The organism is Vibrio sp. 947 (assembly GCF_033339115.1).
Taxonomy (GTDB): Bacteria; Pseudomonadota; Gammaproteobacteria; order Enterobacterales; family Vibrionaceae; genus Vibrio; species Vibrio alginolyticus.
In genome coordinates this window covers 1-57,671 of record NZ_JAWOTX010000013.1, presented here as the reverse complement: position 1 = coordinate 57,671, position 57,671 = coordinate 1, and the positions used below count along the sequence as shown (strand labels likewise).

Genomic DNA, 57,671 nt, shown 5'->3' with positions numbered 1-57,671 from the left:
TTGCGGATCTTCTAGGGAGGTAGACACCCGAATAAAGTCGTCACCCAATGGTGCGAATAGCGTTGCTATAGCGCCGGTATCACGTGTGAAACTGTCGACCAACTTGGTGTCATTAATTAAGCTTTCACTGTATTGAGTGATGTTTGGTACTTCATGTCCCATGAAGTCAACCGTGTAATTTTCGACATAGACACCGGCAAGGTAGCCATTGCGAAAAGTAGATTCGAGGACTTTAGCGGTGTGCAGGTAAGCATCGAATTGGCCAGCAATGGTTTTTGCCATTGATTCTACTTTAGATTGGTGTTCTTTCAGTGTGCTTTCCAATAGAACATCGGAAGCGTTGCGGTAAACAAGCGCGGCAATACTGCTGAAAGCAATGAATAGACACAAAGTGATCACCAGTTTCAACTGGAATCCGACACTTTGATTTCGGTATCTCTCTAACATAGACTAATTCCTGATATTTTTATTATTTATGAGTTTTGTATCGGTATGCTATCGGTTTATATGATCAATTTTTTTGATATTTATTAATGAAACCGTCAAAAGTGACCAGTAACCAATAAGTTAGTAAAGATAGGACCATCTAAGCAGAGCTTTTATTACAAAAAAAGCCGGGTATCCCCGGCCTTTATATGGTGATTCTTACTGCGCTGAAATGACAGTGACAAGTTCATGTGTCTCACCTGGTTGGAGCGTTTGACCTTGCTCAATACTTGGTGCATGAACAGCAGACTCCACACACAACATGGTTTGATAACCATCGTCAGCCATGTCACCCATGCTTTGCGCACCTTCTGCCCAAGGGTTCCATAATACTGCTGAGTTGTGGCCTTGGTTGTGTACGCTTAGCGTACGATCCAATACCGGGTCTTTTACCAAAATTTTCGCTTCTGGTTGCGTGTAAACGCGATCAATGGTGTCAGTTAGTTGTAGAACATTACCACCTTGGCATACCGCATCAGCTTTCAAGCTATCAATGTACTCGGCACCCATGCCTGTCGTTTGTGCTTGCTTAATGTCTCCAACGTTTAGGTAAGTATGTAATGCGCCAGAGAAGGTCCAAGCCTCGTCATCAATGTTCATGACTTTGAGCGTCACTTTTAGCTCATCGCCCACTTCAATCACCAAACGAGCGTCAAACATATGGGGCCAAATATCGTGGATTTCTTCTGTCGGGAACAGAGCAAGTTCAACAATCACACCGTTATGGTTCTCACGATGTTCAACCAACTCCCATTCTGCGGTGCGGGCAAAGCCGTGAGCTGGAGCAGCAATACGCCCAAACCAAGGCCAACAAACCGGAATACCACCGCGAAGAGCAGCTTTACCATCGAAGACAGCTTTTTCGCTCATCCAGATCAGATCTTCTTGACCTTCAGGCGTGAACGACACGACATGACCACCGTGTAGCGAGATGCCTGCCGTTGCTTTGTCATGAATCACGCGGACGATTTTTATCTGATCAACTTCAACGATAGTGACGTTATCAGATAGCACCGTTAGGGCTGGGAGAGTTTTTAAATCCATGTGTAGTTTCCTATCGCTGGGGGAGAGCTTTTAGACGCGCTTCGCACATTAAATGCAACATCGAGCCTGCATTCTCTCAAATTCCAGATACAAAAAAGGCGACTCTAGAGCCGCCTTTTCTTTAACGAAGCTATTCGCTAATTGCTAACTTTCTAATTACTTAGAGATGTGAGCGATTAGGTCTAGAACTTTGTTTGAGTAACCGATTTCGTTGTCGTACCAAGATACAACCTTAACGAATTTGTCAGTTAGCGCGATACCAGCTTTAGCATCGAATACTGAAGTGCAAACTTCGCCGATGAAGTCTTGAGATACAACTGCATCTTCAGTGTAGCCTAGAACGCCTTTTAGTTCGCCTTCAGAAGCTTCTTTCATCGCTTTACAGATGTCTTCGTAAGAAGCACCGTTAACTAGGTTAACAGTTAGGTCAACTACAGAAACGTTAGCAGTTGGTACGCGGAAAGCCATACCAGTTAGTTTGCCGTTTACTTCTGGAAGTACAACGCCTACAGCTTTAGCAGCACCAGTTGAAGATGGGATGATGTTTTGAGAAGCACCACGACCACCGCGCCAGTCTTTAGCAGAAGGACCATCTACAGTTTTTTGAGTTGCTGTAGTTGCGTGAACTGTAGTCATAAGACCAGATTCGATACCGAACTTGTCGTTAAGAACTTTAGCGATAGGCGCTAGACAGTTAGTAGTACAAGAAGCGTTAGAAACGATGTCTTGACCAGCGTAAGTGTCGAAGTTTACGCCGTTAACGAACATTGGAGTAGCGTCTTTAGAAGGACCAGTTAGTACAACTTTTTTCGCGCCAGCAGTGATGTGCTTACGTGCAGTCTCGTCAGTTAGGAAAAGACCAGTTGCTTCAGCTACAACGTCAACACCGATTTCGTCCCATTTTAGGTCTTCAGGGTTGCGCTCTGCAGTAACACGTACAGTTTTACCGTTAACGATTAGGTTACCGCCTTCAACTTCAACAGTACCGTTGAAACGGCCGTGAGTTGAGTCATACTTAAGCATGTATGCCATGTAATCTACATCGATAAGGTCGTTAATACCTACTACTTCGATGTCGTTGCGCTCTTGCGCTGCACGGAATACGAAACGACCGATACGGCCAAAACCGTTAATACCTACTTTGATAGTCATTATAGTTGCTCCACAACTTAATTTCTGATTAAAGATAACTGGTAGTAAAATTACAGAATCCAGTAAACATCTGCAAGTGATAATCGGACTTAACTTGTTTAAAGTCAAAAAAAAGCGACGCTTTTTTTAACAATTCTTTGCAAATGTACGTTTTTTAAACTTTTAACTGATTCTTCTGTAGCCCAGTTGGCGTAATATAACTGGTGAGATAAGTGCTCTTATCAAATTAATTACGCATGGTGTCCTGGTGAGAAAGTATGTGCTACAACTGTTAAGAGAAGCAAGTTTTTTGCTAAAAAAGTCAATACCAAGAACAGTAAATAAGGAGCCGAAAGTCGTGGAACAAAGCGGGAAAAAAGTGACGAAGTCAGATGAACAGTGGCGTGAGCAACTGTCTGATGAAGAGTTCCGTGTTTGCCGAGAGCAAGGTACAGAGCCTCCTTTCAGCGGTAAGCTACTGCATAATAAGGAAACTGGTGTTTATGCTTGTACCTGTTGTAATGCCCCTCTCTTTGTCTCTGATAACAAGTATGACTCTGGCTGCGGATGGCCAAGTTTTGATGCGCCTATCAACGATCAAGCGGTGCGCTATTTAGAAGATCTAAGTCACGGAATGGTACGTACAGAGATTCGTTGTGCAACGTGTGATAGCCATCTAGGGCACGTTTTTGAAGATGGCCCACAGACCACAGGAGAGCGTTTTTGTGTTAATTCTGTGTCGTTAATTTTCAACAAATCAGAATAATAACGACAAAATTGAGCTCGAGATTGTTTTATCCTTTCAGGATGATTCATGCTCAACGGTGATCTGAGTGTCGCTCGACTTAAACAAAAAACTCCCGCTCATTACGGGAGTTTTTTGTTTATATCTCAATGGGTATCATTGCTGGGGAATAGATACCTTTCTCTATGGCTTTCGCCACCGATTCGGCTAATTCATCCAACTGCTTATATCGCTCTGGATGACTGAAATTGAACATACGTTGGAGCTGCTTTTCATCAGCAAGCGGTACGTCGAATCTCTTCGCGACCATTGCCCATAGATACGCTTGCTCTTTGTCTCCAAGCCCCTGATGAATACTTGCCATTGACTTGAGAATGACCGGATTGATGTTGTCTTCATCAGATAAAGACAACGCGTTATTAAGAAGCTCCAGGGTTTTCTTGGTATCTCGGTTGGTATAAAAAGTGGCTAATGCATATTGCATCTCAGCATTATTTAATTGGGGAGACCCTTCCATTTGTAAAAATGCGCGCCGAGCTTGAGTATCTCCCGTTTGAGACCATAAAAAATACAAAGTAGCCGGGTCTTCTGAGCCTTTTAACTCGTTTACAATGCGCTCTAGCTCATCAATACTGTGTACCAATGCATTAAAGCGTTGTCTTTTGAGAGCACTTTGATCAATAGGGGTGATCTGGGAGGCGAGTTCTAAGCATTTCCTATATTCAGCGACCAGACCGTATTCGATGATTTGGTTTGCTTCCGATGGGTTTTTCAATTGCTCAAACCGATGCCAAACCAAATTTGTTCTTGGAATTCGACATTGGCCGTCATCCATATTGAGCTGCTCGCAACGCAGTTCTGGTGTTTTTTGGCACAACTCTTCGGTTGTCACGTTACCTTCAAAACAGCCCGATAGCACAAAACATGCGAGGCTGAGAAGTAACCAGTTTGTTTTTTTCATGGTTTTGCTTGTGATCCGTTACACCAATTCATTTTCGTATTCTTGACTCAATTTCTTAACCCGTTATGTTCTGTAAATAGAATGTAATAAGAAGGTACACTATGGACGCAGAACAACTATTACAAGCGATGACTCCAGAAGTTTATGATCGCTTAGTGTATGCAGTAGAAACGGGAAGATGGCCTGAGGGTACAACACTTTCTAAAGAGCAGCGAGATTCGTGTATGCAAGCTGTGATGTTGTATCAATCAAAACATAATACTGATGCGCAGCATATGACGGTTGCAGCCGGTGGTGAAATCAGTTTTAAATCAAAACAAGAGCTTAAAAAACAATTCAGCGGAGAAGAGAGCGATATTGTTCGTGTCAATCCGAACATTGATTAATCCTTTCGCCTTATTTCTCAAAATTTTATTATTTTGATTTTGAAAGAAAAAAGCCCAAATTGTATTGGGCTTTTTAGATCGTAGAAAGCTTGAACTTACAGGCTCATTTCACCACGCAGTACTTGTTGCATTCTCTCTTTTACTTCTTCGTAAGAAAGGTTTTGGCTTAGAAGGTAGTGTAGTTTTGCCAGCGCCGCTTCGGGCGTCATGTCAAAGCCACTGATAACACCAGAGTCTGCGAGAGCACAACCTGTGGCATATCCGCCCATATTCACTTTACCTGCCAAACACTGAGTTAGGTTTACGACAATAACGCCGCGCTCAGAGGCTTCTTTCAGGTGACCAAGCAGCTCAGGGTTCTGAGGAGCATTACCGACACCAAAAGTCAGAAGAATCATCGCATTCACGGGCTGACGAAGCGTGTTGCGGATAACTTCGTGTGAAATACCAGGGTACATGGTGATCACCCCGATTGGTTGTGGCGTGATGTTGTGAACCTTAAACTCACCTTCTGGTTGTGCACCAACGGTTACGCTGTTGCTAACTTGAATATTGATCCCAGCTTCCAATAGTGGAGGAAGGTTTGGTGAAGTAAAGGCATTAAAACCGTCTGCATGAGATTTTGTGCTGCGGTTACCACGCATCAATTGATTATTGAAGAACAAAGTTACTTCGTTGATCGGGTAGTTTGCCGCAATATGTAGCGCGTTTAATAGGTTTGCTTGGCCGTCAGAACGCAGCTCTGCGAGAGGGATTTGTGAACCCGTTACAATCACTGGCTTACCAAGGTTTTCAAGCATGAAAGACAATGCGGACGCTGTGTACGCCATGGTGTCAGTACCATGTAGGATAACGAAACCATCGTATTTGTCATAGTTGTCACGAATATCATTCGCAATCTGCTGCCAGTCAGCAGGTGTCATATCTGATGAGTCAATCAGAGGGTCGTATTCGTGGATGGTGTAATCCGGCATTTCAGGACGATGGAATTCGGGCATGCTTGCTAATTGCTTTTCCATAAAGCCAGCAACAGGCACATAGCCGTGGTCGGATTTTTGCATTCCGATGGTACCACCGGTGTAAGCGATGTAGATGTGTTTTCTAGTCATCGTTTTTTCTTTCGTGTAGGGGAACAGAGGCGGGGATTATATACCTAAATAACCTTGAGATGCGAGGCTATACGCACAGCATCAGAAAGTCATCTTAGGAGATGCAAAGCCTAATAAAAAGGGCACTTCAAGTAGAAGTGCCCTTTGTAATATTGATGGAAAAACTACTGCACTTGGCAGTTCAAACAAAATGCGTATTGACCTTTAGGATCGTTGAAGCTTTGGAGCAAGCTTGCGTCTTGTTCGAATTGTTGAGCTACGGGTTGAAGACTTTTTGGTAGCAAGCTTGTTGCATCAATACCTAGAGAGACTTTCACCTGTTTCATAAACTCTTGTAGAAATAGTTCAGTAGGTGAAAGAGGCTCTTCTACCCAGTAAATGCCGTAATCGGTTACGTTCGCTAGTTTCGCCGCTAGCTCTACAGCATCATCAAAGTCACCCATTTGATCGACAAGACCAAAGGATAGTGCATCTTGGCCGGTCCAAACTCGACCTTGAGCAACTTTGTCAACTTCCTCTAGAGACATATCGCGATTCTCGCCAACTAGAGAAATAAAGCGCTTGTAACCGTGCTCGATACCTAATTGGAACACTTGAGACGCGCCCTCAGAAAGGCCAGTGGTAATACCGTCACCTGAGAACGGCGATGTGCCAACGCCATCAGTGTTAATGCCTAACTTGCTAAAGCCTTTTTCAAACGTGGTGATGACACTAAATATACCAATGGAGCCCGTCAGGGTTGTTGGCTGAGCAACGATTTTGTCTGCGCTCATTGAAATCCAATAACCACCAGAAGCGGCCAAACTCGACATGGATACAACAACCGGCTTACCTGCTTGCTTCAGAGCTTCCACTTCGTTACGAATCACTTCAGAAGCAAAGGCACTGCCTCCTGGACTATCTACTCGTAACACGACCGCTTTCACTTTTTCATCATTGCGTGCTTGACGCAGCAAGCTTGCGACCGTGTCACCACCAACAGTTCCGCGAGGTTGTTGACCGTCCATAATCGCGCCACTGGCTAGAACAACGGCGATGTCGTGTTGAGGTAGTGTGTAATCGGGACGAATCGTTGCAAGGTAGTCGTAGTAACCAATCGCGTTGTAGCTGTCTTTGCCGTCGCTACCAAACTGTTTTGCAAATAGAGTGCGAATGTCTTGGCGTGTCGCAAGTTCATCCACTAGCCCCAATTTGACTGCGAGCTGAGCAATATCGCCATTTACAGACTTCATCTCGTTAATCAGCTCATCCATGGTTGGATTAAGCACTTTCGCATCAATGTTTCGGTTTGTTGTTACGTCATCAACAAAAGCACTCCATAATTGAGTAACCCAACGTGTTGCTGACTCTTTCGCCGCATCGGACATGTCATCACGAATAAACGGTTCGATAGCGGATTTATAAGTACCTACGCGAAAAACATGAGTAGAAACGTCAAGCTTTTCAAGTAACGTTTTGTAGTACATTGAGTAAGCGCTGTAACCTTTAATCAATACACCACCATCAGGTGCCAGATAAACTTTGTCAGAGTAACTTGCCAAGTAATATTGGCTTTGGTTGTAGAAATCACCTACGGCGTAAACGGGTTTGCCTGACGCTTTAAATTCGTTCAACGCTTTCGCGATGTAACGTAGTTTCGTGAGATTTGTTTCTGGCATGTCTCGTAGTGCTAGCACTAATCCAGACACTTTAGGATCGTCTTTCGCGTAGCGAATAGTATCAACGATATCGAAAAGGACGTTTTCTTTCGGTAACTCATTACCCAAAAGGGAACCAGCAAAAGAGTCCATTGGGTTTACATAACGTCTTTGTTCGACAATTGGGCCTGAAAGGTTCATCACCAATGCAGATTCTTTTTCGACGACAGGTTGACCGTCTCCGGTATAAGTAAAGGCAAAGTAGAAAACGGCAATCATCAGCAAGAAAATTAGGTTTGCCAGTGCGAGTCTGATGAAAGTGATACTTTTCCATATCCCTTTAAATATCAAACCAATAAATTTGAAGAGTTTTTTCATCTTGTCTCCATAACGAGATAGTTACGCCGAGTCTAACAAAGTATGGGTTCTTATCTCTAAGATCTCAAAAGATAACATTTTTTTAGCTTATCACGACCACTCAACAATTGGCATATTTTCACACGAGATTGATCGGTGTTACAAAAATGTAAACGCTTGTTTGATTTTTTGGTTGAGCAGGCTTAATCTGGTCAGACCATGATAATAACAATGGATGTTAAGTGATGTCTGCCATGTACCCAAACCTATTAAAGCCACTGGATCTCGGTTTCACACAATTACGAAACCGAGTTCTGATGGGATCAATGCACACGGGCTTAGAAGAGCACAAAGAAGGATTACAGAAGCTCGCTGCTTTTTATGAAGAACGCGCGAAAGGCGGTGTCGGACTGATTGTAACCGGAGGTTTTTCTCCTAACTTACGCGGTCGTTTACACCCGTTGAGTGCTGAATTCAGCAAGCCAAAACATGCTAAAGCCCATAAAGTTGTGACAGAAGCGGTGCACAAGCACGGTGGTAAAATTGCGTTGCAAATTCTCCATGCTGGGCGTTATGCAATGCATCCATTCTCGCAAAGTGCATCTGGCATTAAAGCGCCGATTGCAAAGTTTGCTCCGAGTGAAATGAGCGACCGCCAGATAAAGAAAACCATCGACGCGTTTGCTAATAGTGCGGAGTTAGCACAGCTTGCTGGTTATGATGGCGTCGAGTTAATGGGCTCGGAAGGTTACTTGATAAACCAATTCTTATGTAAACGTACTAATATGCGTTACGACGAATGGGGTGGCAGCTATAAAAAACGTATGCGGTTTCCGCTAGAAATTGTTAAAGCGGTACGCAAGGCGGTGGGTGACAAGTTCATCATCATCTTCCGTCTTTCTATGCTGGATCTTGTCGAGCAGGGCAGCACTTTTGAAGACGTTATCGAATTGGCGAAAGCACTTGAAGAGGCTGGCGTCACGATTATTAATACGGGTATCGGTTGGCATGAGGCTCGAATTCCGACAATTGCGACTCAAGTACCACGCGGTGCGTTTACATGGGTTACGGAAAAAGTTAAACCTCACGTTTCGGTTCCTATTATCACTTGCAACCGTATAAATACGCCAGATGAAGCAGAACGCATTTTATCTTCAGGTCATGCCGACATGGTTTCGATGGCGCGCCCATTCTTGGCCGATCCTTACTTTGTTGCTAAAGCCGAACAGGAAAAAGCGCAGCTTATTAATACGTGTATTGGTTGTAATCAGGCGTGTCTAGATAACGTGTTTAAAGGTAAACGCGCCAGTTGCTTAGTGAACCCTCTAGCGTGCTATGAAACCGAAATTGTTGTTGAACCAGCCTTTAAAAAGAAAAACATTGCAGTTGTTGGTGCTGGACCTGCGGGCTTGGCTTGTGCGACCACACTGGCTGAACGTGGCCATAAGGTTGATTTGTTCGAAAAGAACGACCGCATCGGTGGTCAGTTCCGTCTTGCGATGCAGATCCCTGGTAAGGAAGAGTTTCGAGAGACGATACGATATTTCGCTAACCGTATTGATGAAACAGGCGTGAATCTGCACTTATCGACGGAAGCGAACTATGACTTACTCACAGAATACGATGAGATAGTGATGGCATCGGGTGTTGAGCCACGTAAAGTCAATATTGATGGAATTGATAACCCAGAGAAAGTCGTCGACTATCAAACTCTCATTCGAGACAAAACGCCAGTCGGTGAGAAAGTGGCTATCGTTGGTGCTGGTGGCATTGGCGTAGATGTCGCGACCATGCTCACAGAGCCAGTTGGACAAACGTTGGATGACTGGTTGCATGAATGGGGAATCGACAAGGAGATGTCTCAGCCGGGTGGTTTATATCCTTACCCTGATGCGGTCAGCGATAAAGAAGTCTGGGTACTTCAGCGTCGTAAAGGTCGTGTAGGTAAAGGTCCGGGTAAAACGACAGGTTGGATCCATAAACGTACCCTTGAAAAACGGGGCGTACATTTAGTCGGTGGCGTGTCTTACGATAAAATTGATGATCAAGGTTTGCACATTCATGTAGATGGAAAAGAACAATTATTGAACGCGGACAAAGTCGTCATTTGTGCGGGGCAAGAGTCTGTTCGTCCATTTGAAGATAAATGGTCTGAACTCGGAGAGAAGATTCATATCATTGGCGGAGCTGACCATGCGGGTGAACTTGATGCTGTGCGTGCGATTCGTCAAGGTGTTAAATTGGCGGTAAAACTCTAGCTTTTTAATGTGTGTTTACCATGAAAGCTGCGCTTTGAGCGCAGCTTTTTTTGTATAGAACTAGTCACTGATATCTGGCAGTTGTTTGGCCATTACCACGCCAGCAAAAGTAATAAAAGAGAACACTAACACCACAGCTGAAAGGCTCAAGAAGTTCGACATAACACCAAGAGAGCTCATTAGAAGCAGCATTATCCCAACCACTGTGTTACTCACGGCTACATAGCTCGTCCGTTTGTCACCTTCTGCGATATCAACTAAATAGGTTTTTCGTCCGACTCGTATTCCGTCGTGGGCAATACAAACACAAAAGTAAAGCAGAGGAATCACGAATAGGAAGCTTTGGCTAGCGGTGACCCATGTATCGTAAACAAATAACACAACACCAAGTAGCGCGCTCATCATTGCGCCTATGACCATCACACTGCGGCTAGAGCGATCGGACATTCTTCCCCAGAAAGGACCTGACACAAAGGAGGCTAAGCCACTCGCAAACATAAAGAGAGCTAGCACCCAGAGCTGTCCACCCAGAGATTGCTGTGCCAGCACAACGTAGTACGGTGCACTCAGCGCAGAACATAAAAATAGTGTCCGCGTGATAACGAATCGACGAAAGGTCACGTCTGTCTTAAGTAACGCGAGTTGTTTAAATGCTTCGAGGACGCCATTTCGACCACCGTCTACCTCACCGGCATACTCATTAATTCGCGCATAGACGAATGCCGCGATGAGCCATATGACGCCCGCTAAGCCTAAACTCAGACCGTAAAAGCGCTCTGTCGGCTCTACGTCCCATAACCAGGCTAGTGCCAGAAGGCTAGCGAAAAGCAGCGTAACCAGGCCAGCAGCGCTTGAAGACCAGCCGTTGACTTGACCTCGTTGGTTTTTAGGGATGGTTTTGCCCAATACATCTTTTGATGCGACGGAATTTAAACCGCGTGAGAGGCTGAAGATCACAAGACATGCAATCACACCATAACCCGCAGCTGCTCCTGTTAGAGTTAATGCGACCAATCCGATTGCAAATATGGAAAGAGCCTGCAAGATGCTGCCAATTACCCAGACCCATTTTCTTACTGGAATGCGTCGGATGTAGTGCGCGATGCTAAGTTGTGGGATAAGGGATCCTGACTCACGAATAGGAACCAGCCAACCAATTAAGTAAACCGGAGCCCCGAGACTTTGTAGTATCCACGGCAACGTGACTTTAGGGTTGATTAACGCATCGCCGACCTTCGTTAAAAACTGAGCGAGAATGATTTTAAGAAAGTTGCCGGGAACTTGATGACAAGCTGATTCAGGAATCGCCTTACAGGCACGGGCATCTTCGTCATTAACGATCTTTTCGTAAATGCTGTTTTGTTTGTCCTTGTTCATCAACCTGCCTATGTTCAACTTATTCATTTCGCGAATAAATTAACATTAAACCCAGTTTGATGTTAAGTGAAGCACGTTATCAAGCCCACAGAAAACCGGTTGTTATTCGCAGGAGCAGATTGTGCTAAAGTGGCGTAAACAAAATAACAACGATATTCAATAAGGATTCTTTCATGGACGCTCTCGATCTTTTGCTCAATCGCCGATCTATCGCGAAGTTATCCGCGCCTGCTCCAGAAGGTAAAGCACTTGAGAACATCATTCGTGCTGGCCTTCGTGCGCCTGACCATGCGGGATTAACCCCTTGGCGTTTCGTTATCGCACAGGGCGATGGTTTGAAAAAACTGTCAGATATATTGGTAAAAGCGGCAGAAGCTGAAAATAGTGATGAAGCGGTGGTCGAAAAGGTAAAGAATGCCCCATTTCGCGCACCAATGGTGATCACGGTGATTGCTAAAGTAACAGAACATGAGAAAGTACCAGCACTAGAGCAACACTTATCTGCGGGATGCGCTGTACAAGCGATGCAAATGGCAGCCGTAGCGCAAGGCTTTCAAGGGTTTTGGCGCTCAGGTAAGTGGATGTTCCATCCAGAAGTTCATCAAGCATTTGGTTTAGAGGGTGACGATGAGATTGTTGGTTTCTTGTACTTAGGCACGCCTGGTTGTACACCGATGAAAGTTCCTGAGCGTGACCTTTCTCAGTTTGTTGAATTCCTATAACTGAAAACTTAAATAAATTGACTGTTTATTTATACAGTTTTTCTTGATTTATTAGGGCTACATTCGATAATGTGGCCCTAATTATATTTATTTCCAAAACGTTATGTCTCGTCTGTTTATTGCTGAAAAACCAAGTTTAGGCCGTGCGATTGCCGCTGCACTGCCAAACCCTCAAAAGAAAGATCAAGGATTCATCCGCTGTGGGAACGGGGATATCGTTACTTGGTGTATCGGCCACTTACTCGAACAAGTCGAACCCGACGCTTACGATGAGCGTTATAAAAAGTGGAATATGGCAGATTTACCAATTGTTCCGCAGCAATGGCAGCTCAGACCGAGGAAAAGTGCAAGTAAGCAATTAACCGTGATTCGTAAATTGCTCAAAGAAGCTAATGAAGTCATTCATGCAGGAGACCCAGATCGAGAGGGTCAGCTGTTAGTTGATGAAGTTCTGGACTATTGCAAGTTATCTAAAACCAAGAAGGAATCTACACAGCGTTTGTTGATTTCCGACTTGAACTTACCTGCGGTTAAACGTGCTCTCAGTTCTATGCGCAGTAATCGCGAGTTTATCCCACTTTCAGTTTCAGCATTGGCCCGCTCTCGGGCTGATTGGCTGTATGGTATGAACATGTCTCGTGCTTATACCTTGCTTGGTCAAAAAGCAGGGTATCAAGGTGTTCTCTCGGTAGGGCGAGTGCAAACGCCAGTTCTTGGCTTAGTGGTGCGTCGTGATGAAGAAATCGAAAATTTTGTCCCGAAGGACTATTTTACCCTACATGCTCTGATCCCATATCAAGATGCCAATGGTACTTTTGATATTCGTGCTCGTTGGAAGCCAAGTGAGGCATGCAAGCCTTGGCAGGACGAAGAAGGTCGAGTATTAAACCGTAAGTTGGTGGAAAATGTTGCAAACCGTATTGCAAATCAACCCGCAAAAGTGACAGAGTCGGAACAAAAGCAAACCAAGCAATCAGCACCATTACCCTATTCGTTATCTGCTTTACAGATCGATGCCGCGAAGCGCTATGGTATGAGTGCGCAACAAGTACTAGATACTTGTCAGGCATTGTATGAAAAGCACAAGCTGATCACTTACCCGCGTTCAGATTGTCGCTATTTACCAATGGAACACTACTCACAAGCAGGGACGGTGACAACTGCTATTGCGAATAACGCAAAAGAGTTGCAAGTTGCCGTTCAGGGAGCAGACTTAACATTAAAGTCCAAAGCCTGGAACGATAAAAAAGTGGATGCGCACCATGCGATTATCCCTACACCGAAGCAAGCTAATGTGAATGCGCTTTCCGGCAATGAGATGAAAGTGTATCAATTGATTGCGCGCCAGTACCTCATGCAGTTCTATCCGGCGGCGGTTTACGCAGAAGCGAAATTGGTTTTCGATATCGCTGGTGGTACGTTTGTCGCGAAAGGTCGTCAGTTAGTTTCGCCGGGTTGGAAAGCGCTAATGGGCAAAACTGACAAGGAAGATGAAGGTATTGATGCCGTGCCACCGCTACCCGAAGGCACCGTGTTAACTTGTCGTGAAGGGGAAATAAAAGACCGAAAAACCGAGCCACCAAAGCATTTTACCGAGGCATCGCTGTTGCAAGCGATGACCGGGATCGCCCGTTACGTTGCGGATAAAGAACTGAAAAAAATCCTTCGTGACACTGATGGGCTAGGCACGGAAGCGACTCGCGCTGGTATTTTGGACACGCTGTTCAAACGCCAACTGCTTACGCGTCAAGGTAAGTCAATTCTCAGTTCTCCTGCGGGAAGAGGTCTCATTCATGCCTTGCCAGAAGATTCAACATACCCTGATATGACGGCTCATTGGGAGCACCAGTTACAAGGTATGGCAGAGAGAAATCAAGCATATCAGCCGTTCATGCAAGCACTGGAACAACGCATTGATAGCTTGATGGCACAAGTAAAAGCAGGCCCTATCCCTGATTCATTACGTCATCTACCCAAGGTGGAACGTCCTGCGTTTAAACGTAAAAAGCGCAGTTATTCAAAGAATGGTGGCGCGACTAAATCTCGTGCAACCAAAGGTAAGCAGGCATAGGACAAGCGCGGCGTAATTAAACTCCGCGCATGCTTGAAAATAGATTACTCGAACAGATCACCGTGGTTTTGGATCGCGCCTCTTACTTCACCTTGAGTTAACACGCGTTTGTCCAGTACCTCTTTCACCTGGTTGCCCAAGTCAACTAATGTATCTCGATTCGCTTGAGTTTGGCGTTTACCAGCACTTCTCAAGCAGTAATTTAGTTCGTGCTCTTCGCTAAAATTAACCAAATCCCTATCTGCTGCCATCGTGCTTTCTCCTTATTTGTTCTACTTTTTCCTAAGTCTGGATTGGATGTAGATAAATTCAAGTTAGATTGCGCGAATTATGCTGGTGGATCACTGATGAACATTATGTTTGCCAACCAAGTCACGATTATGAAGCCTAGCTTTGATGGTATTTGGTTTAGTGATGGCTGTGTCTTAATGCTGCTACCAAGGTAACTCAGTACCATCGTAGTTAATAAATCGACCTGAAAGCTGCGGTGTGCTCAGTTCTATCACGTTCGCTAGGCCTAGCGCGGAGGTTTGCGTATCTATCAAAGCATTTGGCCCGCCCATCGCCGTTTTTACCCAACCAGGGTGAAGCGCTAAAACGGTAAATCCTTCAGGTGTTAAATCATTACTTAAGCTTTTCACAACCGAGTTAAGCGCCGCTTTCGATGAGCGATAAATATAGCCGGCGCCGGACGTATTTTCGGTCATACTGCCGACTTTTGATGAGATACAAGCAATCTTTTTCATCTTGCCTTGTTGTAAGCGAGGGTAACAGTACTCAACCAGTTTTAACGGAGCAATGGTGTTTACTTCGAAGACTTTACGCCATGCTTCTACGTCAGTATTTCCAAAGCCATATCCCTTGGGGCCGTAATATCCTGCATTATTGATGAGTAAGTCGATGGCAGGGAGTTTATCGGCAAGCTTAGCGACTTGTTCGTAGTGCGTGACATCCAGTTCGTGCAAAACTAGATTGCTGAATTGTGAGGCTAGAGTTTGTAGTTCTGAACTGTTCTCTAAGGAACGGCTAGTAGCATGCACTTGGTGGCCTTGCTTCAGGTACAGCTCAGTTAAGCTAAGGCCAATGCCGCGATTTGCTCCGGTAATAAAGACGGTTTGACTCATACAAACACCTATGTTTTTTTGATTTCAGTTGAAAGTCATTGTGTTAGTTAAGCACAATAAAATCAACCAACCACCACGCACCAACAACAAGAGATGAAAATAGGGACAGGGCACAAAGAGAGCCAAATAGTGCGCCGAGAATAGCAAAGAAAGTAGAATTCATATGTATATTAAATTTAATTGATATTGAAAATCATTATCAATTAAATTGCGTTTTATTCAACCCTTTAAGTTGATACTATTTCGTTACCATTGTTATTAAGAATTTCTCATGCTGCCATTTATCTACCACCCGATTTATTCTCAACTTGAGTTGCCAGAGGGGCATCGTTACCCAATTATGAAATACCAGTACCTCTATGAATCGGTATTGGTGCATATGGAGAAAGATAACTGGAAAGAGCACACGCAGTTTTTCCAGCCCGAAGCATTAACTGTTGGGGAAGTAAAACGTGTTCATGACGAGGAATACGTCGAGTTACTTGTTAGTGGAAACATGCCAGCTGCGAAGATGCGCCGAATAGGTTTTCCTTGGAGTGAGTCTCTCATTACCAGAACGCTAACTTCAGCAGCGGGCACGGCTCTGACCGCAAAAAAGGCACTTGAGTACGGTGTGGCCATTCATTTGAGTGGTGGGTATCACCACGCACACAAAGAGTTTGGCAGTGGTTTTTGTTTATTTAATGACTTAGTGATCGCGGCCAGGCAAGCGCTCGAAGTCGAGCATGTCGATAAAGTATTGATCATTGATAGTGATGTTCACCATGGGGATGGAACAGCAACTTTATGTGACGATGAGCCAGATATCATCACGCTTTCTTTCCACTGTGATAAAAACTTCCCAGCGAGGAAGCCTCAGTCTGACCTCGATGTGCCTTTGGTGCGAGGAACAGGTGATGAGGATTTTTTAATGGCGTTTAAAGAAGTGGTCGATATGGCACTTAATCTTCATCGCCCTGATTTAGTTATCTACGATGCTGGTGTCGATATACATCAGGACGATGAGCTTGGATATTTTGATGTGTCGACTCAAGGGATTTTAGAACGTGATAGATTTTTAATGCACACAGTGAAATCTCGAGGTATCCCTGTCGCAGCTGTCGTTGGAGGTGGATATCGAACGAATCATGCTGACCTCGTCCCAATCCACTTGCAGCTTATCAATGCCGCTAAAGAAGCCTTTATTGATGAGTAGATACAACGAGACGTAAATATCAAATTGATTCAACACAGGAACGAACGAAAAGGGCATTAATTTTTTGTGGGTTCTTTCTGAGTGTGGCGGAGTGCTTAGTTGCGTTCAAGAAGTGATAAGTGATTTGTACAAATCTTTTTAAGTCTGGAGATGCGAAAAAGCCCGCTAATTTCTTAGCGGGCTTTTTCTAAAAGTGGCGGAGAGATAGGGATTTGAACCCTAGATACGCTATTAACGTATGCCGGTTTTCAAGACCGGTGCTTTCAACCACTCAGCCATCTCTCCGTTGTTGAGGCGCATAATATAAGGCTTTGAAAATGTTGTAAACCCCTAGTTGAACTGATTGGATGTTTACTGCGCAAATTTGTGGTTTGTGTTGTTTAAATAAACAAAAACTCCCCAAAAAGGGGAGTTTGAATAGTATATGGATTGCTAGGTATTAATCGTTTTTAGAATAAAAACGCTGTAACTCAGTTAAACCTTGCATCAAAACTGGCAACTTCGGTGCATCATCTCTAAGTCGTTTGTAGTTTTTGTCATACAGCTTGTAGTTGCCAAACTTATCGATCACTGTGGTTTGCGAGCTAGTAATTAAGGCAAGCTCGCGAGTATCGCCCGCCAAGATCCAGCGACGACGACTTTCATCGAATAGGTTGCGACCACTACTGTAATCATATGGGTTGGAAGATACGCCGAGCATATCTTGCAACAGTGTAACTGAGAGGTCCAAGTGACTTGTGCTGTGATTAAATTCGCCAGCTAGCATTCCAGGCCAATGGATCACCATCGGAACTTGTAATTGATAACGGCTGTAGTTGCTGTTTGCTCCCCAGCTGTTCGTGTTGGTTTCGTTAAATTCACTACCGTGATTAGAAGTGATGATTACGATGGTGTTTGTCAGTTGTCCCGTCGTTTCTAGTTCATCAATAATACCTGCGATAGTTCTATCCGCCGACTTCACTGCATATTCATAAGCTTTTTTGAATCGCTCACTTGCGGGCATTTCTTCGTCATTATTTGAAGGAATCGATTCAAAATTATCAACGGTGGTGACTTCGATGTAACTAAACCATGGCTGACTTGCTTTCTCTGCTAACCATGTATTCCAGTTTGCGATAGATTGTTTATCGGTATGAGCTTGCGTGCCATTTAGGTCTTCCGCTAAGTTCAAGTCGCGGAAAATAATTTCTGAGTAGAGATCATCTTCAAACCCACTGCCACTGAATAAACCAAAGTTGTAGCCCTGATCTTTCAGTACATCGAGCAATACTGGGGAAGCACCTTGCGCCTTGATGCTTGATGCATAACTGGTCGGTAAGCCATAGAACAAACCAAAGGCCCCGTATGTATCATTACTTGAGCTGTAATGATTACGGAAGTTCTGATTGTTTTCAGCAAACTCATAGAGGTTAGGCATCTCTTCTTGGTTCAGCGCATCCGCTCGTAAATTGTTTATGCTGATCATCAACACATTGAGCTTATTAACTCGGCGGTTAAACTCAAGCTTTTCAAGAGGGTAGTTGACTAACTCTACGTTGCCTTCGTTTTCTGCTAAACGTTTTAGGTATTCCTCACGGTCAAGTAGACCATGTTTTTCCATAAAACTCTTCGCCGTCATCGGGTAAGACAAAGGGAAGTTTGAACGCTGGCTAGTAATTGGGTTGTAAAAATACGCATCTGCCCAAATGTAAACCAAATGGCTGGTCATAAAGCTGAGGAAAAAGACGGCCGCGAGAGGGCGTCCTACGTGCTTATGAGATAGTTTGCGCTGTTTTCGCCATACCCATTCGGATAGTGCGAGTTGAATAAGGAAGATCAGCGGCATCACAACAAATAAATGTTGTAGGTCAGTGCTGAGCGCACTTTTGTCTTCGCTGAATAGTAACTCCCAGACAACGGGAGTTAAGTGCAAATTGATCGACTGATACGCTTGGGTATCAATTAATAATATGGTTTGCCCAACGGTTGCGAAAATCACTGCCACCAAACGGAACAATTTCCGCGATGGCAGGATAAACGTCAACGGGAATAGAACAAGCAAGTAAAGTGCGAAAACTAGAAAGCCAAAGTGACCAACCCAAGAAACCGCCAGATAAAACTGACCAAGTAACGTCTCGGGCCAAGGAGACTGAACAATGTAGCGTGTGCCTATCAACATCGATGCAACGATATTGAAGAATGCAAACCAGTGACCCCAACCAACTAGTCGAGATACACGTTCGCCGTATGAGTTTCCGCTGTCTACCATGTATGTGTTCTATTGTCCGTGATTAGTGTGTTTTTGGTGTTTCTAAAGAAGACATCAGCGCCTGAGCAAATTTTTCAGCAATCGCTTTGCGTTGTGAAGCAGCAACACGTTGATTTAAGACATTGGTTGCGATATTTCCGGCAATCATTAGCGTCAACTCAGGAGAAGCAGCGTGTTTTTCAAGAACTGTTGCTACTTCAGCAAGAATTTTTTCTACTTGCTCGTCAGTATATTTAGATGTAATCGGCATAAAGACTCTAATAATGATAGTAAAAGCGGCTTATGATAACCTACAATGCCCATCAACTAAAACCTTGTAGCAAGATAAAATCACTATGAGTCTTCATCTTTCAAACGTTATTCTGCATCAACTGTGCAAAAACGATCAGGACGAGCTGGTTGTAAACTTTCGTCCAGCATCATTAGAGAACGATGCATCTACAGAAAACTTAGTCGCTGAGCTTCACCGAGTATTCCATTCTAAAGCTGGTAAAGGTTTTGGCGCTTTCCAGTCAGACAGCGAATTTCAATTTTGGCTTCAAGAAATGCGCAAAGGAGAGCGAGATTTTTACGACTTCTCACAAATTAGTGCAAATCGCTTGAAAGAAGAGTTGATTAAGTACCCATTTGCGGATGAAGGTATCTTGGTTTTCGCTGAGTATCAGAGTTTAGCAACGGACTACTTGTTCATCGGTATCTTACCAATGAATCAAAGTTTAAAAGTGACCGAAGGTTTGGACATCAGTGCGACAGATTACTTAGATATCACCAAAATGGATATTGCCGCACGCATCGACCTGTCGAGCTACGAGACCGACAAGGAATCCAATCGTTATCTGCAATACATTAAAGGACGCGTTGGCCGTAAAGTGGCGGACTTCTTCCTAGATTTTCTGCAAGCGGATATTGGCTTAGATACTAAACAACAAAACTTAGTGTTGATGCAGGCGGTGGATGATTTTTGTGCTGACTCGAAGCTAGAAAAGCAAGAAGTGAACGAGTACAAGAAACAAGTTTACGACTACTGCAATGAGCAAATTAAATCCGGTGATGAAGTTCAAATCTCAGAACTTTCCGGAGAGCTTCCTCAAAGCCAAGATGGCACGAGCTTTATGGATTTCACCAAAGAGCAAGGGTACGAACTTGAAGAGTCTTTCCCAGGTGATCGTGCGACGGTTCGCAAACTGACTAAATTTGTTGGAGCTGGTGGTGGTTTGAATATTAGCTTCGATAGTCTCTTACTTGGCGAGCGTATTTTTTATGATCCAGAGACGGATACCTTAACGATTAAAGGGACGCCTCCAAATCTAAAAGATCAGTTAAGTCGCAATTAAAATCATATCGTTAAATAAAGAGAGCAAACGGCTCTCTTTTTTTATGTGAATAAGAAACATCCATAGTATATGCTTGTAATTAATGGAGATATGCGAGGGTCAAGTGTTGCTGAAGCTAAAAGAAGGAATACGGCGGTTTGTTTGGTTCTGGTTCGTTTTGTGGAGTGTTTTAGCACTTGGCATTTGGCTGCAAGCCAAACAAACGATTCAAACGATTTCGACTGTAAATGAGTTAGGAAGTAAAGTTGAAGAAGTCAGGCACTTTTTTAACTTCGATCTGCCTTATCGTGTTAAACACGTCGACCAAATTTCACTGAAACTTCAGTTGGCTTATGCAGTTCGCTTACAGCTTGAAAGTGAGTTTTCTGAAGGGAAAATCACACCAGACATCACTCAATTGCTTTATACGACCGACCGATTTTTAGAAAGTGCTCGAGCTTTTGTAAGAAGTGACAGTGAATTGGTTTCGTTAGCTGAACAGTTACGAAGCAGCCGTGCTCGAACAGAAAACTCTGAGCAAATTCAGGCAATGTACTATCGCTTAGGTGCGCTTGTTTTTGAGTCTGTCTTTAGTGACTCTGCAACGAATAGCGATACTTACCGTGACTTAGACCGACTTTTTATTGAATCAGAGGCACTCTCTCCCGAAGAGCGAAGTGCTCTTCAGCGCCAGCTTGCTCAAACCTCAAGCGCACTATCTGCTCAGGCACAGGGCAGTTATTTATCTAATCAACTGCTTAATCCAGATTTCCCGAACCAGTTAACTTCGATAAATGATCAGTTGGAACAGAAGCTAATGACTTTTATTGTTTGGCTGTCTGTAATCAGTGGTTTGCTCCTTTTCCTCATTTCATGGGGAGCCTTCTCCCCAAAAACGATTCAACCGATACCACTACCCAGAACCGATGATAAAAAGTCAGAGCAAGTTGGCGATGATGAAAATGGAGCTAACACTGTTCCCTCAGCTCAGTCAGAAAATTTTCAAAACGTCCAAATGAACGAAAAAAGTTGTAATGAGGTGAATTCATCACAAGTGGGAGTAGTGGAACGTGAGCCGTACATAGATATCAATAAAATGTTAGATTCTCTGTCTGGTGACGAGGGCGCTGTGCGGATGTTACTGGAGGTCTTTATTCAGGACCACTCTGGCGATGGCACTAAAATGTATCAGCTGTTAGAAGAGGATAAAGAGCAAGCGCAAAGAGCCGCACACAGTCTTAAAGGGGTCTCAGGGAGTTTAGGTGCAATGCCATTGCACTGTATTTCGGGTGATATTGAACTGTTGATTAAACAAGGGCAAAAAGTGCCGGAAGAGAAGTTGGCATGTTTAGATGATGTCCTAAAACAAACCATACTTTTTGCTAATAATGTTCTCAATAGTGAAAAGATAACAGAAGCGCTAACAGATTGATATTGCTCTGACTTAATGTCATAAGAGTTGAGGTAATAAAGGCTCGAACTATATGACTTAGTTCGCTTTATTCCTGTTCTATACAATTTGTTAAAGGTGTTTTCATGTCCGTTCGCCGAATGTCTTCAATGATGTTGATAGGGCTGGTTATGATGCTTTCAGGGTGCTCCCTGCTCGAAGTCAAGATCGAGAGTCAAACCGTCCCTCTTACCAAACAAGAGCTCAATATGCGTCTTTTGACTCGTGAGTATGCGCAGCAGTTTTTTGCTCAGGTTGAGCAAGCAGCAGATGCACTACACGAACAATATGATCCTCATGATAAAGTTCATCAATCTTATATTTTACTTTGGAAGATAAATGCTGAAGAGGGCATCCAAGCTTCTGCGTATCAAGTGTCCCCAATGGCTGCACTGATTGATACATGGACTTTCACGCTACAAATGGAACAGTTCTTTACTACCGCTTCTGGTAATGAGCTCTTTGCGTCCGGTGAGGCCAAGTTAGTTTCCGTTTATTTAGCGAAAGAGGTAGATAAACTGGCTCAATCTTTATTGAAGAAAGAAGCATACATCAAGACACAAACGTTTGTTGCAGAGTTCGCCAAGCAGCATCCATTCGCTGATTTAAGCATGATTAGGACTCCGGCTTACCGTGGGTGGTTAGATGCAAACCAAATTAGCGAAGAGGAAGCCGTTACAACGCTAGGCACGATGCCAGAAGCACTTGGGGATGTCTCTGATCGTCTAAGTCTGGTATCAGAACAGACACCAAAAATTATGACGTGGAAAGCGCAGTTGTTGGCCTTGAATAGCTCTGCCAGTATCGAAAAAGTCAATGCGGCGCTCAATAGTTTGCAAGTTACCGCTGATTCGATGAGGGATTTTATCGATAACAACCCAGAGTACATGCGTTATTTGGCAGAACAAATGGCGCTGGAGTTACAACCTTTGGTTGACGATATCGATCAAAGGACGGAGGCGCGTTTATCTCAGTTGGGTGAAGAACGCCAAGCTATAGAGCTGATGGTTGCCAGAGAACGTCAAGAAATCGCACAGATCATTACCCATGAGCGCGAGAAGTTTGCTCAAGATATGGATCGAGTGTCGCAAGAGGTTGTGAATCTCGCCATGACTAAGCTGATTGAACTTGTCAAAAGTACCATCATCTACTTTATTCTGTTCATTGCCGTTATATTCTTTGCACCGCTTGGCTTGGGCTATTGGTTTGGGAAGCGTGCAGCCGTAAAAACGCCAGTAAAACAAAGCTAACGATTTGTTTTGGAAATAAAAAAAGAGCGCTTTAAAGCGCTCTTTTTTAGTATTGAATTCGGAAGGGAGGTTCTTCCTATCTCTACGAAGTTAAGCGGTTTGCTGCTTTAATTCGCCTTCAGCTTCTTCAACTGCTTCTGCTGTTGGTTCGCACTTATCAACAAACCAACCCATGTAAGAAGTGAAGATCGTTACGATGATACATACAAAACTCAGCCACATGAACGGGGCATAAGACAGTGTAGCAACACCCAAAATACTGGCCATGTAGATACCGTTGTCACTCCAAGGGACCATACCTGAGGTTAGCGTGCCGCCAAATTCTGCGTTACGAGACAAATTCTTACGTTTGTAGCCTAGACGGTCATAGTTCTTCGCACAGATTTTTGGGGTCAGAATAAGTGAAACGTACATCGCTGAACCAAATACGTTGCCCATAAAGGCCGTACCAATTGTGCTTGTTGCCAATGAACCTGCACTTTGAACGCGTTTTTCAAACAGCTTCGCGATAGTCTCTAGCACGCCTACTTTATCTAGTAGACCGCCAAAACCAAGGCCGAATACGATAACCGCTACCGATCCAAGCATTGAAGACATGCCGCCACGGTTAAGGATTGAGTCAATGAAATCTACGCCAGATGAGATTGCAAACGGAGCCCAAGCCGTGTTGAACGCGGTTAGGAAATCGACATCTTGGATCATCACTGCCCAAATAATACCTAGCAGAGAACCAAAACTGATCACTGGGAATGAAGGCATACGCATCGCTAGAAGTGACAATACGATGATCACAGGAACAAATGAGTAAGGGGTGATGTAGAACTGCTGTTCCATCGCTTTAATGACAGAGTCTACCTGGCTCATGTCAACTTGACCTGCGTAGTGGAAGCCAAATGCAGTAAACATAATGCCTGTAATAATGTAGCTAATGAGTGCTATCGGCAACATGCCTTTAATATGTTCCATCACTTCAACGTTAGACATAGATGAAGCAAGGATTACTGAATCCGATAGAGGCGACATTTTGTCACCAAAGTAACAGCCTGAAAGTACGGCACCTGCAGTGATTGGCGCAGGAACACCAAGACCTTGACCGATACCCATCATTGCAATACCTGCCGTGCCAGCCGCACCCCAAGATGTGCCAGTCGCTAGCGCAGTCAATGAACAGATGATCATGGTCGCGAGCAAAAAGATGGAAGGGTGGATTGCTTTAAGGCCGTAGTAAATAATGGTTGGAACAATACCACCAGAGATCCAAGTACCTACAAGCGCGCCAACGGCCAAAAGGATTAAAACGGCTCCAAGTCCATTGGAAATGCCATTTAGTGCTGCTTTTTCCAGACCTTTATACTGATGGCCAAGCTTTATGCCCAATATCATGACAATGAACCAACCGATGTATAGCGCTAGCTGAATCGGTAGGTCTAGCTTGGCTGTGAACGAAAATGCCAGCAGGAGAAATAAACCGAGCGAGATAAATACCTGTATCAAGCTTGGTAGGCGTGGTGTAACTTGCTTCATATGTGCCTCTGTCAATCTTGGAGCAATAGAGGAAGGCGCTCCTTGTTGTAATCGCGCATAACATACATTAACAAAAATTATATTTCGAACATTTGGTGTTTTATCTTGATGTTAGTCGGTAAAAACGTTTGCTTGTGAAATTAACTGTTAGTTTGTTTTAACTTTTTTGGTTTTAAATGTTGTGTAATGTGAAATTATTGTGCCTCATGTGTTATTTTCTCATTGAGTGGTAAGACCAATTAGGGGGCTAAAGTGCTTTCCCTACTTGAAAAATGGTTAAAACCGCAAACCAAACACTAAAAAATCTCGTGTAACCCGGTTTTTCAGAGGAAAAGGTTAAAAAACGCGCTTATTTACAAAATAGGGGTTGAGATTTTGCTGTGAAAAATTAACTATGGGGTAGGTTTTTTAATACATGGAGAGTTAATACGATGAGAGTTGGTTTAGTTGGTTGGCGCGGTATGGTTGGTTCAGTCCTTATGCAGCGTATGGTTGAAGAGAAAGACTTCGACCTAATCGAACCAGTATTCTACAGTACTTCTCAAGTTGGTATTCCTGCTCCTAACTTAGGAAAAGACGCAGGCTTACTGCAAGACGCGTATGATATTGAAAGCTTAAAACAGCTTGATGCGGTAATCACCTGTCAAGGTGGTAGCTACACAGAAAAAGTTTTCCCTGCACTTCGTCAGGCTGGTTGGAAAGGCTACTGGATTGACGCGGCCTCTACGCTACGTATGGCTGAAGATTCGATCATCACACTTGATCCAGTGAACTTAAAGCAAATCCAACAAGGCATCCACGGTGGCACGAACACATTTGTCGGTGGTAACTGTACGGTTAGTTTAATGCTAATGGGGCTAGGTGGTCTATTTGAGAAAGGCCTTGTTGAGTGGACAAGCGCAATGACTTATCAAGCCGCATCTGGTGCTGGTGCGCAAAATATGCGTGAGTTGATCTCGCAAATGGGCGTTATCAATGACTCTGTGAGCTCTGAACTTGCAAACCCATCAAGCTCTATCCTAGATATTGATAAGAAAGTTGCGGATACAATGCGCAGCGGCTCTTTCCCTACCGATAAATTCGGTGTGCCACTAGCTGGTTCGTTGATCCCATGGATCGATGTGAAGCGCGATAATGGTCAGAGTAAAGAAGAGTGGAAAGCGGGCGCCGAGGCGAATAAAATTTTGGGTTCTCAAAGTTCACCTGTCCCAATTGACGGTACCTGTGTGCGTATTGGCGCGATGCGTTGTCACTCTCAAGCACTTACTATCAAGCTTAAACAAAATGTACCAATGGACGAAATCGAAGAAATCATCGCCACTCATAACGATTGGGTGAAAGTGATTCCTAACGACCGTGACATCACTGCTCAAGAGCTAACACCGGCAAAAGTTACGGGCACAATGTCTGTACCAGTGGGTCGTCTACGTAAGATGGCAATGGGTGATGATTTCCTAAATGCTTTCACTGTTGGTGACCAACTGCTTTGGGGTGCTGCGGAGCCATTGCGTCGTACTCTGAGAATTATTCTGTCTGAGAAAGCATAATCACATCAATCCTTTATTTGATGACAAAATAAAAGAGCTCCGTAGGGAGCTCTTTTTTCATGCGTCGTCTTCCGTTCGGACGACTCTTTTGTCTGGATCGGCCAGTTCACTACCACAATGTTTACAGTAAATTGCGTCAGAGTCGTGCCCTGCGTGGGAGCAGTTTGGGCATTTCACCAATACTTTGTGCGATTGCATCTCTTGGTGTAATTCGGCAGTGAAAATACCTGTAGGTACCGCCAAAATGGAATAACCCAGTAACATGGTGAGTGATGCAAGCCCTTTACCTAGGTCTGTTTGAGGGACCAAGTCACCATACCCAACCGTTGTGATGGTCACGATCGCCCAATAAATACTTTTAGGAATGCTAGTAAATCCGTTTTCAGGTCCTTCAATGATAAAAATCAACGAGCCGAAAATCGTTACCATAATGGCGACGGAACTAAAGAAGATAAAAATCTTTCTGCGCGCCATAAGCAGTGAACGTAAGAGGATATTGGACTCTTGTAGGTATCGGACTAACTTGAGTATGCGGAATATTCGCATCACTCGCAGCGCCCTGATCACACCCATAAACGAAGCGGATGGGAAGAAGAGTGCTAAATAAGTGGGCAAAATCGCAAGTAAATCGACGACACCATAAAAACTCTTTGCGTAGGCGGCAGGTTTAGGAGAGCAATAAAGCCTTAGAAGGTATTCAATCGTGAATAGGCCAGTAAATGTGTATTCAATAAACTTCAGCTCTTTTTCCCACTCGGCCCGAACGGAGGGTATCGAATCTAACACCAGTACGATTAACGAACTGATGATCGCGATAATGAGAGCAATATCGAACGTTTTACCAGCTTTGGTATGAGTACCAAAAATGGTGACATATAGAGTATGTTTAAGAGAGTCAGTCGTCATGACAAAGCGATCCATTGTTGAATCGCTCTATCATACAATTTTATAGAAACTCAGGCTAATCCTGGAAATAAGTTGCGTAAGCCATTCGCAATGAACTCTATGCCAAGCGCGCCCAATATCAAACCCATGATACGAGTAATGACGTTGATTCCAGTTTGACCTAGAAATCGTACGATCAATGGGGCAGAACGGAATAATAGCCATGAACAAAGGCAGAACAAACCAATCGTAATACTAATGCCCACGGTATCGAACATGCTTGGGTAGCGTGCACCATAAACAATAGTCGAACTGATTGCACCAGGACCTGCCATTAAAGGCATTGCAAGAGGGACCACACCAATCTGTTCACGACTGACGTATTCCGTTTTCTCTTGTTTGTTCTGCTTATCTTCCCCCAGTTTACCGCTCATCATCGAGAATGCGATGCTAAGTAATAGCAACCCGCCAGCGACACGAAACGAATCCAGAGAAATACTGAACATGTCTAACAGTAACTGACCAGCAAAAAGCGAAATGATCAGGATGATCGCAACAGCCACATTTGCTGTTGTTGCCGTATTGCGCTTTTCGTCGGGTGTCATATGCCCGGTTAGTGACACAAACACAGGCATGATACCAACAGGGTTTACTGCGGCGACCAAACCGAGAAAAAACTGCAAGAAGATAGCAAGTTCAAAAGTTTGCATGTTGCGTACTCATCAAAGTTCACATTAGTAAAAAGGAGAAGGGGTAATTTGGGCGTAATGTAAGGCAAAAGTTAGGTTGTAAGAAATGAAAAAAACTAACGCATTCCCTGCCATTTAAGTGAGAAAAACTAATTCTTTAATAAACTGTATCTAATCTGGAAAGGAAATGTTACGTATAAAGTTGCTGATAAATTGCACTGTTTTATATAAACGTTAACATTCGCACATTTTTGATAAAAACCAAGGTGGTTTGTAGAGAGATGTATTCGGTTCGATATACTCTCAGTAGCACAAAGAATTGGGCCTACATGTAATTTTGTTGGTCAAAAATGAAACTTTTTTACAGGTTGTTGTAGTTTCTTTTATTTATTTGTCCATTTGCTTCTTTTTTACTCAATAAAAAATGAGAGTTAATTTATTGGTTTATCAGTGATTTATGTCATTTTGGTGTGATGAGGCACCACTTTGGTAGTATTTAGGTGGTGAGAACTGATCCAAGTCAATTTTTTTCACACTCTGAAATATTATACTCAGTCCTGAAAGCAATTTACTAAGACGTTTGTTTTCTAAGTGACTGATAAACAGTAAAAACGATAAGTAATAGCCTTAGTAAAAAGTTTTTAATATTTGTTAATTTTAGGAGATTCCCTATGCCTGTAACTAATATGGCTGAACTAGATGCAATGGTTGCTCGCGTTAAGAAAGCGCAAGAAGAGTTCGCTACTTACTCTCAAGAGCAAGTAGATAAAATCTTTCGTGCAGCATCGCTTGCAGCTAACCAGGCCCGTATCCCGCTAGCTCAACAAGCGGTAGAAGAATCTGGTATGGGTATTGTTGAAGATAAAGTAATCAAGAACCACTTCGCTTCTGAGTTTATCTACAACAAATACAAAGACGAACAAACGTGTGGCATCTTAGAAGAGGATGACAACCTAGGTACTATGACTATCGCTGAGCCTGTAGGCATCATCTGCGGTATCGTACCAACGACTAACCCAACTTCTACAGCGATCTTCAAATCTCTAATCTCTTTGAAGACTCGTAACGGTATCATCTTCTCACCACATCCACGTGCGAAAAACTCAACTAACGATGCAGCTAAACTCGTTCTAGATGCAGCAGTAGCAGCAGGCGCACCAAAAGACATCATCGGTTGGATCGACCAGCCTTCTGTTGAGCTTTCAAACGCTCTAATGAAACACGATGACATCGCGCTTATCCTTGCAACTGGTGGTCCAGGCATGGTTAAAGCAGCATACTCTTCTGGTAAGCCAGCAATCGGTGTAGGTGCAGGTAACGTTCCTGTTGTTATCGATGAAACAGCAGACATCAAACGTGCTGTTGCTTCTATCCTTATGTCCAAGACTTTCGACAACGGTGTAGTATGTGCTTCTGAGCAAGCTGCAATCGTAGTTGATGAAGTATACGACGAAGTGAAAGAGCGTTTTGCTTCTCACAAAGCTTATGTCCTAAGCAAAGCAGAAGCTGATAAAGTTCGTAAAGTGCTTCTTATCGATGGTGCGCTAAACGCGAAAATCGTAGGTCAGCCAGCAGCAGCAATCGCTGAAATGGCAGGCGTTAAAGTTCCAGCAGACACTAAAGTTCTTGTTGGTGAAGGTCTGGGTAAAGTATCTCACGATGACGCATTCGCTCACGAGAAACTATCTCCAACTCTAGGTCTATTCCGTGCTGACAACTTCGAAGATGCGGTTGCTCAAGCGGTAACTATGGTTGAGATTGGTGGTATCGGCCACACATCTGGTCTTTACACTAACCAAGATACTAACGCTGATCGTATCCGTTACTTCGGTGACAAGATGAAGACAGCTCGTATCCTAATCAACATCCCGACTACTCACGGCGGTATCGGTGACTTATACAACTTCAACGTTGCGCCATCTCTAACGCTAGGTTGTGGTTCTTGGGGTGGTAACTCTATCTCTGAGAACGTAGGTCCTAAACACCTAATCAACAAGAAAACTGTAGCGAAGCGAGCTGAAAACATGTTGTGGCATAAACTACCTAAGTCAATCTACTTCCGTCGTGGTAGCCTTCCAATCGCACTGGGCGACCTAGAAGGTAAGAAACGTGCATTCCTAGTAACTGACCGTTTCCTATTCAACAACGGTTACGCAGATGACGTAGTAAGCCTACTAAAAGCTCAAGGCATGGAAGTTCAAACATTCTTCGATGTTGAAGCTGACCCAACACTGTCTGTAGTAGAAAAAGGTGCGGCTCAAATGGCTAGCTACCAACCTGACGTTGTCCTAGCGCTAGGCGGTGGTTCACCAATGGATGCAGCGAAAATCATGTGGGTAATGTACGAGCACCCAGAAACTCACTTTGAAGAACTAGCAATGCGCTTTATGGACATCCGTAAACGTATCTACAAGTTCCCTAAAATGGGTAAAAAAGCTGAGCTTGTATGTATCACTACAACTTCAGGTACTGGTTCAGAAGTTACTCCATTCGCGGTTGTTACTGACGACAAGACTGGTGCTAAATACCCACTAGCTGACTACGAAATCACGCCAAACATGGCAATCGTTGATGCGAACCTAGTAATGAACATGCCTAAGTCTCTAACAGCATTTGGTGGTTACGATGCAGTAACTCACGCTCTAGAAGCTTACGTTTCTGTTCTTGCTAACGAATACTCAGATGGCCAAGCTCTTCAAGCACTTAAGATGCTAAAAGAGTACCTACCATCAAGCTATGCGAACGGTGCAAATGACCCAATCGCTCGTGAGAAAGTACACAACGCAGCTACTATCGCTGGTGTTGCATTTGCGAACGCATTCCTAGGTGTTTGTCACTCAATGGCTCACAAACTGGGTGCTGAGTTCCACTTACCACACGGCCTAGCTAACGCACTACTTATCTCTAACGTGGTACGTTACAACGCGAACGACAATCCAACTAAACAAACTGCGTTCTCTCAATACGACCGTCCACAAGCACGTCGTCGTTACGCTGAAGTTGCTGACCACCTAGGCCTAAGCCAAGAAGGTGACCGTACTGCTCAGAAGATTGAACGTCTACTAGCATGGTTGGATGAACTAAAAGTTAACCTAGACATCCCAATGTCTATCCAAGCGGCAGGTGTTGCTGAATCAGATTTCGTAGCGAAACTGGATGAGCTAGCGGTAGAAGCGTTCGATGACCAATGTACTGGTGCGAACCCACGTTACCCTCTAATCAGCGAACTTAAAGATGTGTTGATGGCTTCTTACTACGGTAAAGCATTTGTTGAAGGCGAAACTTTCGAAGGTACAACTGTTATCAAGAAGAAAGCAGACCAAGAAGCAGCAAAAGCAGCACCTAAAGCAAAGAAAGAAAAAGCTGACGCGTAATTAAAAAATCGAGTGAGCAAGGTTTTCGCTAGCACGGAACCTTAATCGGGAAAAGGTTAAAGCCCCAGTCAAATGACTGGGGCTTTTTTTATTTTGGTGCAGGAGTTACATCTGGCTTGGGAAAACAGAGTTGCTGTGTATGCTTACACTTCGGTCGCAACTACTCGGCCACTGAAGTATTCATTCGCGACGATGTATGCTGTGTTGCGGACTAGTTCGTCTTGGATCTCAGCCCAGTGCCTCTCGTTGAGCTCTTCTTTTGTATGATTTACCGAGGGAATAACGCCGCCCACTCGAATGTTGAATGGTGTGAGTTCTTTTGCCCAGCTGTGAGTAAAACCTGACACCAACGCCGCCATGCTTTCAACTCCCGTAAAGTCTTCATGGTTGTCATGAGAAATGACGTTAACAATGACGCCTTTCTTGTTTCTGGCTCGAAAGCGCTCTGCTCCTACTTGGCCGTAGGTATAAAGGAAGCGTGCCGCAGACGACAAGTGATCAATGTAAGTACTCATTGGTTCTGGCGCCATTAAGCCAGGCATAGGGGAGCTGGTCCAGCAATTAACAATCACATCTGGTGTCGCACGTAGCTGTGATTCTATCTGGTCAAACAATAAGTTAATGGACGTTGTGTTATCACTACACACATTCATCGCATACACTTTGTCAGTGAAAGCGCTGATTTGCTCATAGCTCGCTCTCAAAGCGCTAGAATTTTGGTCACAAAGAATCAACGTTGCTCCAAGGTGAGCAAAGTGATTTGCACAGGTTCTTCCTATAACCGAACCTGCAGACGTGACGAGAATAATTGATTCTTTGATATCCATAGCACCTTCACTGTATCCATATGTGAAAAACAATACACCAGTGGTTTGTGCTAATAGCATGGTTGAAATTCGTTGGGTTCAGTGTGAAAGGCTTCAAACTAACGCTTTCGAGTGAGGACTATTGTGCGGTAATTTGTAAGATGTCACATTTCTGACGTGTAGGTATTGCAAGCTATTGGATAAAAAGCGGATCTCTATGCTTTAGCTTGAATTTGATGCTGACGTTGAGCCGTCACTAGCTGATTATATAGCCCAGCATCTGGGATCAGTTGTTTGTTGCGTTCGCCCAATCTGCGTCGCTCATGACCAGATAGGTTGTGATAAACCTCCTCTGGTAGGTTGAATGTGTCTTCAGGCAGGTAAGTCAGCGCATCTGGTTTTAGGTAATGGCTCAGCTTTGCGGAAGGCAATCCTGCATCGTGAAACTGTTTCGCTTGTTCAGCTGCGAGTTCATAGCTGCTGCTATCAGAACGAAGAGCTTGAGGTTGCGATAAACCCAATTGTTGGCGAAGAATACTGTCACTGGTGATGACTTCCTGGACCTCTTCAACTGGGACCACATCTCGAACATCATTAGAGAACATAGACAGAATCAGCGAGAAATCCGCACGACGACCTTCGTGTACGGCATGGTTAATACCATTACCGAACTGAAGTTCGTTGATAATTGCAGCTTTGTCTAACGTATGAATTTGCATGATGTTCCTCGCTCGATGCTCTTTTAACGGCGTGGATAAGAAAAACTTTAGTAAAAGAGGGAATTATTTAAAGGTGCTAGGGAAGGCGAAACAAAAAAGCCCGCTAAATAGCGGGCTTTTGAATAAGACTAAATTGAACTTAGGGGGAAGTATATTACTTCGCTAGGTTCTCAGCTACGAAGTCCCAGTTTACTAGAGCCCAGAAGCCGTTCATGTAATCAGGACGTACGTTGCGGTAATCGATGTAGTACGCGTGTTCCCATAGGTCAACAGTTAGAAGTGGTGTTGTACCTTCTTCTGTTAGAGGAGTAGCAGCGTTAGAAGTGTTAACGATCTCTAGAGAGCCGTCAGCTTTCTTAACCAGCCAAGTCCATGAAGAACCGAAGTTGTTGATTGCTGAATCAGTAAACTTCGCTTTGAATTCTTCAAAAGAACCGAATGCTGCGTTGATTGCGTCTGCAACTGCGCCAGTTGGCTCGCCGCCCGCATTTGGAGCAAGACAGTGCCAGTAGAACGTGTGGTTCCAGATTTGCGCTGCGTTGTTGAATACGCCACCAGTAGAAGTCTTGATGATCTCTTCTAGAGTTTTGCCTTCGAACTCAGTACCAGGGATAAGACCGTTAAGCTTAACAACGTAAGTGTTGTGGTGCTTACCGTGGTGGTAGTCTAGAGTCTCTGCTGAGATGTGTGGTTCTAGTGCGTCTTTCGCGTAAGGAAGAGCTGGTAGTTCAAATGCCATTACTCGATTCTCCATTGATTTGAAAGGATGACCTTTCGATTGCTTCCAGTGTTTTTTTATAGCTATGTCGCCTTTAAGGCTGACTTGCTAAGTATTTTAGCAAGTTTTTACTTTATTAAAACCCCGATATGAAAATATTTTAAGAGGTTAGCAGTGGTGAAGTGCTGCATTGCTCGCCAATGAGCAACCTAAAATTAAGCCTTATTAATTATATGGTTTTTATTCTGTCGTTATTGAGTAGAATGTGGCAAATAAATAAAGTTCAAACCCATGAATGAGGAAGCGATGGAAACTATCGACAAAATCAAACAGCAGATCTCTGAAAACTCAATCCTGCTGTACATGAAAGGATCACCGAAACTACCTAGCTGTGGTTTCTCTTCTCAAGCGTCACAGGCACTAATGGCATGTGGTGAGAAGTTCGCTTACGTAGACATTCTGCAAAACCCAGATATCCGTGCTGAGTTACCAAAGTACGCGCAATGGCCAACTTTCCCTCAACTATGGGTTGAAGGTGAGCTTATCGGCGGTTGTGACATTATTCTAGAAATGTTCCAAAAAGGTGAACTGCAGCCTCTAATCAAAGAAGCAGCAGCGCGCGCTGAAGATCAAGCTGAGTAATTCGTAAATACTCACATTTAGCGATAGAATACGAAGGAGCCGTACTGGCTCCTTTTTCTTTTTAGGTTAGTGGAATGAACATAAAGCTTTACTACGTGCATGACCCAATGTGCAGTTGGTGTTGGGGTTACAAACCAACGCTGGATAAACTAAAACAGCAACTGCCAGGTGTGATTCAGTTTGAGTATGTGGTTGGTGGTCTTGCGCCAGATACTAATTTACCGATGCCGCCCGAGATGCAACAAAAACTCGAAGGTATTTGGAAGCAGATTGAGCGCCAGTTAGGCACTAAGTTTAACTACGATTTCTGGAAGCTTTGTACGCCAGTTAGAAGCACTTACCAATCTTGTCGTGCGGTTATTGCAGCGGGCTTTCAAGACTCTTATGAGCAGATGCTAGAAGCGATTCAGCATGCGTATTACTTACGTGCGATGCCTCCTCATGAAGAAGCCACTCACTTGCAACTAGCGAGAGAAATTGGCTTGAATGTTCAGCAATTCAAGAATGACATGGATGGCTCTTTCTTAGAAGGTGTGTTCGAAGATCAATTGAGCCTTGCAAAGAGCCTAGGTGTGAGCTCTTACCCTAGCTTGGTTCTTAAAATTAACGACGCTTATTTTCCGATTGCCATCGATTACCTGTCGACAGAACCAACCTTGAAGCTGATTCGTGAGCGTATTATTGACAATATGCCAGCGCAATAACCACAGTTATGAATAACAAAAAGCCGCTCATTGAGCGGCTTTTTCGTAACTAATGTATATCCATCCAAACAATAGTATTAAAGCACCATTGCTGCAATCCAACCAAAGATGATTAGAGGGATATTATAATGGATAAAGGTTGGAACGACTGTTTCCCAAATGTGCTCATGTTGACCGTCGGCATTTAGACCAGATGTAGGGCCTAATGTAGAGTCAGAAGCTGGAGAGCCTGCATCACCTAACGCCGCTGCAGTACCTACCAGTGCAATCGTTGCCATCGGCGAGAAACCGAATGCTAGCGCAAGAGGCACATAGATAGTTGCAAGGATTGGAATCGTAGAGAACGATGAACCAATGCCCATTGTTACCAACAGACCAACGATCAGCATCAGTAGTGCAGCTAAAGGCTTATTGTCACCGATGCTGGTTGATAGCGATTGTACTAGTGTTTCAACACCGCCAGTTTGCTTCATTACTGCTGCAAAACCTGCCGCTGCAATCATGATGAAGCCAATCATTGCCATCATGTGTACACCTTTAGTGAACACGTCGTGCGTCTCTTTCCATGCAATAACGCCGCCGAAAGTAAACACCATAAAGCCAGCTAGAGCACCGATAATCATTGAACCCGTGTAAAGCTGAACACCCAATGCAGCGACAATACCAAGTGCCGCAACCAAGATGTGCTTTTTATTGATGACATGATCGGTTTCGTCAACGACAGTCAACTCAGTTTCTTTGTAGACACGCGGTTTACGATAGCTAACAAAGATAGCCAGTAATAGACCAAACAGCATTCCTGCACCCGGCAGTAACATGGCGGTTGGGACTTGGCTTGCAACCACGTTTTCCAAACCGTTGTCATGTAGGTTCTTTAATAGAATGTTGTTTAAGAAAATACCGCCGAAACCAACAGGTAAGATCATGTAAGGTGTGATCAAACCGAAGGTAAGAACACACGCGACCAAACGTCGGTCGAGCTTAAGTTTCGCGAATACGCCCAAAAGAGGTGGAATCAAAATTGGAATAAAGGCGATATGGACCGGAATTACGTTCTGAGATGACATCGTGACAAGCACTAATGCCACCAGCACGGCGTACTTTAACCCGGTAGTTGACGCCGAGTTTTCTTTACCATTTAAGCGCTTGATAACACTTTTGGCCAGTAGATCCGTGATGCCTGATTTCGAGATGGCAACAGCGAAAGTACCTAACATGGCGTAGCTTAGTGCGATAGTTGCACCGCCACCTAGACCACTTTCAAATGCGGCAACCGTATCCCCAAGGCTCATGCCTGCGACTAGGCCGCCTACGATGGCACTAAACGTGAGGGCAACCACCACGTTTACGCGCATCAATGCTAACACGAGCATGACGCACACTGATATAACGACAGGATTCATACTTTTCCTAATATGTTGTGTTTACTTATTATTCTTCGTCGACAAGCGGCCAACCGCCGAGGGCCTTCCATTTGTTGACAATACCGCAGAATAATTCTGCTGTTTTTTGTGTATCGTAAAGCGCAGAGTGTGCTTCACGGTTATCAAATTCCATCCCGGCTGTTTTGCATGCTTTAGCGAGAACTGTTTGGCCATAAGCAAGGCCACTTAATGTAGCCGTATCAAAAGTAGCAAAGGGATGAAAAGGGACTCTTTTTAGTTTACAGCGTTCATTTGCTGCATTTACAAAACCCAAGTCGAATGCTGCGTTATGAGCAACCATAATTGCACGTGAGCAATCTGCGGCTTTTTGTTCTTTGCGAATAAGCTTATAAATTTCCTTTAGCGCCTCTTGCTCAGAAACAGCACCTCGAAGAGGGCTGAAAGGGTCACGAATACCATTGAATTCAAGCGCTTCTTTTTCTAAGTTAGCGCCTTCAAATGGTTCCACATGAAAATGAATGGTGGAGGCCGGATGCAACACGCCATGTTCGTCCATTTTCAACGTAACGGCACAGATTTCTAAAAGTGCATCAGTTTGAGCATTGAAACCAGCGGTCTCAACGTCTACTACCACAGGGAAATAACCACGAAAGCGTTTTTTCAAGGTTAGAGCTTCATTTTCTAGTGTCATGTTGGCTTATTTTTGTGTGACGAAGGCTGCATTATTGCAGATTATACCGATGAGAAAAACCGCAATTTAAGAGAAAACCGGAATTCTATTTTGCATCCAATCAATAAGTTTGTATTGCATATTATGTAGACGTTTATTCGCCATACTTTGCATCATGTAAACCGATAAAACATGAGGAAGTAAAACGCTAAGTGGCGGTTAAGGTGATTGGAACACTATGGCTCACATTAATGGCAGAGTGACAGATATTCCGATATTGGCGAGATTTTTGCATGCCCGTTGAAGTGGTTTTATTGATGCAATTTGACGGCAACAGACTGCCGTTTAAGAGACAGTATTAGATGAAGAAATGGCTGATTACCAGTGGTGTTGTATTTTCGTTGTTTAGCACAAGCAGCTTCGCTTTGATGGGCAAACGTTATGCTGCAACTCCACAGCAATCTCAATGGGAAATGGTGGTCAATACACCATTAGAATGTCAGCTTGTACACCCCATTCCAAGCTTTGGAGATGCGGTATTTTCATCTCGTGCGAATAAAAAAATCAATTTAGACTTTGAGTTAAAAATGCGTCGTCCGATGGGAGAAACACGTAACGTCAGTCTCATTTCTATGCCGCCACCTTGGCGACCAGGTGAACACGCCGATCGAATTACAAACCTAAAGTTTTTTAAACAGTTTGATGGTTATGTCGGAGGGCAAACAGCATGGGGCATTTTGTCTGAGCTGGAAAAAGGCCGTTATCCGACTTTTAGTTACCAAGATTGGCAGAGCCGAGATCAGAGAATTGAAGTCGCATTGTCATCAGTACTATTTCAAAACAAGTACAACGCGTTTAGCGACTGTATTTCCAACTTATTGAAATACAGTTTTGAGGACATTGCTTTTACGATTTTGCACTACGAAAGACAAGGTGATCAGTTAACCAAGGCCTCTAAAAAGCGTTTATCACAAATTGCAGATTATATCCGACATAATCAAGATATCGATCTCGTGTTGGTGGCGACTTACACAGATTCAACCGATGGTAAAAGTGCGAGTCAAAGTTTATCAGAGCGACGTGCAGAGTCACTTCGTGACTATTTTCAGTCTCTAGGGCTACCGGAAGATCGAATTCAAGTGCAAGGGTACGGCAAGCGTCGTCCTATTGCAGATAACGGTTCGCCAATAGGAAAAGACAAAAACCGCCGAGTCGTGATATCTCTAGGGCGAACCCAAGTGTGATGCATATAAAAACGCCGAAGCTGAAAGCTTCGGCGTTTTTGATTTACTGACGTTGTTAATAATATTTTAGTGGTATTTTGCCAAGCACCTTTCGGTGATTCTTGCTGTATAATTTGAATGTTAGTTTAAGCGGAATTTGGCAATGACTTCGCAATTTGTTGCGGTATCGATTTTTTCAACCTGTTTGGCAATAGCCGGATTAGGGTGACGTTTCATGAAGTCTATTAATGCTTTAGTGCAACATCCAATTGAGTCGATAAAGCTTGCACATTCTTTATTTGGGCATTGTGGGATGAGTGTTAAGACTTTCTCTGAAGCCAGCTGAAGGTATTTGAGTTCATAGTCAGTGTCTCCGGCCCAACGCCAGAACTGAGCTAAGTTATGACAAGAAATCACAGAAATTAATAATCGCTCGTCTGCTTCAATTTCCACACATTCGCTAATATCTTCACTCAGGCTTAGGGCTTGCTGGTAATGAAGAATGCTGCGAACAGGGTCATCTAGTTGAAGTGCCGTATCGGCTAGAAGTGTGTGTTTTTCCCATTCACTGATCATTATCGTAATCCCGCATATCGAAGTTGCGAATAAATCTAAACGATAATTATTATCAAGTAAAGTGTTTTGTTTATAAAAGAACAGGCAGATCGCAGACCTGCCTGTAATCGATGTTCAACTTGCAGTACAAGTGATTATTAGAAGTGCCGCTTAGCCTTCAAGACCTGCTGAAGCTTGCTTGTTTTGGATAAGCTCAATCATATAACCATCTGGGTCTTTTACGAATGCAATGTGCGTGCTTCCGCCTTTTACTGGACCTGGTTCACGCGTCACATTACCGCCCGCCGCTTTGATAGCGTCGCAAGTTGTGTAGATATCATCAACACCAATGGCGATATGACCAAAAGCGGTACCTAAGTCATACTCAGTTTTACCCCAGTTGTAAGTCAGTTCGATCACTGCACCTTGGGATTCGTCACCATAACCAAGAAACGCTAGCGTGTATTCGTACTCTTTATTTTCGTTAGTACGAAGCAGCTGCATGCCCATAACTTCAGTGTAAAACTTGATGGATTTGTCTAGATCACCTACGCGAAGCATAGTGTGGAGAATTCGACCGTTTGACATTTTTTGCTCCTAGCTTTGATTTACAAATAGCGTTAGCTATCTGGGTATACTTTCTCTTTATATTCGCACAAATCTTCGATAATACAGCTACCGCAGCGAGGCTTTCTTGCTACGCACGTATAACGACCATGAAGAATGAGCCAGTGGTGCACATCGAGTTTGAACTCTTTTGGCACAACTTTTAATAGCTTCTGCTCGACATCATCAACCGTTTTTCCCATCGCAAATTTAGTGCGATTCGACACGCGATAAATGTGCGTATCGACGGCAATAGTTGGCCAACCAAAAGCGGTGTTGAGCACGACGTTTGCGGTCTTGCGACCTACGCCTGGCAGCGCTTCTAACGCTGCACGATCTTCAGGAACTTCACCATTGTGTTTTTCCAACAAGATCTTACAAGTCTTGATTGTGTTTTCTGCCTTTGAGTTAAACAAACCGATGGTCTTTATGTATTCTTTTAAGCCATCGACTCCCAAATCAAGAATGCTTTGAGGTGTATTCGCTACAGGGAAAAGCTTGTCGGTGGCTTTATTGACGCTTACATCGGTTGCTTGAGCTGATAGTAATACAGCGATTAGCAGCTCAAAAGGGGAGCTCCAGTTAAGCTCAGTTTGAGGATTCGGATTGTTTTCTCGTAATCGCTCAAGAATTTCGATTCTTTTTATTTTGTTCATTGCTGACTTCCAATACCGTCTCTGCGGTTTATGAAAAAGGCTCCTATGACAGAGCCTTATCTTGTTATGCGTTAGTGACGCGAGCACGTTCTATGGTTGGTTTTTCTTCTTTTGGTTGACGTGCCTGAATTGAATTATCTATGACATTTTTGAGCGCTATCAACAGCCCAACACCGATAAATGCACCAGGTGGGAGAAGCGCTAACAGGAAGCTATTGTCAAATTGGAAAACTTGGATCCGTAGAGCTGAAGCCCAGTCTCCTAGGAGAAGGTCTGCTCCGTCGAATAGTGTGCCATTACCAATTAATTCGCGCATGGCACCTAAAACAACCAAGACGCTCGTCATACCAAGGCCCATCCACAAACCATCTAGCGCAGCGGGTGCAACATCATTTTTTGACGCGTAAGCTTCTGCTCGGCCAATAATAATGCAGTTCGTTACAATCAGAGGAATAAAGATACCTAGAGACAGGTATAAACCGTACGCATAGGCATTCATTAACAACTGAACGCAGGTAACGAGTGAGGCAATGATCATAACGAATACAGGTATACGGATCTCTTTTGGCACATAGTTACGAATAAGAGAAACTGTTACGTTGGATCCAACTAGCACAAGTAAGGTTGCAATACCAAGACCTAATGCATTGGTTATCGTGGAAGAAACCGCTAGCAGTGGACATAAGCCCAGCAGTTGTACGAGAGCGGGGTTATTACTCCACATACCGTTTTTCATCAGTAATTTATTCTCATTCATTACTGCTCTCCTTCACAGCCTAACGGCTGGCTAAGAATGTCTTCACGAGATTGGTTTACGTAGTTAACGGTATTTCGCACCACTTTTACGACGGCTCTTGGCGTGATCGTTGCACCAGTAAATTGATCGAAATCGCCGCCATCTTTACGAACTTTCCACGAATTCCAATTGTTTTCCGTGACTTGTTTTCCTGTAAAGCTCAGGATCCAGTCGGTGACACGAAGATCGATTTTATCGCCCAGACCAGGGGTTTCTTGGTGGTTTAGGACGCGTGTCCCCAAAATATTGCCCTGATTATCAATCCCAGTAATTACTTTTATCTCACCATTGTAGCCATCTGGCGCGATAGATTCTATTGCGATTGCTGTTGGTTCACCATTCTTCGTGGCGAGGTAGGCTGGCATCGCACGTAATGTCCCCAGATCTGGAGACGTGACCATTGTACAAGCTTGCGTGAGTGCGTTGTCATGCATGTTTTCTGGAATGACTTGATTCAAAACAGAAAGTAATTGTTTTTGCTCTTGTACCTTGATTTGGTCTTTTGTTAGGTACTGAGTAAGGGCGACTAATCCGGTTGTTGCACATGCAAATATCGCGAGTGTCAGACCATTTTTTCTAATAGCGGTTAACATGTTTACCTCAGTGACCGTAAGTTCTAGGTTTGGTGTAGTAATCGATCAGTGGCACACACATATTTGCAAGCAACACTGCAAATGCAACACCATCTGGGAAACCGCCCCAACTGCGAATGATAAAGACCAAAGCACCAATAAGCGCACCGAAGATTAAACGTCCTTTGACGGTGGTAGACGCCGAAACGGGATCGGTTGCAATAAAGAATGCGCCAAGCATGGTTGCACCAGATAACAAGTGTAAAACTGGCGACGCAGTTTCCCCTGGCGTCAGCAACGTGAACACTAGGCTAAACAGAGTCAGACTCGCAAGGAAACCTGCTGGAATATACCATTGGATGATACGCTTTTTGATCATGACTATGCCGCCAAGAAGGTAAGCAAGGTTTACCCATTGCCAACCAATACCACCTAAGCCATCAAATATTGGCTGCGACATTACTTCGCTTGGAGTGGCACCTGTAAGAATGCCAGTCTTAAATGCATCAAGTGGTGTCGCCATTGTCACGCCGTCAACTCCTGAGCGAACTTGCTGAAGTGATAAGCCGTCGTAATCATAGCCCGTAAAAATTAAAGAGAGTGTATCTGCAAAATTTACATGATCAGGTATGAGTGATGTCGGTGCACTCCAACTCGTCATTTGTACTGGGAAAGAGATCAACAAGACCACATAAGCGACCATTGCAGGGTTGAATAAGTTTTGTCCAAGGCCGCCATAGAGGTGTTTAGCGATTACTATCGCAAAAATAAGCCCGATCACCATAATCCACCACGGAGACCATGGTGGTATAGCAACGGCTAACAACCAAGCGGTAACTATTGCACTGTTATCACGTAGCGCTCTCATTGGTGAGCGTTTACGACAGATCATGACTAAGGCTTCAAGGGATACAGCGACTGCAATGGCAAAAATCAGCTGAATCAGCGTACCCCAGCCAAAGAAGTAGGTTTGAGCTACTAAACCTGGAAGTGCGCAAAGTGCCACCCATTTCATTAAGTCTGGCGTATTACGACGACTGTGGGTATGCGGTGAACTGGCAATAAAAAACGACACTACTCGTTCTCCTCAGTATTATTTTTATTAGCTTCTTGTTGCGCTTTGCGTGCCTTCGCGCGCGCAATTGCTGCGGCAACCGCGGCTTTCTTCGGATCCACTTCTGGTTCTTCGGAGGTTGCTTCTTCAACAGGCTCTGTTTGCGTTTCTTGCTTCGCTTTGCGCGCTTTGGCACGTGCAATGGCAGCGGCAACTGCGGCTTTTTTCGGATCGTCGGTTTGCTCGGCAGGTGCGTCAGCTTCTTCCGCTTCAGTTGAGTCTGCTTGCTTCGCTTTTCGCGCTTTGGCACGTGCAATCGCAGCAGCCACGGCGGCTTTTTTCGGATCGTCGGTTTGCTCAGTAGGTGCTTCAGCTTCTTCCGCTTCAGTTGAGTCTGCTTGCTTCGCTTTACGTGCTTTGGCACGTGCAATCGCAGCAGCCACGGCGGCTTTTTTCGGATCTTCGGTTTGCTCGGCAGGTGCGTCAGCTTCTTCCGCTTCGGTTGAGTCTGCTTGCTTAGCTTTGCGCGCTTTGGCTCGAGCAATTGCAGCGGCAACTGCGGCTTTTTTCGGATCGTCGGTTTGCTCAGCAGGTGCGTCAGCTTCTTCCGCTTCAGTTGAGTCTGCTTGCTTCGCTTTACGTGCTTTGGCACGTGCAATGGCAGCAGCAACCGCGGCTTTCTTCGGATCGCTGTCTTGCTGTGCAGACGTTTCCGATTCTACAGATTCAGTTGAATCTTCTTGTTGTGCTTTTTTCGCTTTAGCTCGGGCGATGGCGGCCGCAACTGCCGACTTTTTATCATCAGCGTTATTGTCTGGCGTTTCGCCTTGTTCTTTTTGCGCTTTCCGTTCGCGAGCAAGACGTTTGCGCTCTTCGCGCAGTTTTGCCATTTCTGAGTTATCAGGTTCACTAGAGCCTGCTTTAGCTGCTGCCGCTTGTTTCGCCTTCGCTTTGGCAATGGCTGCCGCTACGGCTGGTTTTACTGCTGGCTCTGTTTTTTCTGTGGTTTCTGTCTTTTGAGCTTTCACTCGTGCGATTGCTGCTGCTATCGCATCATCGCCGCCAGAAGACTTCATCTCTTTACGGCGCTGATCGGCAGCTTTCTTGAAGCGATTTTCACGTTCTGCTTTTTCGCGTTCCATACGCGCTTTTTTCTCTTCAAAACGCAGTTTTGCTCGCTCTGCAGCTTCCGCTTCTTGTGTTCTAGTTCTAATTTCTGCTTTCGCTTGGCGGTAGTACTGTACGAGCGGAATTTCACTTGGACATACAAACGCACAAGCGCCGCACTCGATACAATCCTTTAAGTTTAATTCTTCGAGTTTGTCATACTCTTCAGCTTTTGCATGCCATTGCAGTTGTTGAGGCAGCAGCGAAGCAGGGCACGCTTCTGCACATTGGCTACAGCGAATACATTCCATCTCATACTGGTGCGGAGAGATCTCACGACGAGTCGGAGCAAGGATACAGTTTGCTGTCTTGGTAATCGGCACTTGGGAGTGAGGAAGGGTAAAGCCCATCATTGGCCCACCCATAATTAAACGCTGTAACTTCTTATCTGCTTTATAGCCAAACTCATCCAACAGTGCTTGTACTGGTGTCCCTAATAATGCCCAAACGTTGCGTGGTTGTTTGAAGGTTTTACCAGTGAGAGTCACGATGCGTTTTATCATCGGCTCACCGTCGATGACTGCGCGTTTTATAGCGTAAAGAGAACCAACATTCTGGACCAAAATACCAATATCTGCTGGAATCGCGCCACTTGGCACTTCTTTATTGGTTAAAATTTTGATCAGCTGTTTTTCACCGCCAGAAGGGTATTTAGTTGGGATAACGCGAATAACGATGTCTTTGTTTATAGCCGCAGCTTCTAGCGCTTTGATTGCTTCTGGTTTGTTGTCTTCAATGCCAATAATCGTGAGCTTTGGTGTCAGGATATGTTCGACAATTTCGATACCTTGAATAAGCTCTTCGGCATGTTCTTGCATGAGCTTGTCATCAGACGTGATGTATGGCTCGCACTCTGCTGCATTAACGATAAGAATCTCGGTACGAGCAAAACCTGATTGGATTTTTTTTGCAGTAGGGAAGCCTGCGCCACCCATACCAGAAATACCAGCGAGACGAATAATATCAATCAGTGCGTCAGGGGTTTCTTGTTGGTAATCTGCGACGGGGTTTCTTTCACACCATGCATCTTTCCCATCAGGCGTGATGACTGCGCACAACTCACTTAACCCAGAAGGGTGCGCGACAGTTCGTGGCTCAATCGCGGTGAGCGTACCTGATGTTGGAGCATGCACTGGAACCGTAAAGCCGGTCTCCGATTGCGTTAATGGCTGACCTTTTAATAAGTAGTCACCTTCGGCAACCAGTAGGTTACCCGCTTTACCAATGTGCTGTTTTAGCGGCAATACAATTTCTGACGGGATAGCCGCATGAGCGAGTTCAGTTTTGTTGGACTGCTTTTTATTTTCTGCCGGATGCACACCACCTGGGAAATCCCAAAGCGCGCCTGTACGAATTTGTTCAATCAAAGACAACATGTGAAACCTTACTTAATTGAATCTTTCACGTTCGCTGCATTGTCGGCAGCATCCGTAATGTTAAGTACCGGAATGGAGTGAAGTTGCCACTTCCAGCTTTCTGTGGTCGTTGCCACAGGAATCATTTCAATACAATCAGTCGGACATGGGGCAACACACAAGTCACAGCCCGTACATTCATCTTTGATTACGGTATGGACCGCCTTTGTTCCGCCTACAATTGCATCCACCGGACACGCCTGAATACACTTAGTGCAGCCAATACACATGTCTTCATGAATAAACGCAACGGTTGGAATTTTGCTGTCGAGATCGTGCGCAGATTCTTCTGGCTCAACACCCATTAAGTCGGCGAGCTTTTCGATTGTTGCCTGACCACCAGGGGGACATTTGTTGATGTGGTCGCCATTTGCAATTGCTTCAGCATAAGGGCGGCAACCAGGGTAGCCACATTGACCGCATTGAGTTTGCGGTAAAATGGCGTCGATTTGATCCACAATAGGGTCCGCTTCAACTTTAAAGCGAATAGAAGCAAAACCAAGTATCGCGCCGAAAATCGCAGCCAGAAGCGCTAACGCGATAATCGCAATTAAAATCGTACTCATCGCTTACTTCACCAAACCTGTAAAGCCCATAAAGGCGAGTGACATTAAACCTGCTGTAATCATTGCTATTGATGCACCTTTAAAAGGCACAGGAACGTCGGCGGCGGCTATGCGCTCTCGCATGGATGCAAAAAGTATCAACACCAATGAGAAACCAACAGCGGCGCCGAAGCCGTAGATGATCGATTCAATAAAGTTATGGTTTTCATTAATGTTAAGAAGTGCCACGCCCAATACTGCGCAGTTTGTTGTGATCAGCGGTAAGAAAATGCCAAGCAAGCGATAAAGCGTCGGGCTGGTTTTGTGCACAACCATTTCGGTGAACTGCACCACAACGGCTATCACCAAAATAAAACTCATGGTTCGAAGGTACTCAATACCCAGTGGACGAAGGATGTAGCTTTCCACTAAATACGCACACACTGACGCGAGCGTTAGCACAAAAGTTGTCGCTAAGCCCATACCTATTGCTGTTTCCAGTTTTTTGGACACGCCCATGAAAGGACATAGGCCCAAAAACTTCACCAGTACAAAGTTGTTCACCAGCACAGTGCCGACCAACAACAAAACATATTCGGTCATAGTTATTACGTTCTTAAAATCCGATCTTGATATTATCGTGTTTTGTGACACCAATAACAACCAGTGAACGATGTGGTTTTACATACACGATGGAAAAATAGTCGTCTATTTGATCTATTTTGATGAATCAATAAGAAATTGAATCGTTTGCTGAATGTATTGTTAGCGAGAGGATACTACCTATTAATTTTCATCTAATGTGTGATTTTAAAAAAAGCCCGCCTCTCCCAGGTAGAAAAGAGAGGCGGGCAATGCATATTTACAAGCTAATTATTTAAACTTTCTGAGTGCTTGATGGACTGTGTTTATATCTTATTCGTGAAGGTACGAGTGATGACGTCTTGCTGTTGCTCTGTCGTTAGAGAGTTAAAACGTACCGCATAACCAGACACTCGAATCGTCAACTGAGGGTATTTCTCTGGATGTTCAACCGCATCCAATAACATCTCTCGGTCTAGAACGTTGACGTTAAGGTGTTGACCACCTTCAATCGCAATGCCCTCGTTGCTTGCTTCGTGATGGAAGTAACCATCCATTAGCGCAGCTAGGTTCTTCTTCTGACTCAAGTCATCTTTACCCAATGCGCTCGGCACAATTGAGAAAGTGTAAGAAATACCATCTTTAGCGTAAGCAAACGGTAATTTAGAAACCGATGCCAGAGACGCAACCGCCCCTTTTTCATCACGACCGTGCATTGGGTTTGCACCCGGTCCAAAAGGCATACCTGCGAGACGGCCATCAGGTGTATTACCCGTTTTTTTACCGTAAACCACGTTAGATGTGATTGTTAAAATCGATTGAGTTGGCACTGCTTCGCGGTAGGTGTGCATCTTCTGAATTTTCTTCATGAAGCGCTCAACTAGATCACAAGCGATGTCATCAACACGGGCATCGTTGTTACCAAATTTTGGATAATCACCTTCGATTTCAAAATCAACGGCGATGCCATCTTCATCACGAACAGGTTTCACGGTCGCGTATTTAATTGCCGCCAAAGAGTCAGCGACAACAGACAGACCTGCAATACCACACGCCATCGTGCGGTGCACGTCGCGATCCATCAGTGCCATCAGTGATGCTTCGTAGCTGTAACGGTCATGTGAGTAATGGATGATGTTCAACGCTGTGACGTATTGCGTTGCTAGCCACTCCAACATATTGTCGAAACGAGGCATCAAAGCGTCAAAGTCGAGAATTTCATCTTGAACTTTGTCCACTACCGGACCCACTTGCGCTTTCGATTTTTCATCGATACCACCATTGATGGTGTAAAGCAGTGCTTTTGCAAGGTTGGCACGTGCACCAAAGAATTGCATGTGCTGACCAACAACCTGCGGGCTCACACAACAGGCAATCGCGTAGTCGTCATTGTCGAAATCAGGACGCATTAGATCGTCGTTTTCGTATTGAACCGAAGAGGTATCAATCGACACTTTTGCAGCATATTGTTTGAACGCTTCAGGTAATTGCTCTGACCAAAGAATCGTCATGTTTGGCTCAGGAGCAGGGCCCATAGTATGTAGAGTATGTAAGTACCGGAATGTCGTTTTAGATACTAGCGTACGGCCATCAACGCCCATACCAGCCATGGCTTCGGTTGCCCAGATTGGGTCGCCAGAGAACAATGAATCGTATTCTGGTGTGCGTAGGAAGCGAACCATGCGTAGCTTCATGATGAAGTGGTCAATCATTTCTTGCGCTTGTGATTCATCAATCAAACCGTTTGCTATATCGCGTTCTAGATAGACGTCTAGGAAAGTCGAAGTACGGCCCAGTGACATTGCTGCGCCGTTTTGCGATTTAACCGCCGCTAGGTAGCCAAAGTAGGTAAATTGGATCGCTTCTTGTGCAGTTTTTGCAGGTAGCGACATATCAATGCCGTATTTCAGACCCATTTGACGAATGTCTTCAAGCGCTTGAACTTGATCGGCTATTTCTTCGCGCAGACGAAGTGTTTTCTCAAGATCGTTGCCTTGTTCTAAGAACGTTTGTGTTGAGTTGTATTGCTCTTTTTTGTCTGCTTTTAAGAAGTCGATACCGTATAGGGCGAGACGACGATAGTCACCAATGATACGACCACGGCCATAGGCATCAGGAAGGCCCGTGATGATGCCTGATTTACGACACGCCAGAATTTCTTGGGTGTAAAGGTCGAAACACGCTTTGTTGTGAGTTTTACGGTATTCAGTGAAGATTTTTTCAACCGTTGGATCTAGCTCGCGGCCATAAACTTCGCACGAGTTTTTTACCATGCGAATCCCGCCATTGGCGATGATTGCACGTTTTAGCGGTTGATCAGTTTGTAAGCCAACGATCTTTTCCAGATCTTTGTTGATGTAGCCTGCATCGTGGGAAGTGATTGTTGAGGGCAAGTCTGTGTCAAAATCAATAGGGGCGTGTGTGCGGCTTTCTTGTTTTATGCCTTCAAGCACTTGGTTCCATAATGCTGAAGTGGATTCGCTAACTTCAGCTAAGAAAGTCTCGTCTCCCTCATAGGGTGTATAGTTTTTTTGGATGAAGTCACGAGTGTTGACAGAGTTTTGCCATTCACCAGCAGTAAATCCAGCCCATGCATCTAGCATGTCAGTTGTCGGAATAGTCATAAGTAAATCCCTAAGTTATTGATAATTAGAATGGAGGCGACGAGTAGGACGGAACCATTCTTAACCCTTTTAATCGTATGGATTTATTTGGTATGAGTAAAATGAATGCTTTTCATTTTTTCAATGATTAAATTGCATTAATAATAGATTCAATTGGTTATGATTGTTTTTTGCTAGAAAAGAGACAGAATTAAATGTGTGGTACTGTGAGAACACTATCTATGACAATGTTATGAGTTCTGTAATTTGAACTTATTTCGGTGTGATTTTATGACGCCTAGATTGGCTTAGATTTCATGGCGATTAAGATACAAAAAAAGCCGTGTCTTGCGACACGGCTTTTCTATAATCTGGCTCCTCCTGCTGGGCTCGAACCAGCGACCTGCGGATTAACAGTCCGTCGCTCTACCAACTGAGCTAAGGAGGAATTGCTTTGCTTGAAAGCGGGACGAATCTTACCGAGCACTCAAACTACTGTCAACAGTAAAAAAATACATTTTTAGAAAAAAATATTGAGTTAAGGGCTTTACTTTTCTGTATGGCTTGCCAGTAAAGGCTCGAGGTTAGTTATCCACTAAATTTGTGGATAAGTATGTTGATGAGATCTGGGTAAAGAAAATTGATATGCAACTAAGTTTTTATTTAATGAATCTTTAGTCAGAGTTATGCGTAAAATAAGCAAATAAAACAGAGATTTATCGATGTTAATCAAAAGGTATTCAAAGTGGATAAAAATCAATCTTTTGGGGATAAGAAAGTTTTAAGCTAATTTTTGGGGAAAAGTTGTGGAAACTATAATGTGAAGAATGTGTGTAGCTCTTCAACTAGGGCGCAGTACTATATCAGAGTCACTTTTGTATGGCTATAGCATTCTAGACAAACAAGAAAATTTATTAACAATGATGGTTAAATTCTCGATAGACGTAGATTTCATTAGCTAAGGTGTATATATATACAGCCAAAGCGCAGTAAAATTGAGGAAGGGTATGAGTAAAGTCTATGAATTGGTCTCCGATTATCAGCCGTCGGGCGATCAACCAGGAGCGATCAATCAGTTGCTTGAGGGGCTCGATGCTGGGCTAGCACATCAAACCTTGTTGGGGGTCACAGGCTCAGGTAAAACCTTCACACTAGCGAATGTGATTGCTCAAGCCCAACGACCTGCAATATTACTTGCGCCAAACAAAACGCTTGCTGCTCAGTTATATGGTGAGATGAAGTCATTCTTTCCTAATAATGCGGTTGAGTATTTTGTTTCTTACTACGATTACTACCAACCTGAAGCATACGTTCCCACAACAGATACTTTCATTGAAAAGGACGCTTCGGTTAACGCCCACATTGAGCAAATGCGACTGTCTGCCACTAAAGCTTTATTGGAACGGAAAGACGCTATTATAGTTGCTTCGGTTTCAGCTATCTATGGTTTGGGTGATCCGGAATCCTACTTAAAAATGATGCTTCATTTGCGACGTGGAGATGTGATTGATCAGCGTGATATGCTTCGTCGCCTAGCGGAGCTCCAATACTCGCGCAATGATGTTGCTTTTGAGCGAGGGCAGTTCCGTGTCCGTGGCGAGGTGATTGATATATTCCCTGCTGAATCAGACCAAGACGCTATGCGCGTTGAGATGTTTGACGATGAGGTGGATTGCATCAGTGTGTTCGATCCATTGACAGGCGTGGTGAAACAACGAGACTTGCCGCGCTATACCATCTATCCCAAGACGCACTATGTCACGCCAAGAGATCGCATTCTTGAAGCGATTGAAAATATTAAAGTCGAACTAGAAGTGCGCAAAAAGCAGCTTCTAGATAACAACAAGCTACTGGAAGAGCAGCGAATTAGCCAGCGCACTCAATTCGATATCGAAATGATGAATGAGTTGGGCTTTTGCTCCGGTATCGAAAACTATTCTCGTTATCTCAGTGGACGCTCGGAAGGTGAGCCGCCACCAACCCTGTTTGACTACTTACCTCATGATGGCTTGTTGATCATCGATGAATCTCACGTGACAGTACCGCAGATAGGTGCCATGTATAAAGGCGACCGTTCGCGTAAAGAAACGCTGGTGGAGTTTGGTTTCCGGTTACCTTCAGCTTTGGATAATCGTCCACTGAAGTTTGAGGAGTTTGAAGCACTAGCGCCACAAACGATTTTCGTCTCTGCTACTCCTGGAAATTACGAACTAGAAAAATCGGCGGGTGATGTAGCGGATCAAGTCGTTCGTCCTACAGGCTTGCTTGACCCTGAGTTGGAAGTTCGCCCAGTAGCGACCCAAGTCGACGACCTATTGTCTGAGATCCGTATTCGCGCAGCTAAAGATGAACGAGTTCTGGTTACAACACTGACCAAACGAATGGCTGAAGATCTCACCGAATACCTTCACGAACATGATGTTAAGGTACGTTATTTACACTCAGACATTGATACTGTTGAGCGTGTGGAAATTATCCGTGACCTTCGTCTTGGGGAATTTGACGTGCTGGTGGGAATAAACTTATTGAGAGAGGGCCTGGATATGCCAGAGGTCTCGTTAGTTGCAATTTTGGATGCGGATAAAGAGGGCTTCTTGCGGTCTGAACGCTCACTCATTCAGACCATTGGTCGTGCTGCGCGAAACATCGAAGGTAAGGCGATTCTATACGCTGACCGAATCACCAACTCAATGAAAAAGGCGATGGATGAAACTAACCGTCGTCGCGAGAAGCAGGAAGCGTACAACGAAGAAATGGGTATTTCGCCACAAGCGCTCAAACGAAATATCAAAGACATCATGGAACTTGGCGATATCACTAAGTCTAAACGCCAGCGTAACACTAAACAGGTACCATTATCGAAAGTGGCGGAGCCTTCGCAAACTTACGAGGCACTGTCCCCTCAGCAGCTAGAAAAAGAAATCAGTCGACTGGAGGCGGCGATGTATCAGCATGCGCAAGATTTAGAATTTGAGTTAGCGGCACAAAAGCGTGACGAGATTGAAAAACTACGAGCGCAGTTCATCGCAAATAGTTGAACAAACTTACCGATTTAGCTATCCAAGCATTTTAGGTCGCTTGTAAAAAAAAGAAGCCAATAGGCAGTCGGGTCTATTGGCTTGTTTTGTGAACATATCGTTCACTAACAACGTCAGTTGGCTAGGTGACCCGAGGGGTCACTATCGTTACAGCATGGTTTGTGCCACTTTTTAAATAATTGATATTATTTTTGAATTTTTTCCTTTGCCCATAATTTAGCTAATGTCATTTGCAAAATGCAAAGCGTAATGCGATTATTGTTTAAAACACAACAAAATAATAGCTAGGTTATGCAACAAAAACCCGAAGGCCCAAAGTCTCGTTACCTTTTAATGGTCGAGGACACCGCATCTGTTGCGGCTCTGTACCGCTCATACCTGACACCGCTTGGCATAGATATCAATATTGTCGGCACAGGTAGGGATGCCATTGAGAGCCTACATCATCGAATTCCAGATCTTATTTTACTCGATCTCCGTCTGCCAGATATGACGGGGATGGACGTTTTACATGCCGTTAAAAAGAGTCATCCCGACGTACCTATAATCTTTATGACCGCTCACGGTTCTATCGATACCGCTGTCGAGGCCATGCGTCATGGCTCACAAGACTTTCTAATTAAACCGTGTGAAGCAGACCGTTTACGTGTCACGGTTAACAATGCAATTCGTAAAGCGACCAAGCTAAAAAATGAAGCCGATAATCCAGGCAATCAGAGCTATCAGGGGTTTATCGGCAGTAGCCAAACCATGCAGCAGGTTTACCGTACGATAGATTCCGCGGCGAGCAGTAAAGCGAGTATTTTTATCACTGGTGAAAGTGGTACTGGTAAAGAGGTATGTGCCGAGGCAATCCACGCAGCAAGTAAACGTGGTGACAAACCTTTTATTGCAATTAACTGTGCTGCAATTCCAAAAGATTTGATTGAGAGTGAACTGTTTGGTCACGTAAAAGGGGCCTTTACTGGCGCTGCGAATGATCGTCAAGGGGCAGCTGAGTTAGCGGATGGCGGCACACTTTTTCTAGATGAGCTTTGTGAGATGGACTTGGATTTACAAACCAAGTTGCTACGATTTATTCAAACGGGCACATTCCAAAAAGTGGGTTCCTCAAAAATGAAGAGCGTGGATGTGCGCTTTGTTTGTGCCACTAACCGTGATCCTTGGAAAGAGGTACAAGAAGGTCGATTCCGTGAAGATTTGTACTATCGTTTGTATGTCATTCCTTTGCATTTACCGCCTTTACGCGAACGAGGCGAAGATGTTATTGAAATTGCATACTCACTGTTAGGTTACATGTCACACGAAGAAGGAAAAAGCTTCATACGTTTTGCGCCTGATGTCATCGAGCGATTCAACAGCTATGAGTGGCCGGGTAACGTTCGTCAGTTACAAAACGTGCTACGCAATATCGTTGTTCTAAACAACGGTAAAGAGATTACGTTGGACATGTTACCGCCACCGTTGAATCAACCGCTTGACCGTCCGTCGTCTGTGGCTAAATTAATTGAGCCGAAAGCGATGACCGCATCTGAGATTATGCCATTATGGATGACGGAAAAAATGGCAATCGAGCAAGCGATTGAAGCATGTGATGGCAATATTCCTCGAGCGGCGGGATACCTTGATGTCAGTCCGTCGACGATTTACCGCAAGTTACAGGCATGGAACGGCAAGGAAGAGCGGCAAAAAGTATGAGTGTAAATGTATTAAATCAGCAAAAAATAGATGAACTGTCGATGGAAATTGGCAGTGACAACGTACCTGTACTGTTCGATATCTTCCTAGGAGAAATGGATACCTATATCGAGAACTTATCCCAACTACAGGGGGCAGAGCGATTAGCTTACTCAAAAGAAATCAGCCACGCGTTGAAAAGTAGTGCTGCGAGCTTTGGGGCAGATCGCCTTTGTGAACTGGCGATGTCCATAGACAAAAAAGCGAAAGCCGGTGAGTTAACTGCGGAGTCTGAGGTGTTAGAGGTTATGTTCGATCTTTTGCACGAAACTCGAGATGCTTATCGCTCTTGGCGACAGTAGCTATTTATTCCTATTAACCATTTTTCTTAGTAAACATCTGTTCTTACTGGATGCCTGAACTAAAACCCTTCGATGACAGAAGGGTTTTCATTATCAATAAACAACTTAAAAGAGGGCGCTAGTCAGGTAACGTGCTCCTAGATAGAAAGTTGTAGCTGATTTTCAATCGCTAGTTTGAGCTTGTTTCTATCGTGACGCCAGTCTCGGTTAGAGGAGGCGAGTGACTCCGTCACTACATTCCATTGACTTAAGACGTCTTGCTCGGTTTTCTCTGTTAGAACCACGTCTATTTTTCTTCCTTGGCAGGCACGTTCACACCATTCTAATTTTTGAGCCATCGTCATTCTTCCTGCTGGGCCGTATTCTGGACTCAGGTTAGCAACAAAAATGACTTTTGCTTTTGTGTTTGCTGCAATCGCTTTGCCGAGTTCAGGCAGCAATAAAGGAGGCATGATACTAGTTAAAAAACTGCCAGGGCCAAGAATAATCGCGTCCGCTTCCGCCAAAGCTGTGATGGCTTCTTTGGTAGCAGGCACTTCTGGTGAAAGATCCAAACGTCGCAAGTCTGCTTTCATTTCGTCGACATTTGTTTCTCCCGTAACCCACTTCCCATCTACGGATAACGCGGAAAGATCCGAAGGGTGTTCGGACATAGGAAGGATGTTAACGTCGACTTTTAACATATTGCGAATCAGATTAATGGCATCTAAAGGTCTGACCGATAAGTTATCGAGTGCAGTAAGCATCAAATTACCAAGATTATGACCATCAAGTTCGCCAGTGCCTTTGAAGCGATATTCAAACATCATAGAACTGATCGAAGGCTCTGTAATGAGCTGATTAATACAGTTACGTGTGTCTCCCCAAGCGATTCCTCCTTGGCAGTGACGAATTCTTCCTGTTGAACCACCATTGTCAGTCGTGGCAACAATCCCAGTTGCATTGCTGCCAAAATCTCGTAATGCGGCCAGCATTCGACCTAAGCCATGACCACCGCCAACAGCGACCACTTTTTTATCTGTGTAGATATTCATTATGTTCTTCTAATAATCTAATAAAAAACGGCTACAATTTATCTTAAGGAGTGTCTTAAAGGTACTCACTTAGCGGTAAATTGTGTCTCTAGAGAGTTTTTTATCACTCAAGTCTGGATTCCATTACAAATATTAAGTATTTTACACCGCAAAGCTATCAGAGATTTCATATCTCTGGTTGCCATAACTCCGAGCTCACTATTGCTAAGTCCTTGGATAAGCGTTTTGAGCCAGTGGCATACTGTCACAAGGGCATGATTGGAAATGGCCATGCCTCCCGTGTTTGGAAAGGTGTTCCGTGGCGCAACAATTCGAAGACAAATTTCATCGTAAGTTTTATTACTTGCGTCTGTCTGTGACCGACGTATGTAATTTCAAATGTACCTATTGCCTTCCTGATGGCTATAAGCCTTCGGGCAATAAAAACTCGTCTTTTTTATCTCTCCCTGAAATCAAACGGGTCGTAAAAGCATTCGCTGATTGTGGCACGTCAAAAGTGCGCATCACTGGTGGTGAGCCTAGCTTACGCAAAGATTTTACCGACATTATCCATTCAGTAGCGGCGACGCCTGGCATTCAAAAAGTTGCAACGACAACCAATGGCTATCGCATGGCAAAACAAGTCGCAGATTGGCGTGAAGCGGGTTTAACCCACATTAATGTCAGTGTGGATAGCCTTGACCCGCGTATGTTTCATCAAATCACAGGTGAAAATAAGTTTACTGAAGTCATGAATGGTATCGAACGTGCGTTCGAGGTCGGTTATGAGCAAGTAAAAGTTAATGTGGTGTTGATGAAAGATCTGAACCATCACGAGCTGCCAGCGTTTCTTAACTGGATAAAAGATCGTCCAATCCAACTGCGTTTCATTGAGTTGATGCAAACGGGTGAGATGGATGAGCTATTTAATAAGCACCATGTATCCGGAGTGGCAATTCGTAACCAGCTAATTGCAAATGGTTGGTTGCTGAAAGTACGCTCGCATAGTGATGGTCCTGCGCAAGTATTTGTTCATCCTGATTACAAGGGTGAAATAGGTCTTATCATGCCTTATGAAAAAGACTTTTGTGAAAGCTGCAACCGACTGCGCGTTTCTGCGATGGGTAAGCTGCACCTATGTCTGTTTGGAGACTACGGTGTAGAATTGCGTGATCTTTTGGAACGTGATGAGCAAGAGAGTGAGCTTATTGAACGTATCCAGGCGCAGTTACAAACCAAGTCGGTAAGCCATTTCTTGCATGATGGCAATACTGGTATGACGCCACACCTCGCGTCTATCGGCGGCTAACTTCATTCAACTTTTAGAGCGAGCTTAGTGATAAGCTGGCTCTAACTTTTTCCGAATCGATACCAAGCGTATCAAAGCTAATTAAGAGAATAGGTGAACAAATGGGTCACGCTGAAAGCAAATTCCAACCTGCAAATATTGCCGTTCTAACGGTATCTGACACTCGTACTGAAGAAAACGATACCTCTGGTCGTTACCTAGCTGAGCATGCTCAAGAAGCGGGTCACAACGTAGTAGACAAGCAAATTGTTATTGATGACATGTACAAGATCCGCGCGATTGTTTCTCAATGGATTGCTGATGAAAGCGTACAAGCGATCATGATTACTGGCGGTACAGGTTTCACCTCACGTGATAGCACGCCAGAAGCACTTAAGCCTCTATTTGATAAAGAAGTTGAAGGTTTTGGTGAGTTGTTCCGTATGGTGTCGTACGAAGAGATCGGTACGTCTACGATTCAGTCTCGTGCGATTGCTGGTTTTGCTAACCACACCGTGATCTTCGCAATGCCAGGTTCAACTGGTGCGTGCCGCACAGGCTGGACAAAAATTATTAAACAGCAGTTGGATGCAAGTCATCGCCCTTGTAACTTCATGCCACACCTATCTGTATAACCTTTCCTAAAAGCGAAGGAAAAACAATGACCCAATTTACACATATCAATGCTTCTGGCGAAGCAAACATGGTTGACGTGTCAGCAAAAACGGAGACGGTTCGTGAAGCTCGTGCTGAAGCATTTGTTCACATGGCCCCAGAAACACTTCAACTGATTGTCTCTGGCCAGCACCATAAAGGTGATGTATTTGCGACGGCTCGTATTGCTGGTATTCAAGCTGCGAAGAAAACCTGGGATTTGATTCCACTTTGTCATCCGCTACTACTCTCTAAAGTTGAAGTTCAACTGGAAGCTATCGAAGCAGAGAACAAAGTTCGCATCGAATCAGTATGTAAACTTGCGGGTAAAACTGGTGTGGAAATGGAAGCGCTCACGGCAGCTTCCGTTGCTGCTCTAACGATTTACGATATGTGTAAAGCAGTACAAAAAGACATGGTCATTGGTCAAGTTCGTCTATTAGAGAAAACGGGTGGTAAATCTGGTCACTTTAAGGTGGAATCATGATTAAAGTACTTTTCTTTGCTCAAACTCGCGAGCTGATTGGCATCGACAGTGTTGAGTTAGACGGGCCGTTTGAAACGGTTGAATCAATTCGTGCACATCTAGTGGAAGAAGGCACTAAGAAAGATGGCAAGTGGGATTTAGCACTCGAGTCAGGAAAGCTACTTGCTGCAGTGAACCAATCTATCGTCCCTCTGGATACACAAGTAAAAGCAGGTGATGAAGTTGCGTTTTTCCCGCCGGTAACTGGGGGTTAAGATGGATTCTCGTGTTTCTGTACAAATTGAAGACTTTTCGGTTGAGCAAGAATATCAACGTCTATCTGAAGGGACGGCTGCCGGCGCTGTCGTTACATTCGTTGGTAAAGTTCGAGATATGAACCTTGGGGATAATGTGATTGGTTTACATCTAGAGCACTATCCGGGGATGACAGAGAAGAGCTTGAGCGACATTTGCGATCAAGCTGAGTCTCGCTGGCCACTATTAGGTGTACGCGTGATTCATCGCGTCGGAGACATGGATAGCGGTGATCAAATTGTATTTGTGGGCGTTTCCAGTGCGCACCGCGGCGCGGCATTTGATGCGTGCGAGTTCATCATGGATTATCTGAAAACCCAAGCTCCATTTTGGAAAAAAGAGCGTACGACGAATGAAGATCGTTGGGTTGAGTCGCGCGACACCGATCATCAAGCTGCACAGCGTTGGGAAAAATAGAACTAACCCGCATTCTAGTGAAAAAAGCTAAGTGCTAATGGTACTTAGCTTTTTTTGTATTTATTGTGCCGTCCTAAATAAGGTTGACACTTTCCACCCCCAAAATTGGAGAGTGTTATGAAATCAACAACTAAAAGAAC

52 protein-coding genes, 2 tRNA genes and 1 riboswitch (1 of these 55 running past the window's edge) are annotated in these 57,671 nt (G+C 44.3%); of the genes, 22 read left to right on the top strand and 32 right to left on the bottom strand.

The window, feature by feature from the left end:
• From R7Q39_RS16805 to gap, 3 genes are all read right to left on the bottom strand, one after another.
• On the bottom strand, positions 1-447 hold the 5' portion of the coding sequence (locus R7Q39_RS16805) for a methyl-accepting chemotaxis protein (protein WP_262583926.1). It extends 1,590 nt beyond the left edge of the window; only the first 447 of its 2,037 coding nucleotides appear in the window; the start codon lies at positions 445-447; its stop codon lies beyond the left edge, outside the window.
• Positions 448-645: 198 nt separating this feature from the next.
• Positions 646-1,530 carry a D-hexose-6-phosphate mutarotase gene (locus R7Q39_RS16800; protein WP_033907352.1) on the bottom strand — a complete coding sequence of 295 codons (885 nt, stop codon included), beginning with the start codon at positions 1,528-1,530 and terminating at the stop codon, positions 646-648.
• 156 nt (positions 1,531-1,686) lie between these two features.
• Positions 1,687-2,682 carry a type I glyceraldehyde-3-phosphate dehydrogenase gene (gap, locus tag R7Q39_RS16795; protein ID WP_005380697.1) on the bottom strand — a complete coding sequence of 332 codons (996 nt, stop codon included), beginning with the start codon at positions 2,680-2,682 and terminating at the stop codon, positions 1,687-1,689.
• 337 nt (positions 2,683-3,019) lie between these two features.
• On the opposite strand from gap, the gene msrB reads away from it, so the two are divergent.
• Positions 3,020-3,427: a peptide-methionine (R)-S-oxide reductase MsrB gene (msrB, locus tag R7Q39_RS16790; protein WP_005380698.1), complete on the top strand. Its 408-nt coding sequence runs from the start codon at positions 3,020-3,022 to the stop codon at positions 3,425-3,427.
• Between the two features lie 118 nt (positions 3,428-3,545).
• Here msrB and R7Q39_RS16785 read toward each other — a convergent pair whose 3' ends face one another.
• Positions 3,546-4,367: a DUF2989 domain-containing protein gene (locus R7Q39_RS16785; protein ID WP_318076467.1), complete on the bottom strand. Its 822-nt coding sequence runs from the start codon at positions 4,365-4,367 to the stop codon at positions 3,546-3,548.
• Between the two features lie 101 nt (positions 4,368-4,468).
• Between R7Q39_RS16785 and R7Q39_RS16780 the strand changes: the two genes are divergently transcribed.
• Positions 4,469-4,753, top strand: a complete 285-nt coding sequence (locus R7Q39_RS16780) for a YeaC family protein (RefSeq protein WP_005380700.1) — start codon at positions 4,469-4,471, stop codon at positions 4,751-4,753.
• Between the two features lie 95 nt (positions 4,754-4,848).
• Here R7Q39_RS16780 and ansA read toward each other — a convergent pair whose 3' ends face one another.
• Both ansA and sppA read right to left on the bottom strand, forming a co-directional pair.
• Positions 4,849-5,862, bottom strand: coding sequence for an asparaginase (gene ansA / locus R7Q39_RS16775; RefSeq protein ID WP_017635822.1), 1,014 nt, complete (start codon positions 5,860-5,862; stop codon positions 4,849-4,851).
• A 164-nt stretch (positions 5,863-6,026) separates the two neighbouring features.
• Entirely contained in the window at positions 6,027-7,877 is a 1,851-nt protein-coding gene (gene sppA / locus R7Q39_RS16770; RefSeq protein WP_064368684.1) for a signal peptide peptidase SppA, read from the bottom strand.
• Between the two features lie 224 nt (positions 7,878-8,101).
• Here sppA and R7Q39_RS16765 point away from each other — a divergent pair, with 224 nt between their 5' ends.
• Positions 8,102-10,114 (top strand): NADPH-dependent 2,4-dienoyl-CoA reductase, encoded by a 2,013-nt coding sequence (locus R7Q39_RS16765; protein ID WP_025767194.1) that lies wholly within the window; start codon positions 8,102-8,104, stop codon positions 10,112-10,114.
• 60 nt (positions 10,115-10,174) lie between these two features.
• Here R7Q39_RS16765 and R7Q39_RS16760 read toward each other — a convergent pair whose 3' ends face one another.
• Entirely contained in the window at positions 10,175-11,491 is a 1,317-nt protein-coding gene (locus R7Q39_RS16760; RefSeq protein ID WP_025767195.1) for an MFS transporter, read from the bottom strand.
• Between the two features lie 173 nt (positions 11,492-11,664).
• Here R7Q39_RS16760 and R7Q39_RS16755 point away from each other — a divergent pair, with 173 nt between their 5' ends.
• Both R7Q39_RS16755 and R7Q39_RS16750 read left to right on the top strand, forming a co-directional pair.
• Positions 11,665-12,213: an NAD(P)H nitroreductase gene (locus R7Q39_RS16755; RefSeq protein WP_005380711.1), complete on the top strand. Its 549-nt coding sequence runs from the start codon at positions 11,665-11,667 to the stop codon at positions 12,211-12,213.
• 103 nt (positions 12,214-12,316) lie between these two features.
• Positions 12,317-14,284, top strand: coding sequence for a DNA topoisomerase III (locus tag R7Q39_RS16750; protein WP_017821143.1), 1,968 nt, complete (start codon positions 12,317-12,319; stop codon positions 14,282-14,284).
• Between the two features lie 44 nt (positions 14,285-14,328).
• On the opposite strand, the gene R7Q39_RS16745 is transcribed toward R7Q39_RS16750, so the two are convergent.
• On the bottom strand, positions 14,329-14,535 hold the full coding sequence (locus R7Q39_RS16745; protein ID WP_005380717.1) for a hypothetical protein: 207 nt from the start codon (positions 14,533-14,535) through the stop codon (positions 14,329-14,331).
• A 183-nt stretch (positions 14,536-14,718) separates the two neighbouring features.
• Positions 14,719-15,408 (bottom strand): SDR family oxidoreductase, encoded by a 690-nt coding sequence (locus R7Q39_RS16740; protein ID WP_186584765.1) that lies wholly within the window; start codon positions 15,406-15,408, stop codon positions 14,719-14,721.
• A gap of 271 nt (positions 15,409-15,679) precedes the next feature.
• Here R7Q39_RS16740 and R7Q39_RS16735 point away from each other — a divergent pair, with 271 nt between their 5' ends.
• Positions 15,680-16,603, top strand: coding sequence for a histone deacetylase (locus tag R7Q39_RS16735; protein ID WP_054577627.1), 924 nt, complete (start codon positions 15,680-15,682; stop codon positions 16,601-16,603).
• Between the two features lie 194 nt (positions 16,604-16,797).
• On the opposite strand, the gene R7Q39_RS16730 is transcribed toward R7Q39_RS16735, so the two are convergent.
• The 3 genes from R7Q39_RS16730 to R7Q39_RS16720 form a co-directional block, all read right to left on the bottom strand.
• Positions 16,798-16,888: transfer RNA gene (locus R7Q39_RS16730), tRNA-Ser, on the bottom strand.
• A gap of 154 nt (positions 16,889-17,042) precedes the next feature.
• Positions 17,043-18,851, bottom strand: a complete 1,809-nt coding sequence (locus R7Q39_RS16725; protein WP_054577628.1) for a DUF3413 domain-containing protein — start codon at positions 18,849-18,851, stop codon at positions 17,043-17,045.
• 22 nt (positions 18,852-18,873) lie between these two features.
• Positions 18,874-19,101, bottom strand: a complete 228-nt coding sequence (locus R7Q39_RS16720) for a YejL family protein (protein WP_005380722.1) — start codon at positions 19,099-19,101, stop codon at positions 18,874-18,876.
• Positions 19,102-19,186: 85 nt separating this feature from the next.
• On the opposite strand from R7Q39_RS16720, the gene yejK reads away from it, so the two are divergent.
• From yejK to R7Q39_RS16705, 3 genes are all read left to right on the top strand, one after another.
• Positions 19,187-20,185, top strand: coding sequence for a nucleoid-associated protein YejK (yejK, locus tag R7Q39_RS16715; RefSeq protein WP_005380723.1), 999 nt, complete (start codon positions 19,187-19,189; stop codon positions 20,183-20,185).
• Between the two features lie 82 nt (positions 20,186-20,267).
• Complete coding sequence (locus R7Q39_RS16710) at positions 20,268-21,596, top strand: Hpt domain-containing protein (protein WP_054577629.1); 1,329 nt, start codon at positions 20,268-20,270, stop codon at positions 21,594-21,596.
• 104 nt (positions 21,597-21,700) lie between these two features.
• The gene (locus tag R7Q39_RS16705) at positions 21,701-22,864 is read left to right on the top strand and encodes a chemotaxis protein (protein ID WP_104975507.1); all 1,164 of its coding nucleotides are present in this window, start codon (positions 21,701-21,703) and stop codon (positions 22,862-22,864) included.
• A 90-nt stretch (positions 22,865-22,954) separates the two neighbouring features.
• Here R7Q39_RS16705 and nhaC read toward each other — a convergent pair whose 3' ends face one another.
• Complete coding sequence (gene nhaC, locus R7Q39_RS16700; RefSeq protein ID WP_318076466.1) at positions 22,955-24,388, bottom strand: Na+/H+ antiporter NhaC; 1,434 nt, start codon at positions 24,386-24,388, stop codon at positions 22,955-22,957.
• A 431-nt stretch (positions 24,389-24,819) separates the two neighbouring features.
• Here nhaC and asd point away from each other — a divergent pair, with 431 nt between their 5' ends.
• On the top strand, positions 24,820-25,935 hold the full coding sequence (gene asd / locus R7Q39_RS16695) for an aspartate-semialdehyde dehydrogenase (protein WP_005380727.1): 1,116 nt from the start codon (positions 24,820-24,822) through the stop codon (positions 25,933-25,935).
• Positions 25,936-25,992: 57 nt separating this feature from the next.
• Here the strand turns inward: asd and R7Q39_RS16690 are convergent, their stop codons facing one another.
• Positions 25,993-26,856 (bottom strand): ion transporter, encoded by an 864-nt coding sequence (locus R7Q39_RS16690; RefSeq protein WP_005380728.1) that lies wholly within the window; start codon positions 26,854-26,856, stop codon positions 25,993-25,995.
• A 35-nt stretch (positions 26,857-26,891) separates the two neighbouring features.
• On the bottom strand, positions 26,892-27,530 hold the full coding sequence (locus R7Q39_RS16685; protein WP_005380729.1) for a YchE family NAAT transporter: 639 nt from the start codon (positions 27,528-27,530) through the stop codon (positions 26,892-26,894).
• Positions 27,531-28,180: 650 nt separating this feature from the next.
• Between R7Q39_RS16685 and adhE the strand changes: the two genes are divergently transcribed.
• Positions 28,181-30,883: a bifunctional acetaldehyde-CoA/alcohol dehydrogenase gene (adhE, locus tag R7Q39_RS16680; RefSeq protein ID WP_318076465.1), complete on the top strand. Its 2,703-nt coding sequence runs from the start codon at positions 28,181-28,183 to the stop codon at positions 30,881-30,883.
• A 143-nt stretch (positions 30,884-31,026) separates the two neighbouring features.
• Here the strand turns inward: adhE and R7Q39_RS16675 are convergent, their stop codons facing one another.
• From R7Q39_RS16675 to sodB, 3 genes are all read right to left on the bottom strand, one after another.
• Complete coding sequence (locus R7Q39_RS16675) at positions 31,027-31,770, bottom strand: SDR family oxidoreductase (RefSeq protein WP_005380732.1); 744 nt, start codon at positions 31,768-31,770, stop codon at positions 31,027-31,029.
• A gap of 134 nt (positions 31,771-31,904) precedes the next feature.
• A complete protein-coding gene (locus R7Q39_RS16670; protein ID WP_033907342.1) occupies positions 31,905-32,408 on the bottom strand; it encodes a VC2046/SO_2500 family protein in 504 nt (167 codons plus the stop codon).
• Positions 32,409-32,562: 154 nt separating this feature from the next.
• Positions 32,563-33,147 (bottom strand): superoxide dismutase [Fe], encoded by a 585-nt coding sequence (sodB, locus tag R7Q39_RS16665; RefSeq protein WP_005396533.1) that lies wholly within the window; start codon positions 33,145-33,147, stop codon positions 32,563-32,565.
• A gap of 285 nt (positions 33,148-33,432) precedes the next feature.
• Here sodB and R7Q39_RS16660 point away from each other — a divergent pair, with 285 nt between their 5' ends.
• Both R7Q39_RS16660 and R7Q39_RS16655 read left to right on the top strand, forming a co-directional pair.
• Entirely contained in the window at positions 33,433-33,768 is a 336-nt protein-coding gene (locus tag R7Q39_RS16660) for a Grx4 family monothiol glutaredoxin (RefSeq protein WP_017635833.1), read from the top strand.
• 74 nt (positions 33,769-33,842) lie between these two features.
• Positions 33,843-34,472 carry a DsbA family protein gene (locus R7Q39_RS16655; RefSeq protein WP_132936849.1) on the top strand — a complete coding sequence of 210 codons (630 nt, stop codon included), beginning with the start codon at positions 33,843-33,845 and terminating at the stop codon, positions 34,470-34,472.
• Between the two features lie 77 nt (positions 34,473-34,549).
• Here the strand turns inward: R7Q39_RS16655 and R7Q39_RS16650 are convergent, their stop codons facing one another.
• Both R7Q39_RS16650 and rnt read right to left on the bottom strand, forming a co-directional pair.
• A complete protein-coding gene (locus tag R7Q39_RS16650; RefSeq protein WP_017821192.1) occupies positions 34,550-35,875 on the bottom strand; it encodes a Na+/H+ antiporter family protein in 1,326 nt (441 codons plus the stop codon).
• A gap of 28 nt (positions 35,876-35,903) precedes the next feature.
• Positions 35,904-36,548, bottom strand: coding sequence for a ribonuclease T (gene rnt, locus R7Q39_RS16645; RefSeq protein WP_005384888.1), 645 nt, complete (start codon positions 36,546-36,548; stop codon positions 35,904-35,906).
• Positions 36,549-36,889: 341 nt separating this feature from the next.
• On the opposite strand from rnt, the gene motY reads away from it, so the two are divergent.
• Entirely contained in the window at positions 36,890-37,771 is an 882-nt protein-coding gene (motY, locus tag R7Q39_RS16640; RefSeq protein ID WP_005384887.1) for a flagellar protein MotY, read from the top strand.
• A gap of 120 nt (positions 37,772-37,891) precedes the next feature.
• On the opposite strand, the gene R7Q39_RS16635 is transcribed toward motY, so the two are convergent.
• From R7Q39_RS16635 to R7Q39_RS16585, 11 genes are all read right to left on the bottom strand, one after another.
• Positions 37,892-38,326 (bottom strand): DUF2753 domain-containing protein, encoded by a 435-nt coding sequence (locus tag R7Q39_RS16635; RefSeq protein ID WP_005384886.1) that lies wholly within the window; start codon positions 38,324-38,326, stop codon positions 37,892-37,894.
• A gap of 150 nt (positions 38,327-38,476) precedes the next feature.
• Positions 38,477-38,893 (bottom strand): lactoylglutathione lyase, encoded by a 417-nt coding sequence (gloA, locus tag R7Q39_RS16630; protein WP_005380739.1) that lies wholly within the window; start codon positions 38,891-38,893, stop codon positions 38,477-38,479.
• A 32-nt stretch (positions 38,894-38,925) separates the two neighbouring features.
• Positions 38,926-39,567 carry an endonuclease III gene (gene nth / locus R7Q39_RS16625; protein ID WP_005380743.1) on the bottom strand — a complete coding sequence of 214 codons (642 nt, stop codon included), beginning with the start codon at positions 39,565-39,567 and terminating at the stop codon, positions 38,926-38,928.
• A 64-nt stretch (positions 39,568-39,631) separates the two neighbouring features.
• Entirely contained in the window at positions 39,632-40,324 is a 693-nt protein-coding gene (locus tag R7Q39_RS16620) for an electron transport complex subunit E (protein WP_005380745.1), read from the bottom strand.
• Positions 40,324-40,956, bottom strand: coding sequence for an electron transport complex subunit RsxG (gene rsxG / locus R7Q39_RS16615; RefSeq protein ID WP_005380747.1), 633 nt, complete (start codon positions 40,954-40,956; stop codon positions 40,324-40,326). Before rsxG ends, R7Q39_RS16620 begins: the two co-directional genes overlap by 1 nt.
• Before the next feature lie 7 nt (positions 40,957-40,963).
• Positions 40,964-42,010, bottom strand: coding sequence for an electron transport complex subunit RsxD (rsxD, locus tag R7Q39_RS16610; RefSeq protein WP_017821193.1), 1,047 nt, complete (start codon positions 42,008-42,010; stop codon positions 40,964-40,966).
• Positions 42,010-44,532: an electron transport complex subunit RsxC gene (gene rsxC / locus R7Q39_RS16605; protein ID WP_318076464.1), complete on the bottom strand. Its 2,523-nt coding sequence runs from the start codon at positions 44,530-44,532 to the stop codon at positions 42,010-42,012. The genes rsxD and rsxC overlap by 1 nt, the downstream gene beginning before the upstream one ends.
• Before the next feature lie 8 nt (positions 44,533-44,540).
• Positions 44,541-45,137, bottom strand: coding sequence for an electron transport complex subunit RsxB (gene rsxB / locus R7Q39_RS16600; RefSeq protein ID WP_318076463.1), 597 nt, complete (start codon positions 45,135-45,137; stop codon positions 44,541-44,543).
• 3 nt (positions 45,138-45,140) lie between these two features.
• Positions 45,141-45,719, bottom strand: a complete 579-nt coding sequence (gene rsxA / locus R7Q39_RS16595; protein WP_005380762.1) for an electron transport complex subunit RsxA — start codon at positions 45,717-45,719, stop codon at positions 45,141-45,143.
• A gap of 305 nt (positions 45,720-46,024) precedes the next feature.
• Positions 46,025-48,322 (bottom strand): formate C-acetyltransferase, encoded by a 2,298-nt coding sequence (gene pflB, locus R7Q39_RS16590; RefSeq protein WP_205390964.1) that lies wholly within the window; start codon positions 48,320-48,322, stop codon positions 46,025-46,027.
• A gap of 351 nt (positions 48,323-48,673) precedes the next feature.
• Positions 48,674-48,749, bottom strand: a tRNA-Asn gene (locus R7Q39_RS16585).
• Positions 48,750-49,308: 559 nt separating this feature from the next.
• Between R7Q39_RS16585 and uvrB the strand changes: the two genes are divergently transcribed.
• The 3 genes from uvrB to luxU all read left to right on the top strand — a co-directional run bounded on the left by uvrB (position 49,309) and on the right by luxU (position 53,378).
• Complete coding sequence (gene uvrB, locus R7Q39_RS16580) at positions 49,309-51,339, top strand: excinuclease ABC subunit UvrB (protein WP_318076462.1); 2,031 nt, start codon at positions 49,309-49,311, stop codon at positions 51,337-51,339.
• A gap of 291 nt (positions 51,340-51,630) precedes the next feature.
• Entirely contained in the window at positions 51,631-53,037 is a 1,407-nt protein-coding gene (gene luxO / locus R7Q39_RS16575; protein ID WP_172563536.1) for a quorum-sensing sigma-54 dependent transcriptional regulator LuxO, read from the top strand.
• Positions 53,034-53,378 (top strand): quorum-sensing phosphorelay protein LuxU, encoded by a 345-nt coding sequence (gene luxU / locus R7Q39_RS16570; RefSeq protein WP_005380770.1) that lies wholly within the window; start codon positions 53,034-53,036, stop codon positions 53,376-53,378. The genes luxO and luxU overlap by 4 nt, the downstream gene beginning before the upstream one ends.
• Before the next feature lie 137 nt (positions 53,379-53,515).
• Here the strand turns inward: luxU and R7Q39_RS16565 are convergent, their stop codons facing one another.
• A complete protein-coding gene (locus tag R7Q39_RS16565) occupies positions 53,516-54,412 on the bottom strand; it encodes a YvcK family protein (RefSeq protein WP_017821373.1) in 897 nt (298 codons plus the stop codon).
• A 175-nt stretch (positions 54,413-54,587) separates the two neighbouring features.
• A riboswitch (molybdenum cofactor riboswitch) is annotated at positions 54,588-54,722 on the top strand.
• Here R7Q39_RS16565 and moaA point away from each other — a divergent pair.
• The 5 genes from moaA (at position 54,711) to moaE (ending at position 57,531) form a co-directional block, all read left to right on the top strand.
• Positions 54,711-55,700: a GTP 3',8-cyclase MoaA gene (moaA, locus tag R7Q39_RS16560; RefSeq protein WP_318076461.1), complete on the top strand. Its 990-nt coding sequence runs from the start codon at positions 54,711-54,713 to the stop codon at positions 55,698-55,700. (Overlaps the previous riboswitch by 12 nt.)
• Positions 55,701-55,801: 101 nt before the next feature.
• Positions 55,802-56,314, top strand: a complete 513-nt coding sequence (gene moaB / locus R7Q39_RS16555; RefSeq protein WP_005388935.1) for a molybdenum cofactor biosynthesis protein B — start codon at positions 55,802-55,804, stop codon at positions 56,312-56,314.
• Positions 56,315-56,340: 26 nt separating this feature from the next.
• Positions 56,341-56,820 (top strand): cyclic pyranopterin monophosphate synthase MoaC, encoded by a 480-nt coding sequence (gene moaC / locus R7Q39_RS16550; protein WP_005380779.1) that lies wholly within the window; start codon positions 56,341-56,343, stop codon positions 56,818-56,820.
• Positions 56,817-57,074: a molybdopterin synthase sulfur carrier subunit gene (gene moaD, locus R7Q39_RS16545; protein WP_042523112.1), complete on the top strand. Its 258-nt coding sequence runs from the start codon at positions 56,817-56,819 to the stop codon at positions 57,072-57,074. Before moaC ends, moaD begins: the two co-directional genes overlap by 4 nt.
• Before the next feature lies 1 nt (position 57,075).
• Positions 57,076-57,531, top strand: a complete 456-nt coding sequence (gene moaE / locus R7Q39_RS16540; RefSeq protein ID WP_017821374.1) for a molybdopterin synthase catalytic subunit MoaE — start codon at positions 57,076-57,078, stop codon at positions 57,529-57,531.
• Positions 57,532-57,671 lie beyond the last annotated feature (140 nt).

Bases quoted from the DNA above. Each gene is read 5' to 3' on its own strand.
- nhaC (WP_318076466.1), bottom strand. From the start codon at position 24,388: ATGAAGCAAGTTACACCACGCCTACCAAGCTTGATACAGGTATTTATC.
- R7Q39_RS16670 (WP_033907342.1), bottom strand. From the start codon at position 32,408: ATGCAAATTCATACGTTAGACAAAGCTGCAATTATCAACGAACTTCAG.
- R7Q39_RS16635 (WP_005384886.1), bottom strand. From the start codon at position 38,326: ATGATCAGTGAATGGGAAAAACACACACTTCTAGCCGATACGGCACTT.
- R7Q39_RS16565 (WP_017821373.1), bottom strand. From the start codon at position 54,412: ATGAATATCTACACAGATAAAAAAGTGGTCGCTGTTGGCGGTGGTCAT.
- yejK (WP_005380723.1), top strand. From the start codon at position 19,187: ATGAGTCTTCATCTTTCAAACGTTATTCTGCATCAACTGTGCAAAAAC.
- R7Q39_RS16750 (WP_017821143.1), top strand. From the start codon at position 12,317: ATGTCTCGTCTGTTTATTGCTGAAAAACCAAGTTTAGGCCGTGCGATT.
- R7Q39_RS16735 (WP_054577627.1), top strand. From the start codon at position 15,680: ATGCTGCCATTTATCTACCACCCGATTTATTCTCAACTTGAGTTGCCA.
- R7Q39_RS16800 (WP_033907352.1), bottom strand. From the start codon at position 1,530: ATGGATTTAAAAACTCTCCCAGCCCTAACGGTGCTATCTGATAACGTC.
- R7Q39_RS16690 (WP_005380728.1), bottom strand. From the start codon at position 26,856: ATGGATCGCTTTGTCATGACGACTGACTCTCTTAAACATACTCTATAT.
- rnt (WP_005384888.1), bottom strand. From the start codon at position 36,548: ATGACACTAGAAAATGAAGCTCTAACCTTGAAAAAACGCTTTCGTGGT.
- R7Q39_RS16685 (WP_005380729.1), bottom strand. From the start codon at position 27,530: ATGCAAACTTTTGAACTTGCTATCTTCTTGCAGTTTTTTCTCGGTTTG.
- R7Q39_RS16655 (WP_132936849.1), top strand. From the start codon at position 33,843: ATGAACATAAAGCTTTACTACGTGCATGACCCAATGTGCAGTTGGTGT.
- luxO (WP_172563536.1), top strand. From the start codon at position 51,631: ATGCAACAAAAACCCGAAGGCCCAAAGTCTCGTTACCTTTTAATGGTC.
- uvrB (WP_318076462.1), top strand. From the start codon at position 49,309: ATGAGTAAAGTCTATGAATTGGTCTCCGATTATCAGCCGTCGGGCGAT.
- R7Q39_RS16785 (WP_318076467.1), bottom strand. From the start codon at position 4,367: ATGAAAAAAACAAACTGGTTACTTCTCAGCCTCGCATGTTTTGTGCTA.
- moaB (WP_005388935.1), top strand. From the start codon at position 55,802: ATGGGTCACGCTGAAAGCAAATTCCAACCTGCAAATATTGCCGTTCTA.
- R7Q39_RS16620 (WP_005380745.1), bottom strand. From the start codon at position 40,324: ATGAATGAGAATAAATTACTGATGAAAAACGGTATGTGGAGTAATAAC.
- asd (WP_005380727.1), top strand. From the start codon at position 24,820: ATGAGAGTTGGTTTAGTTGGTTGGCGCGGTATGGTTGGTTCAGTCCTT.
- R7Q39_RS16740 (WP_186584765.1), bottom strand. From the start codon at position 15,408: ATGAGTCAAACCGTCTTTATTACCGGAGCAAATCGCGGCATTGGCCTT.
- rsxC (WP_318076464.1), bottom strand. From the start codon at position 44,532: ATGTTGTCTTTGATTGAACAAATTCGTACAGGCGCGCTTTGGGATTTC.
- R7Q39_RS16675 (WP_005380732.1), bottom strand. From the start codon at position 31,770: ATGCTATTAGCACAAACCACTGGTGTATTGTTTTTCACATATGGATAC.
- sppA (WP_064368684.1), bottom strand. From the start codon at position 7,877: ATGAAAAAACTCTTCAAATTTATTGGTTTGATATTTAAAGGGATATGG.
- moaE (WP_017821374.1), top strand. From the start codon at position 57,076: ATGGATTCTCGTGTTTCTGTACAAATTGAAGACTTTTCGGTTGAGCAA.
- adhE (WP_318076465.1), top strand. From the start codon at position 28,181: ATGCCTGTAACTAATATGGCTGAACTAGATGCAATGGTTGCTCGCGTT.
- gap (WP_005380697.1), bottom strand. From the start codon at position 2,682: ATGACTATCAAAGTAGGTATTAACGGTTTTGGCCGTATCGGTCGTTTC.
- moaC (WP_005380779.1), top strand. From the start codon at position 56,341: ATGACCCAATTTACACATATCAATGCTTCTGGCGAAGCAAACATGGTT.
- luxU (WP_005380770.1), top strand. From the start codon at position 53,034: ATGAGTGTAAATGTATTAAATCAGCAAAAAATAGATGAACTGTCGATG.
- R7Q39_RS16650 (WP_017821192.1), bottom strand. From the start codon at position 35,875: ATGAATCCTGTCGTTATATCAGTGTGCGTCATGCTCGTGTTAGCATTG.
- sodB (WP_005396533.1), bottom strand. From the start codon at position 33,147: ATGGCATTTGAACTACCAGCTCTTCCTTACGCGAAAGACGCACTAGAA.
- ansA (WP_017635822.1), bottom strand. From the start codon at position 5,862: ATGACTAGAAAACACATCTACATCGCTTACACCGGTGGTACCATCGGA.
- rsxG (WP_005380747.1), bottom strand. From the start codon at position 40,956: ATGTTAACCGCTATTAGAAAAAATGGTCTGACACTCGCGATATTTGCA.
- R7Q39_RS16660 (WP_017635833.1), top strand. From the start codon at position 33,433: ATGGAAACTATCGACAAAATCAAACAGCAGATCTCTGAAAACTCAATC.
- motY (WP_005384887.1), top strand. From the start codon at position 36,890: ATGAAGAAATGGCTGATTACCAGTGGTGTTGTATTTTCGTTGTTTAGC.
- R7Q39_RS16780 (WP_005380700.1), top strand. From the start codon at position 4,469: ATGGACGCAGAACAACTATTACAAGCGATGACTCCAGAAGTTTATGAT.
- nth (WP_005380743.1), bottom strand. From the start codon at position 39,567: ATGAACAAAATAAAAAGAATCGAAATTCTTGAGCGATTACGAGAAAAC.
- gloA (WP_005380739.1), bottom strand. From the start codon at position 38,893: ATGTCAAACGGTCGAATTCTCCACACTATGCTTCGCGTAGGTGATCTA.
- R7Q39_RS16745 (WP_005380717.1), bottom strand. From the start codon at position 14,535: ATGGCAGCAGATAGGGATTTGGTTAATTTTAGCGAAGAGCACGAACTA.
- R7Q39_RS16725 (WP_054577628.1), bottom strand. From the start codon at position 18,851: ATGGTAGACAGCGGAAACTCATACGGCGAACGTGTATCTCGACTAGTT.
- pflB (WP_205390964.1), bottom strand. From the start codon at position 48,322: ATGACTATTCCGACAACTGACATGCTAGATGCATGGGCTGGATTTACT.
- R7Q39_RS16760 (WP_025767195.1), bottom strand. From the start codon at position 11,491: ATGAACAAGGACAAACAAAACAGCATTTACGAAAAGATCGTTAATGAC.
- moaD (WP_042523112.1), top strand. From the start codon at position 56,817: ATGATTAAAGTACTTTTCTTTGCTCAAACTCGCGAGCTGATTGGCATC.
- rsxB (WP_318076463.1), bottom strand. From the start codon at position 45,137: ATGAGTACGATTTTAATTGCGATTATCGCGTTAGCGCTTCTGGCTGCG.
- R7Q39_RS16765 (WP_025767194.1), top strand. From the start codon at position 8,102: ATGTCTGCCATGTACCCAAACCTATTAAAGCCACTGGATCTCGGTTTC.
- R7Q39_RS16755 (WP_005380711.1), top strand. From the start codon at position 11,665: ATGGACGCTCTCGATCTTTTGCTCAATCGCCGATCTATCGCGAAGTTA.
- rsxA (WP_005380762.1), bottom strand. From the start codon at position 45,719: ATGACCGAATATGTTTTGTTGTTGGTCGGCACTGTGCTGGTGAACAAC.
- R7Q39_RS16720 (WP_005380722.1), bottom strand. From the start codon at position 19,101: ATGCCGATTACATCTAAATATACTGACGAGCAAGTAGAAAAAATTCTT.
- R7Q39_RS16710 (WP_054577629.1), top strand. From the start codon at position 20,268: ATGGAGATATGCGAGGGTCAAGTGTTGCTGAAGCTAAAAGAAGGAATA.
- R7Q39_RS16705 (WP_104975507.1), top strand. From the start codon at position 21,701: ATGTCCGTTCGCCGAATGTCTTCAATGATGTTGATAGGGCTGGTTATG.